This is a genomic window from Halodesulfovibrio spirochaetisodalis, assembly GCF_001672295.1.
Taxonomy (GTDB): domain Bacteria; phylum Desulfobacterota; class Desulfovibrionia; order Desulfovibrionales; family Desulfovibrionaceae; genus Halodesulfovibrio; species Halodesulfovibrio spirochaetisodalis.
In genome coordinates this window covers 1-44,208 of sequence record NZ_JXMS01000032.1, presented here as the reverse complement: position 1 = coordinate 44,208, position 44,208 = coordinate 1, and the positions used below count along the sequence as shown (strand labels likewise).

Here is a 44,208-nt window from a genome sequence, read left to right as displayed (position 1 = left end):
CAAGTGTAATTCCTATTAAGCGTAGACAGCTGAAGCTGTGTAGTGTAAAAGACCGCATCACAGCAAAAAGAACTAAAAAGTTCTTTAAAAGCACGCTTATAATCATATTATAATAAAAATAACTATTAAGAAGGGTGTAATATGACTACTCCAGATGGTGCAATTTTACAGCGCGACAAACAGACCTACGCAATCGTTCCTCGTACTCCGGCAGGTATGCTGACTCCAGATGTTCTGGAAACTATCGCATACGTCTGTCGTAAGTATGAAGTACCTATTATCAAAATTACTTCAGGTCAGCGCATGGCTCTCGTAGGCATGAAAGAAGAGCAGGTTGAACCTATTTGGGAAGAGCTTAAGTGGAAAGTCGGCCGTGCTACAGAACTTTGTGTACACTACGTTCAGGCATGCCCGGGTACCGCAGTCTGTAAGCTCGGCGTACAGGACTCTCTTGGTTTCGGTCTCGAAATCGAAGAAGCCATGTACGGCAAGCCGTTCCCTGCAAAAGTTAAGTTCGGTGTCTCCGGTTGTCCAATGTGCTGTGGCGAAAGCCGTGTGCGCGATATTGGTCTTATCGGCACCAAAAAAGGGTGGGAAGTTATTGTAGGTGGTAACTCCGGTCCTCGTCCACGTATCGGTGATACTATTGCAAAAGACCTTACTCAAGAAGAAGCAATGGCTCTTGTTGAAAAGTTCCTTGATTACTACCGCGAAAATTCAGCGAAACGTGTACGTATTTCTAAGTTTGTTGAGAAAACAGGCATCGAAGCAATTAAAGAAGCTATCTTGTAGTTTCCAGTAGCTATTTAAATTAAAAAAGCTCAAAGACATGCTGTCATGCTGTCTTTGAGCTTTTTTTATGCATAATTATGAAGGGGAAACGACCGTGACCTCTTCTTGCAGGATGAGCGCCTCTTTAGCGAATTGCTCTAATTTCGGAATAAACCTTTGAATGTTCTCTTTTGTGTCGATAATTTGTATAAGGAGGGGGAGGTCTTCGGAGATACGTAGTATACCGGCAGAGTGTATTTTTTTGTCACGCCCGTAGCTATATAATCCACGGAATACAGAGACGCCAGCCAAGTCTTCGCTTTTTGCCTGTTCCATAATAACTTCGTACAGGCTTTGCCCTTCAAACCGATCTTTTTCACTGATGTAAATACTGAGGCGTAGTACTGTGCCTTGCAAGTGATGCATAGTTTCTCCTAGAGAATTCTGCCAAGGGTAAGGCCGAGTTTGAGCAAAATAACTCCGGTGATAATCTGACCTACGACATTCATGATGAAGTACGGCCATTGTGCGGAATCAAGTAATGCTGAGGATTCAAATATGAAGGTAGAGAACGTGGTAAAAGCCCCCATAAATCCTGTCAGGATAATGGTACGGGCTTCGGCTGTAAAAAAAAGCCTGTCTTCAGCGTAGGCCCAGATTAACCCGAACAGAAAACAACCGATTATATTTACAAGATAGGTACCGATAGGAAAAGTTACGTTTATGGCACGCTGAAATATTCCAGCAAGGAGATAGCGGCTTAAACTGCCCAGTCCTCCGGCGCAAAATAGCAGAATGATTTTTGTCATACAGTTTCCTTAGGTTATGATAACAAAAAAACCGGAAGTATTACATGGCGTTCGAAATTGAACTGAAATTTATACAAGTAAATCATGCATTGCTGCGCGAGAAACTATCAGTTCTCGGTGGCGTATGTAAAGGAAGACATCTTGAACGTAATATCGTTTTTGATTCTCCTGATCGGGAAATGAAAGCAGCAGGAGAGTTACTGCGTTTGCGGACGAAACAATGGAAAGATAGAAATGAGACTGTTCTTACATTGAAACTTCCGCCAAAAGGTGACATTCCTGAGGATGTAAAAATATACGACGAACGCGAAACAAAAGTTGAGAGCTTTGAAGGAACCTGTGGTATTCTCGAAGGGCTTGGTTACGACGGTGCTTTCCGGTATGATAAGATGCGTGAAGAGTGGGTGCTTGATGGCGTAGAAATTTGCCTTGATGAACTTTCATTCGACACAGTTGTGGAGCTGGAGGGAGCGCGGGACGCTATTTTTTCGGTTGCGCAGAAGCTTGCTTTGCCTATGGAAAACTCTTCTACTGCAACCTATCACGAGTTACACAGGGCATATCGTGATCAAAACAACCTTGCCCCTCAGGATAGTTTTTATTTTACTGAAGAAGAATGTCAAAGACTGTTGAACTCACTTTAGTTTAGCAGGGGATAATGGTTTTGAACGCATATTGCCATTATTCTAAACCGGCATTAACAATACTATTACATGTAATGGATTCATTATGGCTGAACACCACAGACCTGATTTTGATTCTGATATTCTGCTTGAAGATGAGTTGAAAGAGCCTCGCAAATTTCGAGTGCTTATGCATAATGATGACTATACCACAATGGATTTTGTCATTTTGATTCTTGTTGAAGTTTTCCGGAAAACAACACAGCAGGCTACACAGATTATGCTGAGTATCCATGAAAAAGGAACCGGAGAATGCGGTGTGTATACCGCGGAAGTTGCAGAGACTAAGATTGCAGTAGTCCGGGCACGGGCCAAAGAAGCCGGATATCCTCTAAAATGTACAATGGAGGAGGTATAATATGCTGAGTATGCATTTAGAACAGGCTATTGCCAATGCGGTTCATGAAGTACAGGAGCGCAATCACGAATTTTTAACCCTTGAGCACCTTCTCTATGGAATAGCACAGGAAGATCAGGGGTACTTTATATTGGAGCAGGCCGGTGCAGATGTGCAGGCATTGCTTAACCGTGTGGAAGTGTTTTTTTCATCACACCTTGAGCCGTTGCCGGAAGATGTGCCTACGGAGATTATCCGTACCATAAGTGTGCAGCGAGTATTGCAGCGTGCTGCTATGCAGATGCAGTCTTCGGGGCGTGAGGTTGTTGAAATCGGTGATGTGCTTGCCGCAATTTTTGAAGAGGAAGATTCATACGCTCTCTACTTCCTGCGCCATATGGAAGTTACCAGACTGGATATTCTGGAAGTTGTCTCACATGAGATGGACGGAAACGAATGGGCAGCAATGGGGGATGAAAGCGCAAATGAATCCCGTACAGATTCGCTTAAAGAATTTTGTGTAAACCTCACAGAAAAGGCAAAGCAAGGTGAAATTGATCCGCTTATCGGCAGAAAGGCGGAGCTTGAACGAACTATTCAGGTGCTCGCACGCCGTCGTAAAAATAACCCGTTATTTGTGGGTGAGCCTGGTGTAGGTAAGACTGCACTGGCTGAAGGGCTTGCTGTGCGCATTGTGGACGGTAATGTTCCTGAAAGCTTCCATGACGCACATATTTATGCGCTTGATATGGGCTCTCTTCTTGCTGGCACCAAATACCGCGGTGATTTTGAATCCCGTCTTAAAGGTGTCATTCAAGATCTTAAAAAAGTTGAAGGTGGAATTCTCTTTATTGATGAAATTCACACCATCGTCGGGGCTGGAGCAACCACAGGCGGCTCTATGGATGCCTCAAATATTTTAAAACCTGTTCTTGCTAGTGGTGGAATTAAGTGTATTGGTTCCACAACGTATGAAGAGTACAAGAACCATTTTGAAAAAGACCGTGCTCTTTCACGTAGATTCCAGAAAATTGATGTGCCGGAACCTACCAATCAGGAGTGTATGGATATCCTGAAAGGGTTGAAGCCATACTATGAAGAGCACCATGGTGTACGTTATAGTCAGCCTGCAATTAAAGCAGCGGTTGAACTTTCTGCGCGCTATATTACGGAGCGTTTTCTTCCAGACAAAGCCATTGATGTGATTGATGAGGCTGGGGCTGCATATCGTCTGCATGGAACACATCGTAAGAGTAATACGATTACAGCCAACGACATCGAACGGGTTGTGGCAAAAATGGCTCGTATTCCAGAACAGCGTGTATCCACTGGTGACAAGCAAAAATTGTCCGGTCTTGTCGATGATCTGAAAGCGCAAGTGTTCGGGCAGGATAAAGCTGTTGAGATTGTCGGTAAGGCTATTCTCCGTAGCCGTGCCGGTCTTGGCAGAGATGATCGCCCAACTGGTTCTTTCCTTTTCTATGGGCCTACCGGCGTCGGCAAAACAGAACTTGCCCGTCAGCTCGCAAGCCAACTCGGTGTGCAGTTCCTTAGATACGACATGAGTGAGTATATGGAAAAGCATGCAGTTTCACGCTTGATCGGAGCGCCTCCGGGCTACGTGGGCTTTGATCAGGGTGGACAGTTGACTGATGCTGTTCGTAAACATCCGCATGCGGTTGTGCTGCTTGATGAGATTGAAAAAGCGCATCCTGATATCTTCAATATTCTTCTGCAGGTGATGGACTATGCGACGTTGACGGATAACTCCGGTCGTAAAGCAGATTTCCGGAACATTATCCTCATTATGACATCCAACGCCGGTGCTCGGGAGATGGCTGTTAAGTCAATCGGCTTTGGAACACAGGGCAAGGTTGATGTAGCACAGCGTGGTTTAAAAGCTGTAGAACGTACATTCAGCCCTGAATTCAGAAACCGTCTGGATGCTATGGTGCCGTTCCACGGACTCCCTGAGGAAATAATGGAACGCATCGTTGATAAGTTCGTGTTGGAACTTGAGGGCATGTTGAAGGCTAAACGGGTGCAGATTGAATTGACAGAAGCTGCTCGTAAGCGTCTTGCCGCTAAAGGATATGATGATGCCTTTGGTGCCCGCCCTATGCGCAGGGTTATCAGGTCAGGACTTGAAGATGCTATCGCGCATGAAGTGCTATTTGGCGAATTACAGAAGGGTGGCATTGCCACAGTTGACGTAAAAGAAGCAAAAGCACCTCAGGATGCAGATGATCTTGGTCTGGCCATGACATTCTTACCATTGAGTACAAAAAAGAAAAAATCTTAGTCGTTACGTGAGGGAGTACATTGTGTGCTCCCTCACTGACGTTTCTTTGCCAGCGAAGTATGCGTTGTAATTTTTTAGTATAGCTGTGCCGGATGACGGTATAACCTAGCTGCAATATTATAACAGATGCTGGACTGCACACTCCCTATATAAAATTATGACAGTGTATTTACTTTCCGATGATGATGTAGCCTTCCCAAACCCTGCTCTGGCAGATGCGGAAGGCCTTCTTGCTGTGGGTGGCGATTTGAGCATGGAGCGTCTTGTTAATGGATATGCCAATGGTATTTTTCCGTGGTACGATGACGATTCTCCTATTCTCTGGTGGTCACCGGATCCTCGTTTTGTTCTCTTTCCGAAAAACCTGCACATCCCACGTAGCTTGCGACGTGTGATTAACTCCCGAAAGTTCACTATTAAGATCGATACCGCTTTTGAACAGGTCATGCGTAACTGCGCCACATCGCAACGTCCCGATGAAGAGGGGACATGGATTGTGGAAGAAATGATTGAAGCCTACTGTGCATTGAATGAAGCAGGACTGGCGCATTCTATTGAAACATGGCGGGACGATGAGTTGGTCGGTGGTCTATATGGTGTTTCTTTAGGTAAGGTTTTTTATGGTGAATCTATGTTTTTCAAAGAATCAGACGCATCCAAAGTGGCTCTTGTATGGCTTGCCAGACTACTGGTTGCGGCGGGGTTTGAGATGATAGATTGCCAGCAGGTGACAGATAACCTTGAGCGTTTCGGTGCTGTTGCAATTTCCCGCGATGAATTTTTGACACGCTTGCATGGAGCATTGGACGCCCCGACTATTCAAGGGCAATGGACGTTTCCTGACGAGTTCTTTCCGCTGTAGGTTCGTCACGTTAGATCATGTTCGGTTCGTGTAGTTCGAGGTCATAGAAGCCGGAAAAATTAAAATCGAGAGGATAGTTCGGTACTGCATGGAACCTGATGAATCCAATGCTTTTACCCTCCGGTATGGATGCAAGGGGAATGGTTCCTTGTGGAACGGGGAAGGTTAGCGGCGCAGTAGAAACTGATTTTAGCCTCGTGTGGTATCGCTGCTCAAGGTAGCGGAGAATAGTGTCTCTTTCTTTTTCCGTAAAGCTCTCTAGAACCATGCGCTGTGTGTCCTCAAGAGTGCCTGTCAGATGAGGCTCAAGTGCATATTTTTCTGTGTCAGTATCAATGCGCTGGTGAAGGATTGTGCTTGGCAATTCGCTTTCAGGAACATCTGAGCGGAAAAGGTGCGCCTCAACGTTTTTGCGTCCTTTAAAGCTACGTATGATGATGGAAATTGTATGAATACGGTCGATAGGTTCGGTACCGAGAGCAGGCAGAATTTTTTTTAGCATATGGCTCCCTCCACGAAAAGTGTGTTTCTTTATGTAGTTGTATGGTATTTGATTGTTGACGGTGTCGCAACAGAGTGATTAATTTTTGCACAACTTCTTTTGTTCTTGATGGTTGGAAATTGCCGGACTGAGAAGGGTAACATTGTAACGTTGAAGTTGAAGGAAGCCTACGAGGACGTAATGCAGGATACACTGTTTAAGTTGGAGACATCGTTTACTCCACAAGGGGATCAGCCGCAGGCCATTGAAGAGCTGGTAACAAATTTGGAGCAGGGAGTGCAGGATCAGATTCTGCTGGGGGTTACAGGCTCCGGTAAAACCTTTTCTGTTGCCCATACTATTGCCCGTGCGCAGCGTCCTGCTCTTATTCTTGCGCCGAACAAGACACTTGCTGCACAGCTCTACAATGAGTTTAAAGAACTGTTTCCCCACAATGCGGTTGAATATTTTGTCAGCTACTATGACTACTATCAGCCGGAAGCCTATGTGCCTTCATCCGATACTTACATAGAAAAAGACTCATCCATTAACGATAACATTGATAAACTGCGGCACGCAGCGACACATGCGCTGCTGACACGCCGTGATGTTATCATTATTGCCTCTGTTTCCTGTATCTACGGTCTTGGTTCTCCAGAGTACTATGCAAAGCTTGTCATCCCTGTAGAGGTCGGGCAGGCATTGTCTATGGACGAGATTATTTCCAGACTCGTGGAAGTACAGTACGAACGTAACGACTACGACTTTCACCGTGGAACATTTAGAGTGCGTGGTGATGTGCTGGAAATTATTCCTGCATATCATCATGAAAAAGCGCTACGTATAGAATTTTTTGGTGACGATATTGACGCCATGCATGAGATTGACCCTATTACGGGGAATATTCTCGGAAGTGTGGGTAAAACCGTCATTTACCCTGCCAGTCACTACGTATCTGATAAAGACAACTTGAAACGTGCGGTTTCAGATATTCGAGATGAACTGCAAGTGCGCCTTGCAGAGTTTAATGCAGGTAATAAGCTGGTGGAAGCGCAGCGCCTTGAACAACGGACTATGCTTGATCTCGAAATGATAGAAGAGATGGGGTACTGTACAGGGATTGAAAACTACTCGCGCCACCTTGATTGCCGTAAAGAGGGCGACCCTCCAGCATGTTTGCTTGATTACTTTCCCGACGATTTTCTGTTGTTCATAGATGAGAGCCATATAACTGTGTCGCAGGTTGGTGCTATGTATAAGGGAGACCGTTCCCGTAAAAGCACTCTTGTTGATTTTGGTTTCCGCCTGCCTTCTGCTTTGGATAACCGCCCGCTTGAGTTTAGCGAGTTTTTGGAACGAATCGGGCAGACCGTATATGTATCTGCTACACCGGGCAAATGGGAGTTGGAACGTACTCAGGGACTTGTCGTAGAACAGATTATTCGTCCTACAGGGCTTGTTGATCCGCAATTGGAAGTCCGTCCTACAAAAGGGCAGATGGATGACCTGCTCGGAGAATGTAAGGCGCGTATAGCTAAGAATGAACGAGTGCTCGTGACGACGCTTACGAAACGTATGGCGGAAGACTTAACGGAATACTTTAAGAGTATGGGAGTTACTACCCGCTATCTGCATTCTGACATTGATGCTCTTGAACGTATGGCAATTATTCAGGCATTGCGGAAGAAAGAGTGTGATGTGTTGGTTGGAATTAACTTGCTGCGTGAAGGTCTTGATATACCGGAAGTTTCTCTGGTGGCAATTCTGGATGCAGATAAAGAGGGCTTCTTGCGTTCTGTTGGTTCATTGATTCAGACATTCGGCCGTGCAGCCCGAAATGCAGGCGGTAGGGTTATCATGTATGCTGATACAATTACCAGAAGCATGAAAGCGGCTATGGGTGAAACTGAGCGCAGACGTGAAAAGCAGATTGCCTTCAATGAAGAGCATGGCATTGTTCCTCAAACCATCATAAAGCGTATTGATACTCCATTTGATTCAATCGCTTCTGCTCCTGATGCGGAAAAAGGTAAGAAGGGTAAGAAAGGCATAGCAATTGCGCCTGAAGTTGAGCACGATCCGAAAAAGCTGGCGAAAATGATAGCAAAGCTGGAACGTGAAATGCGCGAAGCCGCTAAAGAACTGGAGTTTGAAAAAGCTGCGGAGTTGAGGGATCAGATTCACGTTCTGAGAGAACGTCTGCTCGAAACTGGTTAACACTGGGGAAATACATGAGGTTGTTTTCCAAATCTTTCATTGTCCGTCTTATACGGCTTCGAAATCAGCTGGGTGTGTTCTGGCCGCTTATTATCAGTCAGGCAACCCTTCTGGGAGTCGTAGCATTAGCTGTTTACGGCTATATGGAGCTTGAAGGATGGTCAATGTCAGATGCTCTGTATATGGTCGTTATTACGCTCTCGACCGTGGGGTTTGGTGAGGTTCAGCCATTATCTTCTGAAGGAAGAATGCTGACAACCTTTTTAATCCTTGCAGGCGTGGGTAACTTTGCGTTTATATTGGGTGCGTTTTCGCAATTGTTGGTAGAAGGTAGGTTTTTTCATTTTATCGGGAGCCGTAGAGTGCTTAAAACAATCGGCAAGCTCAAAGATCATTGTGTGGTTTGTGGCTATGGCCGCATTGGTTCCGTCGTTGTTAATGAGATAATAGCAGAAGCGCAGGATGTTGTTGTTATCGAGAATGACCCTGAAGCCGTTAAGGCCCTTCAGGAAGAAGGCATCTTGTATGTTGATGGGGATGCAACTTCAGATGAAGTTCTTGCGCAGGCCGGTGTGGCTAACGCTAAAAATTTGATTACTGCTCTCTCAGAGGATGCAGCCAATGTGTATGTTGTGCTAAGTGCCCGTGAGATGAATAAAGATATATACATTGTTTCACGTGCAAGTACACACCAGCGGGTGAGTAAAATCAAACAGGCTGGTGCAGATTCTGTTATTTTACCAAACCATATTGGTGGATTACGTTTAGCTCAGTCCGTGCTGCGTCCGACCGTGACAAGTTTTATGGAGCTTGCCTACGGAAGAAGCACAATGGACATTCAAATGGAAGAGCTGACAATAGGGCCGGATTCACAATTAGTCGGGAAAGACCTTATCGAGTCAGAGCTTCGGCCAAAATTTAATTTGATTGTTATCGCCATTAAGAAGAACGGAAAGGATATGATCTTTAACCCTGAAGGACGTACTGTTCTTGAAGCCGGCAATACGATCATTGCTGTTGGTGCAAACGAAAAACTTAAGGAATTTGCACGACTCCTATAGATTGGTGATACGGATTGCAAGCCGCTATGAACACTTGTTTATATTTATAAACAAGTGTTCATAGCGGCTTTTTTTATTGGTATCTATTGCAGTAGAGGCAGTGTGCTAACCTTTAACGATAGTCGTTTTACATAGCTTTGCGTTGATTTTGACAGTCGATTTCAATATGATCTTGTGAGAATTGAGATTACGCAGCGCTATTTATTTCATCCTTTTTTTCTAAATGCTATGTCACACAGTACGTATGGTAACGAATAAATATCTTATTGCTAGAGATAACGATGGGGAAGGTTATGACGAATCCGGCAAAGATTCTTGTTCTCGGGGTCGGGAACACACTATATACAGACGAGGGTCTGGGAGTTCGCGCAGCAGAGCACTTGTTGGCATCATATGAATTTTCAGAGAATGTGACAGTACTGGATGGTGGTACGTTGGGGCTGAAGCTCATTGACCATATTATTCAATACGACAAGCTTATTGTACTTGATGCTGTATTAGGTGATGAATCCGCAGGTTCAATCTATCGTTTAGTGGGTGAGGATTTACGTAAGAGTCTGGGCTTTAACAATTCTATGCATCAAACAGATTTAGTTGATACACTGATTTTTTGTGAATTGATCGGAACTCGTCCTGATACTGTTGTAATCGGAATGGAGCCTGAGGATTACCAAACTATGAATACTGAAATATCTTCTGTGGCTGCTGGTCGATTAGGTGACATGTGTGAAGCAGCTCTTCAGGAGATTGCTGGGTTCGGGGGAACTTTTTCAGAAAAAGTATAAGTTAGTTATTGTAGTATAAAAAAAGTCCGTGCTGGTTATAATCAGCACGGACTTTTTTATTATTATCGCATTAAGTCTACTTTGTGAGTTTTGCCATTGTCTTTGTCGATGACATGAACGCCACATGCAATGCAAGGGTCGAAGGAGTGAATCACACGTAACAGTTCAACCGGATTTTCAGGATCGGCAATCGGTACACCGACAAGGGATTTTTCCAGCGGGCCCGGAATGTTGTCAGCGCAGCGGGGGCTGAAGTTCCATGTAGAAGGTACAACCATCTGGTACCCATTGATGGTATTGTCCTGAATGGTCATCCAGTGTCCTAAGGCTCCTCGTGGAGCTTCGTTCAGCGCGAAACCGTTACCAGAGGTCATGGTGTGATTTTCGTAGATCTGGAGGTTGCCTGTAGAAAGGTTTGTTTCCAGTTCTGTTAACCAGTTCTGCATAGCGTTACTGATGATTCTGGTCTCAATGGCTCGTGCTGCAGTACGTCCAAGTGTGGAGAGCAGATCAGTTTCTTGCAGGCCAGTGTCGGTCAGGAAGCTTTGCACTGCAGAAACAAACTCAGGTTTCCCTTGTCCATAGCCCACTAGAACACGAGCAAGAGGGCCTACCTCCATTGCATCGCCGCTGTAGCGAGGAGCTTTTGACCAAGTGTATCTGTCTTCTGTGTCCAGTCCGGTAAAGTCAGGCACTGTTTCACCGGAGGCAGGATGGCGGTCTGTGCTTCCGCTGTACCATGAGCGGGCAACATGCTCAGTGATTGCTGTCTGATTTACAGGTTGAACATTAAGGAAGTCACCATTGAAAATAGCTCCGCGAGGCATCAGAAAATCTGCTGGTTCATTAGCTCCCTGAGGGAATTCCCCATACGACATAAAGTTGCTGAACCCACCTACCTTAGTCCATTCAGGATAGCGGGAAGCAACCAGCTTAAGATCAGGCAGATATACTGTTTCAACGAACTTTCGAACTTCATCCATGTAAGCGCGGAATTGCGTCAGGCGTTCTGCAGAAAGTTCACTACCGCATGTAACGCCGCCAACAACAACAGACTGTGGATGCGGGTTTTTACCCCCGAGGATTGCCATCATGCGTGCTGCAGCCAATTGCTTTTTGAGTGCTTCAAGGTAATGAGCAACGATGAGGAGGTTCTCTTCAGGACTGAGTTTGTAGTCAGTGTGTCCCCAATATGCATTCGCAAATGGTCCAAGGTTGCCTGTATCAACGAGACCCTGAAGGCGAGCTTTAACCGCTGCAAAATCAATCGGGTCAGCATTCGGAGAAGTGCTAAATGCAAGAGACTGCGTAACAGCAGGATCAGCAGACAGGGCACTGACAATGTCTGCCCAGTCCAGCCCGTTCAGGTGATAGAAGTGCACAATATGGTCATGCATAAACTGGGCACCGAGCAGAAGGTTACGGACAATACGGGCGTTGTCTGTAATGGTTACGTTGATAGTGTCCTCAATGGCACGAGTAGAGCAGAGGCCGTGGATGTATGTGCAGACCCCGCATAGGCGCTGCGTAATATGTGGTGCATCAAGAGGAGCACGTCCTTGAAGGATAGGCTCAACACCACGGAACATGGTTGCAGAAGACCATGCTTTGGTAACTTTGCCGCCAGAAGTTTCAACTTCAATTCGCAAATGTCCTTCAATACGGCTAACAGGATCAATGACAATGCGCTGTGTGGTTCCGGTGCTGCTGTCTGCTTCTGTAGCAGTAATATTTACAGAAGGTGCCCCTTCAGCAGTAATAGCAAAAATAGCTTGTCCGTTTTCAGCGTCGGAATCAGCTGCTGCCGAAAGAGTGATCGGCATATATTGATCCCAGTTAGATGAGTCAAAGTAATATGTTGATCCCCCCGTAACGCTGATATCGGCATCGCCACTGCTGTATCCTGTGGTAACGAGAGTCGTTTTCATTGGGTCTGCAGAAAGTTTTACCTGCAGTGTGGCATTACCGCCCTCTGGTACGGATACCGCGGTGGTGTCTGCTACAATACTGAACGTAGGTGAAGCAGAATCATTATCAACTTCTGTGGCGGTGACTTGTGCAGCAGTCAGTCCTGAACCGGAACAGGTGAATGTAGCGCTATTGCTTTCAGTATCAGAGTCTTCAGCTGCAGCTATAGTGACTGTGTGCCATGTATTGTAGTTGCGGCGGCTGATTGTAAAGGTTGCACCGGAAACCACTGAGAGGTCAGCGTCTCCGCTTGTTCTATTTACGCTTATTGAAACATCGCTTGCCGGTCGCTCTGCCAGTTTGACTTGAAAGCTGGCTTGTTGGCCTTCGTTAATGTCTAGATTAGAGACACTTGTGACAATAGCGATTGGAGATGAAGAGCCTTTAGGCATTGTATATCCTTAAAATATCTTTTGTTATCTATAAAATATCTAATATGTACAAATGTTATGGAAGGTCAGTGTGGCATTTTGCACACTTTTTAGTACTGTCCAGTTCAATTTTATGGATCAGGTGGATTTGCTGTTGGAATTTTCGTGGGTTTTCTACTTGAGATTCTTCTACTTCAAACATGTTGTTTGCTTTATGACAAGGCGCGCACTGGGCGGTAGTCATGTCGGCGTGCGGCTCGGCATACCGGCGGAAGGTATGGAACATGGAATCCCACATTGGGTTGTAGAATGGAGCATTGTTGTCCCAGAAGTTAGCTTCTGAACATCCGATGCACTGGTGTTCTGCCTGTACGCACCACGATTCGCCATTATACAGTTGCGTGTGGCAGTTGTTATATGTTGTCGGTCCCTTGCAGTTATAGCCTTCCAGACAGCCGTGAGGAACTGTACATGTGGAGTGAATTGTCTCTCCGTGGCAGAATGTAGGGCGTCCATCCAGACGGCGTGCAGGCATCTGGTTGTACAAAAGATAGTTAGTTATACAAGCAACAAGGTTTAGTGGACTTGGTGGGCAGCCTGTGATGTTGATGGTATCCACACCGATGGCATCTTTTACACCCTTTGCTCCAGTGGGGTTTGGTGCTGCTGCAGGGAGTCCGCCAAAGGCAGAGCAGGTGCCAAAGCAAATAGTGTGTTTTGCCTTAGGGATGACTGCCTGTGCAATCTCAAGCATGGTGCGGCCGCCTACGGTGCCGTATACACCATTATCTGCAGTAGGAATGGCACCTTCAACAATGCAGATAAATTCGCCCTCATGATTGGCGATTGTCTCGTTCAGGTTGTGTTCTGCTTTTTCTCCGCACGCAACTTGAAGGGTTTCGTGATACGTAACATTGAGAACATCAAATAATATGTCTTCAACACCCGGATTTTCAGCACGGAGGAAAGCTTCGCTGCAGCCGGTGCATTCGGCAAAATGTAACCAGACAACTGGCGGGCGGGTGTCACTGGTAAGAGCCTTGGCAATTTGTGGAACCATGCTTGCCTCAAGGCCGAGAGTAGCGGCAACAGCGCCACACATTTTTAGGAAGCCTCGTCGTGATACATTCGTCATTGTTTTACCTATTGCGTTTCAAGTCGTGTTAGTTGTTCCAATTGAATAGGGGGATGAGGGTGATCATCTGTGTCTGGTTCCGGTGCTGCCGGAATTTCCTATTTTGCCTTTGTCGTGCGAACCTTCTTATTTGCAGACATCAAGAGGTGCATGCATATAAATATCGACCGGGTGTGATAATGGTTTTCAACGTCAATGTAGCGTCACTATCGAAAAATTAATTGGAACTCAATAGGTAATTGAAAAAGTAAATGAATAATTACATTGTGAATTGGAAAAAAGATTCGTTGGCAGTGAGTTTTTAAGTAGAAAATGTTTTTGAAAAGAATATATACGTCGAAGTCTAGATAGTGTTTTTATGTAAATATACTGAAATCTTGTTTGCAAAGTCTTGTTTTTACCAGTGGAAAGCTAGTTGTTAAGGCAAAGATAGAATTGTTTTTCACAATTACTGAATTGATTTTGTGTTATTAGCCATGATTCAGCAATGTTGTTGGATCAATGTGATTGACAGAGATAGTTTTGAGGGAGAGTGATCTGAAAGTATAACGAATTATATAAAAAGTCTTTTTAGGGTTTCATGTTGTTAAGATGAAAGAAGAGGTGCTACTACAGCTTGTGATGTAAAAAAGCATTAACTTGAGTGTAGGATATGGGGATAGAGGCATTCTGCACTGGACAATAAGGGGTAAGAAACGTATCCAGCGGTTCTGAAAAAATATCAGCGTGCTGCCTTGTTTCTGAAGTGTCGGAGCAAGGATGATGGTATGCTGAGCCATTTATTTTTTGCGTTAACAAGCTGCCAGTGTTCTGAGTGAAAAGAATATGGCGCAGATAATATAAGGTGTCGCATGTCTGATTCAACATTGTCCATTTCAGAAGCCCGTGAACGGGTTGAAACACTTCGTAAAGAACTCGAACATCATAGCTACTTGTACTATGTTCAGGACACTCCTGAGATAACTGATGCCGAATATGACGAGTTGTTTTTAGAACTCAAGGGACTGGAAGAAACATACCCTGAGTTGCTCACCCCTGATTCTCCTACTATGAAGGTAGGGGGAGAGGTGCTTCCAAGCCTGCAGTCGCAAGAACATAGTCTGCGAATGTACAGTCTGGACAATGCATTCAGTGGTGAAGATTTTCTGGCTTTTGTTGAACGGATTAAACGCCAGCAATCTGATGCTGACTTGTCATTTTGGATTGATCCCAAGATGGATGGGCTGGCAATGGAGATCATTTATGAAAATGGCTCCTTTACCGCTGCTCTGACTCGTGGGGATGGTACAACAGGCGAGATTGTCACACATACTGTGCGTACAATTAAAAACGTACCGCTACGACTGCGCGGTGATGTTCTGCCAACGCGTCTTGAAGTACGTGGGGAAGTTGTTATCAGACGTGATGAGTTTGCCAAGCTGAATGAGACACAGCGTAAATACGGGAAAAAAGTTTTTGCAAATCCGCGCAACGCTGCGGCGGGCTCTGTCAGACAGCTAGACTCTTCCGTTGCTGCGGCCCGTCCTCTTATGTTCCTTGCCTATGGTATTGGTGTTGTAGAGTGGGAAGATGATGGACAGGAATGGACAACGCAGCAGGCTATCATCAATGGCCTTTCTGAACTCGGCTTTACAGTGCCTCCTGATGCTCAACTTTGCAGTGGGCCGGAAGAGGTAAATGCTCTTTTCGAAGAGTTGCAGGAAAAGCGTGACACATTACCTTTCGAAATTGATGGCATGGTTGCGAAGCTGAATGATTTGGAATTGCAGCGTGCTCTCGGTTTTACTGCCCGTTTTCCTCGTTGGGCAATAGCATTTAAATTTCCTGCACAGCAGGCCGTTACCCGATTAGAAGAAATCGCTATTCAGGTGGGACGCACAGGCGTACTGACACCAGTTGCGATTCTTGACCCCGTTGAGGTTGGCGGTGTGGTTGTTTCCCGCGCAACACTGCATAACGAAGATGAGATTCAGGCTAAGGGGCTCATGGAAGGGGATATGGTCATCGTGCAGCGTGCTGGTGATGTTATTCCTGAAGTAGTCCGTGCTTTGGTGGAAAAACGTGATGGGACAGAACGGGAATTTAACTTCCCTAAAGAATGCCCGGTTTGCCACTCAGAAGCCGTACGTGAAGAGGGCGAGGCTGCATGGCGTTGTATCAACGTAACATGTCCTGCCGTGGTTAAACGCTCTATTGTGCACTTCGTATCGAAAGCAGGTCTGGATATTCAAGGGGTTGGTAAGAGCTGGGTAGAAAAGCTTGTAGATAAAGGGATGGTGAAAGATCCTGTAGACCTTTTTGAAGTGAAGCGTCTTGACCTTATGCAGTTTGAAGGCATGGGGCCGGTGTCTGCACAAAAGTTTGTTACAGCGCTTGAGGAAGCGAAGAAAAGTGCTCCTCTTTCTCGTTTTATCTGTGCATTAGGCATTCGACACGTTGGTGAGCAGACAGGTAAGGTTCTTGCTGCTACCTATAAAGATTTGGATGCGCTTGCGCTTGCCACCGTTACTGAGCTTCAGGAGCTTCCTGACGTGGGCGCTGAGATTGCAGAGTCCATCGTCGACTTTTTTGATAATGATGCCAACAAGGCTATGCTTGAGCGTTTTAAAGCTATCGGGCTTGATCCGAAGCAGGAAAAAGCTATTGAAGTGGATAAGAATCATCCATTTGCAGGTAAGACAGTCGTTTTTACAGGTTCGCTTTCAACCAAGCGTGCTGATGCTAAGAAAATGGCTGAAAGTGTCGGTGCAAAGGTTGTGGGAAGTGTTTCGAAAAAACTTGATTATCTGGTTGCAGGAGAAAAAGCCGGAAGCAAGCTTGCAAAGGCCGAGCAACTCGGGATAACAACTTTGACGGAAGAAGAATTTCTCGCAATGTATGCAAGTGAATCTTCTGTAGATTCTGATACTGTGGCGGCAGTAGAAGAAGGTTCTTCAAGTATCAACGAAGCATCGCAGAGTACACAATCAGAAGCTGTGCGGAAGGAAGAGGATATGGAAGATGTTGCGGCGGAGTATGACGTTGTAGCTGAATCCGGTTCTGTTTCTAATTCTCCAGTTTCGTCTGAGCCTGTGGAAGAAGCTGAAGCGTCGCGTATTGACTCTTCTGATGAGCAAGTTGATACAGAGAAAAAAGAAAATGTAAAAAGAAGGACAAAGGAAGAAAATCTTTCTTTGTTGGATTTAAAGTAAAAACTCCTTTTTTCGGGGTCAGGGAGTTACGTCTTTTTGCGGAGCTGTGCAAAGAACTTTGTATAGATATCGTACCGCTTGAGACTTAAGAAAAACCGGAGGAAGAACATGAGTGTTTCTATTGTCGTAATGGGTGCTAATGGTCGTATGGGTGCAACTATTGCGCGTCTGGCGCAAGAAGGTGAAAAGTACGAGCTTGCTGCCGTTGTAGCGCGTAAGGGACACGAAGCAAGCCTGAAACAGTATGGCTGTGAAGTTGCGACAGATTTGGATTCCTTGCTTGGTAAACTAGATCAGGCTGTTATTATCGACTTTACTTCTCCGGCTGCAAGTTTGGAACATGCAAAGGTTGCAGCAAAACATAAGACTCCGATTGTGATGGGGACTACTGGTTTAACAAATGAAGAGCGGGCTGAACTTGAAGGGCTGGCTAAAACATCTCCTATGTTTTGGGCACCTAACACAAGTGTAGGCGTGCATGCTCTTACTTGTATCCTGCCTGAATTAGTCAAGATTCTTGGTGAAGAGTACGATCTTGAAATGGTTGAATTGCACCATAATAAGAAAAAAGACTCACCGAGCGGCACGGCAATGCGCCTTGCTGAATGCCTTGCAAAAGCAAAGAACTGGGATCTTGATACGGTAGCCAACTACCACCGTGAAGGAATGATCGGCGAACGTCCTAAAGAAGAAATTGGAATTCAGACTATCCGTGGCGGTGATGTTGTGGGTGTGCATACTGTATATGCAATGGGGCCGGGAGAACGTATCGAAATCACACATCACGCTCACTCCCGTGAAACCTTTGCAGCAGGTGCTCTACGAGCAGCATACTGGCTTGCCGGACGTGAGGCAGGAAAACTTTATTCTATGTCGGATATGATCTAATGAAAGTAGCGCTTCTTCAGCTTAACCCTGTTGTGGGTGATGTTTCTGGCAATATTACTAAAATTGCTGAAGCAGTAAAACAAGCTGCCAAAGATGGAGCACAGCTTTGTGTGACTCCAGAACTCTCTGTGTGCGGGTATCCTCCACGCGATTTATTATTGCGTGAGGATTTTATTAACGGTTGTCAGAATTCTCTGAAAGCACTGGCTGTTGAGTTAAAAGATATGCCACCGACACTGGTCGGTGTACCTATCCACAACCCTGACAGCATTGGTAAGCCGGTTTTTAATGCCGCTGCGTTAATCGAGAATGGAAATTACTCGATCGTTGCACATAAAACGTTGCTTCCGACATATGATGTCTTTGATGAGAACAGATATTTTGAACAGGGAAAAATGCTTGGTCTTGTGACCATCAACGGACGCAAGATCGGCGTAACTATCTGTGAAGATATCTGGAATGACAAGTCGTACTGGAAAGAACACAGAAGGTATACGCAAGACCCCCTCGGGGCGTTGGTTGAAGAGGATGCAGAACTTATCATAAATCTTTCTGCTTCGCCGTTTACTTTGGGTAAGCAGTTTGTTCGTGAAGAAATGCTTTCCTCTATGGCGCGCCATTACGACTTGCCGTTTCTGTATGTAAACCAGATCGGCGGGAATGATGACCTGATTTTCGGCGGGAAAAGTCTTGCCTATGCTGCAGACGGGACTCTTATCGGCAAAGCAAAGGCCTTTGATGAAGATGTCCTGATTGTAGATGTTGCTGGCAACTCTGGCCGGATAGAGCAGGAAAATCTCTGTGATGAAGCACAGACATGGAATGCTTTAGTTCTTGGTACTCGTGATTACGTCCGCAAATGTGGCTTTTCCAAGGTCGTACTTGGCCTGTCAGGTGGCGTAGATTCAGCCCTTACAGCAGCAGTTGCGGCGGAAGCTCTCGGTGCAGACAATGTGATCGGGGTGCTCATGCCTTCACCATATTCCAGTCAGGGCAGCATTGATGATTCACTTGACCTTGCTAAACGCCTTGGCATTTGTACTGAGACGATTGAAATTGAGCCAATGCTTTCTGCATTTCTTGGTTCTCTTGAGCCTGTGTTTGAAGGTGCCAATACAGATGTGACTGAGGAAAATCTTCAGGCACGTATTCGAGGCAATCTGCTTATGGCAATATCCAATAAGTTTGGTGCACTATTGTTGACTACAGGCAACAAGTCCGAGCTGGCTGTTGGCTACTGCACCATTTATGGTGACATGGCAGGTGGTCTGGCTGTTATTGCAGATGTACCGAAAACGCTGGTCTGGAATGTTTGCCGATGGGTAAATACAAACTGCGGTGAAAAGATTCCGGTAGAGATTATTGAGAAAGCTCCATCTGCAGAGCTACGTCCTGACCAGAAGGATTCTGACTCCCTGCCGGAGTATGAAGAGCTGGATGCAATTCTTCATAAATATATTGATGAACGTTTGAGTAAAGAAGCTATCATCTCTCAGGGACATGCCCGTGAAGACGTAGAACGTGTTTTGTGGCTTGTAAAGATTTCTGAGTTCAAACGCAGACAGGCAGCTCCCGGGTTGCGGATTACAGACCGTGCTTTTGGTACCGGTTGGCGAATGCCTGTTGCAAGCCGTGTCAGCTATGTATAGTGCTGACAGGTGATCTTGAGCATAAAAAAACGTGAGTCAGTTTGACTCACGTTTTTTTATTACATTGGTTCCAGTCGAACTTTTTGGCTATAGAAGGCTGCGTTTTCTCCAAGATCAGTAATATGGGCTTCAATAATGGCGTTGGCACAGCGGTTAAACATCATCCAACCTCCTCGGCGGACAACAACAGACTCAGGGTGTACTGATGAATCATGTACTGTCTTAACAGGCAATTTCCCGACAGGAGAGACTATGTATGCCTGTCTTTCTCCAGCAATGTTAAACCGTGCTAATGTCTCAGGGTGTACATAGGCTGACAATACTTCCTGCTGCGCCTCTTCAGGTATTTGTGAATGCTCATACTCTTTGTTGATTAGAGATTGAAGGGACAGAGGATAGTTGGGATTCGTCTCCGGCTCGTCATGCAGTGCTTCGGGACAGCAGTACTTGCCATCGAAGTGTCCAAATTTCATATTCTCAAATGCGATATCTTTGCGGTCTGTAGAAAGGTAGCCTTGTGAGCGGATTGCTTGTAATGGATTCGGCGTCAGGTTGGTAATAACCTTTGTAGAAAGCGCTTGTGTAAGAATATCTTCTTTGTCAGGGAGTGTTATACCCAGTCGTTGAGCAAGGTCGTTTGCAATATCGTAGGTAGACCGTGCTTCTCCTGCGGGATCGAACACTTTTGCACTGTATTGGACATAGGAGTGATAGTATGACGCCAGAACCTCTTCGCGTTCATGCATCAGTGCGCAGGGTAGGATAATATCCGCACGCTTTGCAGTATCGGTCATAAATGCGTCAACAACGACAACCATGCCAACAGTGCGGAATGCTTTTGCGATGTTTGCGGCATCAGGAGCTTGGTTGACTATGTTGGTTCCCTCACACCAAAGAAAATCTATGTCGCCTGCTTCAAAAATTTCGTCTGCCAGCCGTGGGAGTAACAACTTTCTCGCATTACGTCCTCCGGAACGCCATGCAGTGTTGAAGTTTCTGTTGGAACAGAATCCGCAGTAGCTGCCAGCTCCTTTTTTCCCCACGTTTCCGGAAAGCATGCACAGTGCGTTAATATACCTGACATTCTCTCCGCCATAGGTATAGCGTTGCAGTCCCCAGCCAACAATGCTGGAAACCGCCATGTTTTCATTTTCAAAAATTTCCGTTGCCAGATCAAGCTGTTGCTTGCTTGCACCACATGCTTGCAGCAGGTGGGTTTCATTCAACGTGTTGATGTAATCTATAAATTCAGACCCGTTTGATATCCGGTCAATAATGGAATCTGAAATTCCGCCTTCAACGAGGCGCTTTATGATTGCTGCTGCAAAAAAGCGATCTGTGCCCGGACGAATCTGGATATGTGTATCGCTTACATGAATGCGCATTCCTTCTTCCGAAGAGACAGGAGAAATGCTGAGCATTTTACATCCGTTTGCACGGGCTTCTTTGAGCAGTGCAGCTGTGTGAATAGAAGAGCGCAGAACATCACGTCCCCAGTTTACAATACAGTCTGCATTCAGGAGTTCAGTGTAATTGTTCTGGTCAATAGTACCGAAGTCCTGTTCAGCTGCTTCCATAATTGCATTATCACATAGCGCACCGCGAGTTGCGGAAGCACCAAGCTGCCTGAAAAGGTAGCGGCTCGTGTCGGCAAGTACTCCACGGAACCCGTAGCCGCGAATATGCAGCATACGCTCAGGAGATTCTTGAAGAGAAGCAATTTTGCGGGCGATTGTAGTAAGCGCTGTTTCCCATGATACTTCGATAAAGGATGATCCTTCACGCAGCAACGGTGTAGTAATGCGGTCGGGTGCAGCTATACGCGAAAGCGCATGCTTCGCTTTCTGGCAAGTGAAGCCTTTGGTAACAGGGTGCGCAGGGTTGCCTTTAATGGTAGGGGGGCTCGTTTCATCAGTTGTGATGATTACTGAACAGCAATCTGGGCAGTCCAATGTGCATGCGGATATATATTCCATAACTATCTGTCCTTGGTTAGTTTTCAATACATAGCATATGGAGGGGCATAGCGGCTAGAGGAAGGGGGCATGCTACAGGCGTTGTGTTACGTCAGTATTGATTTGGAATGCCATTTTTTCTTAGGTTCCAACGTATCATCGCAGAGAGCAGATACGAAAAAAGCCGGATTACTCCGGCTTTTTTTCATGCTTAATAACAGTAGGCTATTGAGCGTGTAGTCTGGTGCCTGGAATAATAGGAATATTATTGATCGTTAAAATTTCAACAGCCTGATCAGTTTTATCGAAACGGAAAATCAGGGTTGCATTTGTACTGCCCGGCATAACAAAGGCGTACATGTATTCAACGTTAATTCCGTTGTTTCCAAGGGTGTCGAGAATGTGGTTCAAGCCGCCCGGCTTATCTTCCACTTCAACAGCAACAACATTGGTTTTGCCAACAGTAAAACCTTTATCTTTGAGCACAGATTTAGCTTTTTCACTGTTATCCACAATAAGGCGCAAAATTCCAAAGTCCGTTGTGTCAGCGAGAGAAAGCGCACGGATGTTGATATCATTCGTTGCCAGAGTGTTAGTTACTTCTGCAAGACGACCAGCCTTGTTTTCCAGAAAAACGGATATTTGTTCTACTTTCATGAGGATTGCCCCTTAGTGTATTCAGATACATAGAAATATGCCTTATTTCTAGCATCTGAAGCACTGGTGGGCAATATTTAATACAACTTTGTAAAAAATTCGCATATGCAAAAATAACAGTAGATATGCGCATGGCTGGAATCTACGGGTTGTGCCGTTTTTCACACAGTTTCTTGCTTGCTTCCACACAATTGTGATGTATATTACAGAATTCATAAGGCGGATTGAGTATTCAATGAGTTCTTATGGCAGTTACTCATTTAACTAATTATGAATAGGGGTGTGTTAGTGTCTTTATCATCACACACTGGTGTAATGAACTTTGGTTTCCTGCAAACCAAGAATGCACCTGCAATTAATCGAAGCGTCGGTATTATCGGCGCAGGACCATCCGGACTTGCCGCAGCAGGCTTGCTGGCCAGTCAGGGATATGAGGTCCATGTGTATGACAAGCTTCCTAAGCCTGGCGGGTTGATGGTTTTTGGTATTCCAAGCCATAGAATTCCTGCTGATCGCATCAGTCGAGGGGTACGCGATCTCGAGCGCAGGCTTGGCGTCACTTTTAGAACCAATACAAAAATATGCTGCAGTGCGCCTATGCACGAAGAAGAGGGCGATCATTTTGCGGCTGATATTTTAGGTCTTTCAGACCTGACAGATAACCATGATGCAGTGGTAATATGCTCCGGTTCATGGAAGTCTCGCAAGCTGACCATTGAAGGCAGCGATCTTGCGGGTGTTTACTCCAGTCTGCAATTTCTTTTTCCGATTCGCGCAATTAAGTATGCTCACAGCAATGTGTCTATGCCGGACGTAAAGGGGAAAAAAGTCATTGTTATCGGTGCAGGACACTCTGCTGTTGATGTGGTCGATTCTGCAAGAACGTTAGGTGCAGAAGATATTTCGCTTGTATATCGACGTACGGTCGCGGAAGCTCCGTGTGGCAAATTTGAAATTGACCGTATTCAAGAGATGGGTGTTTCCTGGCTTGAAAAGCGAACACCGGAGGCAATTCTCGGGTCTGATCATGCTGAAAAACTGGTTGTTCATAACGGAGTGACCGGTGAGCGTGAAGAATTGGATGCGGACATAATCGTTAGTGCAATCGGTGAAATTCCGACTCCGCCGTTCCAGAAAGAACTTGGTCTCGAAAACGTGCGCAAGGGCGATGTCCGTTGGCTGAATATGACAGCTATGGATAACGTATTTGTAGCGGGGGATGTACTTTCCGGCCCAAGTAAAATTGGCAAGGCTGTATACAGCGGCTTGCGTGCTGCCCGTTCACTTGCAAACTGGCTTGATCTTAAAGCGCAGTCTCGAGAAGCGGAATACAACTTTGATGCGGACAAGATTTCGCGGTAAGCGGCAGAAGTAAAGGTGACAAGCATGGAAGAACAAAAAACATTATTTATCGATTACTCCAAGTGCATCGGCTGCGAAACGTGTGAGGCTGTGTGCAGGTTCCTTTATGATACCCCACGTATTGCCATGTCGCGCACCATTGATGGAGAAATAGTACCATTATACTGTCAGCACTGTGAGAAAGCCGCTTGCCAGCGTGTCTGTAAGCGGGGGGCAATCCATCGTGATGCGCAGGGAGCAGTCCTGCATGATCCTATGAAATGCCGTGGGTGCGAGACAAAGGATTGTTTGATTGCCTGTCCATACGCAGCGTTTTTTGCAACCTGTAAAGGTGTTGCCGTTGCAAAATGTGATTTGTGTAAAAAGCGCAGGGCAGAGGGGTTGCATCCGGCTTGCGTGGAAATGTGTCCATGTGATGCGATTAAGTTTATTGATCGCACTGCGATTGCTTCTTTGAAAACTGAGGCATCAGAAGAGGCATTTAAACGCGTGATGGCACATATCCGCCCTAAAAAGTTTGTTGATTAACGTCAGTTTTCTCTGTTGCATCTGAGGGGATGGTGCATCAAATTTACATTTCACTAAGCCATATTTGGTCGGGAGTACGAAGGTTATGCAACACCCGTAAGGGGAAAGCCTTCTGCCGTTCTACTAGGCGGTGTTGAAGCTCCCGACCTTTTTTGCCTACCGCCTGAATCATGTCTTGAAACAAGCTGAACCTTGACACTAATACCTGAAAAAGACTAATTTTCCCATAGGTGTTCTCAGCGCCTTTAGTCCATAGCGGTTATTCCGCTCCCGTAAGAAGTGGTTTTTTTGCGTCTAATGACCAAAATGCACAGTCCCTAGGATAAGTGCATCTAGTGATTGGAAGCATCATTACTTATCTACGCCAAATATTTTGGTCGGGAGTACGAAGGTCATACAATACCCTAACGGGAAAAGCCTTCTACCGACTATGGACGGTTGAGAGCTCCCGACCTTCTTTCTTGTGAAGAGGGCAACTTCTCAAAATCTCAATAACCATAGGAGGTGCCATATGGCACAATCAATTACCATTCCCCATTCTTTCGATCCCATTACTCAATTGTACGATGTAGCAAGCACCTTGCGAATGCTGCACGAAAAGCTCGGAGACGAGTACCCAGAACTGAAGCACACATGGAGCTGCTTGGAGCGTTCCCTTAACGACTGCCTAGAAGTTCTGGATGCAGACGCCGTAGATGAAGCGTTGAAGAAAAGTGAATAGGAAGATATTGAAGAGAAAGAAAAAACCCCGCTTATGCAGCGGGGCTTTTTCTTATAGAGGGGATGGCGTGTCTTGAATGTGTTTTAATTTTGTAATTTCGCGAGCTTGTGGTGAGTCAATTGTTGAGACAGCAGCGTAAAAAGAGTTAATGCTCTTTTCGGTGAGTTTATAAAATGTTACCCAATTTGAGAAAGTAAATTCATGGAAAGTAAAGTTTTTTACCGTGTTTTCAATGTGTTGAACTAGTTCTCCTCTGAGCTCGTCCTCTTTGAGAAAAACTTTAATACGTTCGACATCTTTTATGAGTATTTTTCTATTTCCTTCAAACCAATTTTCTTTGCTGATAGTTCTCTTTTTACCATCAGGTTCAACGACTGTTATGAGGTCTGTTGGGTATGCTTTTAAAAGAGTTTCTGTATAGTTAGTGAGATCTGCAGCTTTCCTGCTTAAAACAGAGATGCGGTATGTAGCATTTGTTGCATAAGATTTCGTTCGATCTGTGTTGGGAAAATAGATGTTCATCATATAGAAAAAAAATGATGCGATGTAGCCATAGGCAACATTATTCCACATGTTGAAGAGTAAATCTGCATCTGGGAATTCAGGAGGTTCGTTTCGTGTAAGCCAATATAATATCGGGAAAAATAAGAAGAATATGAAGCCTATTGTGGCTCCTTTAAACGTATTGTCGTGCTTGAAATCGAATATGAGATTGTTAAACATAAGTTGACTCTGTTAGAATAAAATAAAGTGAATGGGGACTTCAGACGTTATTTAGGGTGCTAAATGCTATTTTAAAAAAAGAGGGGTTTCGTGAGAAAATAGTTCGATGATAGCTACAAGTCCAAGGAGCAAGGGGAGAGCTAGGTCAAAAAGTAGGCGTAACTTTGAAACCGCGATAGTATCTTTAGCCTCCAAAATTAATTTTGTAAAAACCGTCTCTAGCGTTAATGTTTCACTAATAGATTTTGCGAAATTTTTTCCGAATTGTTTGGATAATAGAAAGTAAAGTGGCTTGGCGTACGTTTTTGCACGCTCTGCGGCTTTTTCTTTTGTTGGAGTGCTAATTGGGTCTTTTATTAGTTCGCACCAGTAGTGTGTAAGTTCTGAAAGCGAGCTTGTTAAAAACATTAATTCAAAATAAATTAACAGCGCCAAGATACCGTGTTTTAGAGCCTCTGGGTTGTTCTTAAGAACAAAATATGGAACATCTTTAAGTTGTACGTTATAAGACAACATGAAAAGGATTGCTGAAGATAGGCAAATAAGATTTCTCCGATGCCGATAAACTTGGTCAGAGAAAGAATGGAATGGGATTGATGGTGTTTTTTTAGTCATTCACAGATTATCCTATTGAGATACAAAGAGATTCTGTTGCTGCGCTGGCGGCACAGTTTTCACTTTCTCCCGTAATTCTTCCGGCAGTTTTAATGCTGACGGACTCAAAGTGTGGGAGAATTCCAAGTTCGTAACCCATGTGTGACCGCAGGTTGGGTCTTTGCAGCCGCAGTAGAGCAGTTTGAGCTTGTCGGAAATAATTTTGCTGGATTCTATGCGCGATTCATGCCCGCATACGCAGCAGCGCTGAACAACAGATCTACTCATAATGTGTTTTCCTTATTGAATTATCATTATTATAAAATCGAATATCTCCGTATGTCAAAATAAGTATCGAGAATCTTTTATTATGAGACATTTTTGTAGGCAACATCAGGCAAGGATTTCATTTGAAAGCAGAAATGTTGTCATCATTGTTCCTCAAAACAAAAGGGTTCCCAAAGAGTTGGTACTCTTCAGAAACCCTTGTAGTGATCTGGCGGAGAGAGGGATTCACCCCCTCGTTATGTTATGACATCTAAGCACTGTTTCAAGTAGTGTGCTTTACGGTGTTCTACTGCTCAGGATGTGCTTTCAAATATTCCAGCACAGTATGAGCATGATCGGTTGTTTTAAATTTATTGAACACCTCTTCTATCTTTCCATCTTTGCCTACCAAAAAACTTATGCGGTGAATGCCGTCATAAATTTTTCCCATAAATTTCTTTTCTCCCCATACTCCGAAACCTTCTGCAATTTCATGATTTTCATCTGAAAGTAGTGAAAAGGCGAGCAGCTGTTTTTGAGAGAATTTTTCCAGACGTTTCACTGGGTCAGGGCTGATTCCGAGAATAGCTATCCCCATAGAGTCAAAGGCATCCAGGTTGTCACGCAACCCCTGTGCTTGTTTGATTCACCCCGGAGTAGATGCTTTGGGGTAAAAATACACCAGCACCCGCTCTTTTCCTATGAAGTCAGAAAGGCAAATTTCTTCTCCGGATTGGTTTGTCAGACAAAAGTCTGGCGCTTGATCGCCCGGTTTTAGTGTTTTCATATTCACTCCTTACTATCTCAAAAGTGGTACTTTGCTGTGGTAGTTAATTCTGGCTAGCTTAAAAAAACGTACCTCACCTCTATTTCTATAGCTCTAGAACGCTTCAGGCTATGGTATCATGAATCCGCGAGTAAATCTGTAACGGCTCTGTGGCGCTTATTTGAAAAAGCCTACTGTCTCTATGGTACCAATAACAAAATAGATGGTGCAATCTATGAGTGAACAAAAAGTAAAAAAAATAGTCGTGTTGATGCGTCATGGTATCCGTGCCCCTAACCAGTCTATGGAAAAATTAGCGGAATGGTCACATAAAGAGTGGCCTGTCTGGCCTGTGGCTCCTGGCTTTTTGACTGGAAGAGGGCGAGAGCTCATGACTGTGTTCTGGCGTCAGTACAGGCTGCAGGAGCCATATAAGTCTCTTTTGTATGCAGGCGGACACTGCATCACTCCTGAGGATGTTTTTATCCATGCGGATATTGATGAGCGTACCCAGACAAGTGCGGCTGCGTTTGCCTTGGCGTTAGCTCCGGAAGGAACACTGCCATATTATATTACAACAGATGTCAAAATTGACCCTGTTTTCCATCCGGTTCGGGGAACTGTCTGTCAGTCTACTGAGGGAGAAGTAGAAGGGGATATTCACGAGATTGTCGAACATTCATTTTCTCAGCTGGCAGAAAAGTACGCAGAGCAACTTGAGTTTGTGAATAATTTGCTTGGCGAAATGCCGGATGAAACATGCAAAGAATATGGTGTAGAACAGGCCTGCGAACTGAAAGATCTCCCCCCGCGTGTTAATTTTTCCAACAGTGGACGGACAGTTAATCTGCGGGGTGCATTGGGTATAAAAGCAACCCTGATTCAAAACTGGCTGATGGAAAGTGCACAATGGCCGGAGAGGAATCCAGGGTGGGGCGAAATTACACCGGAGATATTTTCAAAGCTTCTTGTTGCCCGTGCAGCTATTTTTAATAGTTTTAACAGGGCGGACGGATATGCTCGAGACCGCGGCAGTGCCATTCTTAATTCAATGACTGATTCACTTGTTGGCAGGCATGCAGACAGCCGAGTCAATGATGCACGGTTAATTGTCTATATGGGGCATGATACTAACATTGCACATATAAGTGACTTGTTAGGACTGGAGTGGGATTTGGACGGGTTTGCCGTTAATGATATTCCGCCCGCAAGTTTCCTGCAATTTATTTTGTGGGAGAAAGATACTGGTGAAGAAGTTGTAACTGCAGAGTTTGTAGCCCAACCACTGGATGTGATGAGAAGCTCCTGTCCTGAGAATGTTCTTCCGGCTGTGCTGATTAACAACCTGAGATTTAATCCCGTAAAGCATAGTCCTCACGATGTACCTGCCTCTTTTTACCCTAAAGAAAAATTTTGCTCAGTAGTCTCAAATGTAATTAATTTGGACTGCCTCCCTCCTCGATTAGGATTGAAGCAGGGGCTTATGAGATGATTTTACAAGTTAACATAATCCTAAAGGGCGAGTGAGCACCTGTGATGAAAGATAGTTAATAAATTGGCACTCCGTTATTTCCACAATGAGAGGTCAGAACAAAAAAAGCCCGCATCATAATAAGATGCGGGCTTTTTTTATGAGATGGATTACTTAAAGTTTAGTTTGTCTGTAACGTTATATTGAATCCAGCGATGATCGAACCATTCAATCGGTGTTACAGGAATGCCTGAAATGATAACGCCGAAATGGAGGTGGTCGCCACCCGACATGCCGGTTGAACCGGAGATGCCGATGATGTCACCTGTGTTAATAACGGAACCGACAGTTGTCTTGATTTCTGTCATATGTGCGTAGAGTGTTTGCAGTCCAAGGCCATGATCGATGATGACAACATTACCATAAATTCCAAGGTTCCCTGCGTACACAACAGTTCCTTTGTTTGCCGCAGGAATAGGGGATTGTTTGCGTGAAGCAAGGTCAAGACCGAGATGAGTCTGCTGGTCAATGACTTTGCCATCATACATGTAACTTCTGCGGTCACCAAAGCCAGCTCTAGTTGCGGAATTAGGGAAGCGGATAAATTTGTCCTGCCATAAAATAGAAGAAGAGGTTTGGCGTCCGATGTTGACGAGCGCATCGCGGTTTTCTTTTCTAATTTTACGGTTCACTATGAGGAAACGTTCCAGATTGCTGGTTGCTTCAGGGGTGTCCTTGGAGAATGCCGGCATCTGACTGTTCAGGAATCTGTCACTCAACCGGATTTTGTCGTTACGGAATTTACGCGGGAGCGGGTTGATGGAAAAAGGCTGGTCATACACGTTTCCAGCTACGTCTTCAGCGAATGCTCTAGGTGTGTAGTCCTTTCTGTCGATATAGTGCGGGAATGCAAAAAAACAGAAATATGTTCCGTCGGACTGCTTGTAGCCCGGGAAAAAGACATCATCTACCATTACACCGGAAGCTTCTACAGGTTCTGATATTGTGTACGCAATTACGCCTGCACCACCTTGCCAGATGTTTGGCGGAAGAGATTTTACAGTAATGCTTGGCGGCGTATTATCCATTCGCATGGTAATAACTTTGCGGGTGGTGTTTCCTTTGCCAAATGCTGCTAACGAGGTGTCTGTTGCAGTAATAAGCATTTCAAAAGCACCATCAGAAACGTCGGCATTGGCAAGTGGGACTTCGAGAGTTACGGACTGGGTGCCCGGCTCAAATGTTGTAGAATAAAGCGGGATGGTTTTAGAATTTTTGCGAACCGCGATGGAGAGGTTTTTCAGTTCAGAGGTGACGTCATGCAGCGACAGTGTAACTGTGCTTTTTTTGTTGACTCGAGCATCCTCTTTGTCAACTGCAACTATCGGCCCTTGCTGATCTTTAAATAAAAGCCAGCCGGCAATAGCACCACCGCAGATGAGTGAAAGGAATATAATGAAGAAGAAGGTTTTTTTAAGGCTCGCCATGAACAGTCCCTTGTACAACGTTAATTTAGTGGAATAGAGTAATAGTAATATTACCTGAGACAAGTGGTTATAAATGGTGTCTGCGCGACAATAATGGAATGAAATCATGCACCGACTATATAGTTATAGGTAACTATAACTCAAAAAATCGATTATTTCATGATATTTGTGAGCAATTCGGTGTTTGATGAATAGAAAATATTAGTAGGTTACATCATTCCAGAAGCGCAGCAACCGACGAGACATTACCCAGTTACAGTAAATCTAACAAGGCAAACAGGCACTTTCTCCCCAGATTTTGTCTAGCAACGCTAGGTGTCCAGCGCGTCCATCAGATCGATAGTGAGCCGTAAAAAATCTGCTTCTGTAATTATTCCAACCAGTCTGTCTTTTTCGACTACAGGAAGGCAGCCATATTTATGGTTCAGGAGCAGCTCTGCAGCATCCCGTAAACTAGCGTGGGGAGCTACTGTATAGATATCACTTCGCATAATTTCTGAAACAGGGATTCCTGCTTCTATTTCATCCTGCACGTCTTCATCTATGTCAGCAAGTTTTGAAAGTGTGGAGGAAAGGATGTCTCTGTGTGTTATAAGTCCTACAAAAATATTACCATTTTCTACAACTGGAATATGACGAATGCGAGCCAGTTCCATCAGTGATTTGGCAGCCATTAATGAATCAGATTTCTTAAGAGTAAAGAGATTGGTGGCCATCAGGTCTTGTACATGCAGCATGTTTTCTCTCCATTGTTTTGATAAAATTGACAATGTTCATATTAGGTTGCAAGGTGTCAGACTGCGTAAGCAGTTGACTTGTACGAAAAAATCTGCTTCTCAAGCCGGACAGATTTGGTATCTTGTTTACAAGTGTAACGCTTGGTTGTTTTTCTGACTATACTATTTCACGTTAAAGGAATCTTATTTTGCCGCACGATTTGAAGCGTAACAGAGAGAGAATGGTTCGCGAACAGTTAGAGTCACGAAATATCTCTGATCCGAATGTGCTACAGGCAATGCGGACTGTGCCGCGTCATAAGTTTGTACAGGATGCCATGAGGTTGAATGCCTATGATGATAATGCGCTGCCGATTGGATACGGCCAGACAATTTCTCAACCTTATATTGTAGGGCTCATGTCACAAGCGCTTGAAGCAACGCAGGGAATGAGTGTGCTTGAAATTGGTACGGGTTCCGGCTATCAAGCGGCTGTGCTCCATGCAATGGGGCTTCAGGTGTATTCCGTGGAGCGCATTGAAGAGCTGCACGCTGCAGCAAGGAAACTTTTTGCAGAGCTCGGATACACTTCTGCACAATTTAAATTAGATGACGGTACGCTCGGGTGGCCTGAAAAAGCTCCATTTGATCGTATAGTCGTTACGGCAGGCGGGCCGGAGATTCCTAAACCTCTTGTTGACCAGTTAGCTGACCCCGGAATTCTTGTGCTGCCAGTTGGTCGTGCTAAAAGAACACAGCAGCTAGTTCGAATACGAAAAAATAACGGTGACATCACATTGGAGAAACTGGGCAGTGTTGCCTTTGTTGACCTTGTTGGTGAACACGGATGGTAACTAATGAAATTGATGTCTACGCTGATGGACTGGGTGTCTAAAACAGCTGTCTCTCCTAAAGCAAAGTGGGTTCTGGCGTTCGTTGCTTTCACAGAATCCATAATCGTTCCTCTTCCACCGGATCTTCTTTTGATTCCAATGGCGCTGACTCAGCGCAAAAAGGCATTTTACTTCGCAACAATCTGCACGGTTTTTTCTGTGTTGGGTGGTGCGGTTGGTTATTATCTCGGCTACCACTTTATGGACTTTATCGGAATGCCGATTGTCCGGTTTTACAACCTTTCGGCTGAATATCTTCGGATCAAAGAGTGGTACGATGCGTATAACGCATGGGCAGTCGCAGCTGCCGGGTTAACACCGATTCCGTATAAGCTGTGCACGTTGTCGGCAGGAGCCTTCAAAGTAAATTTTGGCATTTTTATTATCGCTTCCATTGCAAGCCGGAGTTTGCGATTCTTTGCTATTGCCGCTCTTATCTATGTGTTTGGTGAGCGGGCACGCTACTTTTTGGAAAAGCGATTTGATCTGGTACTAGTCGTAACGCTCATTCTGGCGATTGCCGGATTTATAGTATTAAAATTTCTCTAATGGCTGTTTTTCTGCCCGATCACTTGACTGATCGGGCAGACTGCTTATCTAGCCATTAAATATAAGGAGTTGCAAACATGTCTTCTTGCAGCGGGTGCTCCTCTTCCAAGGAATTTACTCCGGGGAAAGAGATTAAAGCGAGCCCAAAAAAGAATATTCAGGACGAGATGATTAACTGTACGCTGGATAAAATCCGCCACAAGTTATTCATCATGAGCGGTAAAGGCGGAGTAGGTAAAAGCTCTGTCACCGTTAACACTGCTGCAGCGCTTGCTGCCAAGGGTTACAAGGTCGGGATTCTGGATGTGGATATACATGGTCCGAGTATCCCGGGACTTCTTGGCGTGAAAGATTCCGGTCTGGAATCTGATCGCGGTGGTTTGTTGAATCCTGCTAAAGTGAACGACAACCTGTACGTTGTTTCTATGGATTCCTTACTTAAAGATAAGGATACAGCAGTGCTTTGGCGTGGTCCTAAAAAGACTGCGGCAATCCGCCAGTTTGTTTCAGATGTTAACTGGGGCGAATTAGACTTTTTACTTATTGATTCCCCTCCGGGTACTGGTGATGAACACATGACTGTTCTCAAAACCATTCCGGATGCAACATCTGTCGTGATTACAACTCCGCAGGAAGTATCTCTTGCAGACGTACGTAAGGCCGTTAACTTCTTGCAGTATGCAAAAGCTAACGTGCTTGGTGTTGTGGAAAATATGAGTGGTCTGGCCTGTCCGCACTGTGGTGAGGAGATCGAGCTGTTCAAAAAAGGCGGCGGTAAAGAGCTTGCTGAAAAATACGGCCTTGAGTTTTTAGGCGGCATTCCGCTCGATCCTGCAACCGTAGTGGCTGCTGACAGGGGGGTTCCAGTTGTGATGCTTGAAGAAGATACTGCAGCAAAACGAGGATTTTTGAATCTTGCTGATAATATCGTGAAAGCACTTAACTGTAGCCTTGAATCTGTGTCATCGACTCATTCCTAACGCTGCGACAGGTGTTATAAAAAGTATCAGGCGACATCCTGAATTGCATACCAATACAAAAAACCATGACGGGTTCGTCATGGTTTTTTTGTGAAAAAAGTAAAAAATACTTTAAATAACTCTGTATACTATCAATATATTATAATTTGGTGTTCCCGCAGCCTTTGCACCTTGTATGAACTGTGATACACAGCGTTATCTTGAATAAACCAGCTAGGGGTAGAGCACACATGTTTAATTTGGCAAACAAGATTACCATGTTTCGGGTTTTGTTAGTTCCTTTTGTCGTAGTACTTTTGTACTTTCCAAGCAAAGCCACTTGTTTAATTGCGTTTTTCCTTTTTTCACTTGCATCTTTTTCTGATCTTGTGGACGGATTCATTGCACGTCGTGAAGGCATGGTGACAAGTTTTGGCAAATTTTTAGATCCGCTTGCGGACAAACTGCTGATCTCATCAGTGCTGATCATGCTTGTAGAGCTTGGTTGGGCGCCTGCATGGGTTGTTATCACCATTATCTGCCGCGAGCTTATTGTAACTGGGTTACGAGCAATGGCTTCTGACGAAGGTATTGTTATCGCAGCTGATAAATACGGAAAAATGAAAACAGTCATGCAAATGCTCGCGCTTTCGCCTATGATTATCCACTACCCGTTGTTCGGCTATGATGTGGCAGTTATTGGCGAAATACTTCTTTACATTGCATTGATCCTGACTGTATTTTCGGGCGGAAATTATCTTTTCGGGTTTTACAAAAACTGGTTGCAGCAGGACGGATAGAGCGTTTCTGCTGAGAGACAATGGCAAAAGGCACCACCTCTTTTGTCTAACTCGCAAGGAAGATACATGAAAGAACTTGAAGAATTGAAAAGCAGGTTGCGCAACTGCCTGCATACAATTCTTGAGCTGGAACCTGATCTTGATGACATTGAGCTAAGCCACGATCTGCGTGATGAGTTTGGTATGCTTAAGATGCTCATCGAACGAATTAACGAGATGGAACTGGTTGAAGATGATGTTGCTCGGATTGAATCAGCAACAGTGAGCTTTCTGGAAGAATTGCAGCTTCCGATGTCACATGTAAAAGTTGCTGCTGAAAGACGGCGTTTTTTACAGTAACTATGGTAACAAAGCGAATTTTGTTGGCGTTGTCAGTGCTGCTGAACGTTTCGCTCATAGTGTATTTACTGGTGAGCGATAACGGGGTGGGGAACTACAGGGCACTGAAAGCAGATACGTATGCTTTCACTCAAGAACAAAACAGACTTGACGAAAAGGCGTATTTACTTAGTCACGAAATACGGCTGTTGCAAAGTGATTCTGATTATGTAGAGAAGATAATCAGAGCACGTCTCGGGTTTGTTAAACATAACGAGATCTTGTATATTTTTTCCGATGGTAAAAAAAAGATTCCAGTTGGAGTGCGTGAATGATTCAGGCAAAGATCAAGTGGTATAAGGAAGTTCTGGAACTCGATCCTGGTTCTAAGGTGTTCTTTCCGCTTGCGCGACTCCTTGTTAAAGAAAAAGATATTATTGAAGCTGTTTCTGTTCTCAAAGCAGGGCTGGAGCGTCATCCTGAGCATTTTGAAGCTCGGCTGCTGTTGCTGAATTGCCTTGAACGTATTGAGGACTTTGATCAGATTGACTCAGAACTGGGGGCACTTGGGGAGATACTTAAGCGTTACCCGAAATTCTGGAAAATATGGGCAGGATTACTTGCTGCTGAGCCGGGATCACAAGATGCTGCTCTGGCAATGACGTTTCTTGCCGCAACGTTTGAAGAAACTCCAATTACCTGGCGAGAGGTGATTGACCGTGGTCTTCAGACATGTCTTGAAGAAAATGCTGAACAATTTCTTATAGCGCGTCCCGTTTCTGACCAACAACCGACACCAGTTGCAGAGCCTTCAGTTGTTGAAGAATCTTCTTTGACTGACGATGCTGAGGAAAATGTTGTGCCGGTCACTTCGCTCCAAGATATTTCCCAGTTAAAAAGTTTAGCAGAACTTGAAGGTGAAATTCCGTTAATACGTAAACAGGATCCTGTTTATAGCGGCACCGTGGAAGGGGGGGAGACCATTTCAGAACGCACCTTATCTATGGCACGCATTCTCGCGGACCAAGGTGATCTGAAAGGCGCTCTTGAAATCTGTGATGAACTCACAGAGCACGTAACAAGCAGGGAAGAACTTGAGACCATAACTGAGCTTCGTTCAGACCTTCTGGCAGAAAAAAATAATTCTATGCCGGAACGTACAGGAACTGTTACAAGCAAGGACAGAATTGTTCAAACGCTTGAAGCGCTTGCTGTACGTCTGGAAGCTCGTGCTTCTTAGTTTTTCTTTTATATAGTTTCGGGAGATTGCATTGCACTATTCATTGAGATGTAGTGTCGCGCTGTGTGTACTGCTGACGTTGGTTGTCGGCTGCAAACAAAGTGTAAAAAACACTTGGCGCGAAACTAAAGGCTATTACCATACCTACGTAAACACCCCTGCTGAACTTGCCTTTGATGACGTTGATTTGATGACAGTAGAAGAGAAGCTTGCTGTCATGTACACCCCTATCGGTGAGGAACTGGAACAATTTGCACGCACAATGGATGCCAAAGATGTTTTTCCTGATCTTGCGTGGATTGAGGCAACAAGAAAACGTTTTCCATGGCTTTCCGGCATAGCGGTTGTAAACATTGAAGGTAAAGTTTTAATGCAGCGTCCAGAGGTAAGTATGAAGCCTTTGAATGTTGCTCCGCTTCTTAAAGAAGATGCCAAGTTCGGGTTCCGTAAATTGCGTGGCTATGTGGATGAGACTCCACTTGGTAATGAGGCATACGTTGCAATGCCGTTTTTTGTTGATAATGAAATGCGTGGACTTGTTGTTGCGCACTTTGATGCCCGAAACCTTGTGGAACTTTCTCCTGCTCCAGATGATCTTGTTGTTATTGCAGACACTAAAGTTCTTTGGAGTGGCAAATACCAGTTTGAAAGTACACCATTTGCTGAAATTAACTGGCAGGAAATGCTTGGTGATGAAAGTTATGGTGTTTTTGAAGAAAGCGGTACTTCCTATACATGGCTTGTTCAGTACATCGGCAATATACCACTTGTCTTCGGTACAGCTTCAACTCAGGCATCTGCCGGATAGACTGTCTGTGCATTGTTGTATTGCATATAATAAACTGTTTGACTCTATGAGGTATTGTGCATAGAGCAGACATTCATTCCTGAATGATATTATGAAAGGGTACCTGCATTGTTCCTTCAATGCAGGTACCCGTTTTATGTCAGGAGCATAATTGTCTTAATGCCCGACACTGTACAGGGTCGGGCTGTATTATATTTTTCGGGTAATTGACAAAACCCGGTTCCATTGTAGTATGGATAAATTGATTTTATTCATAGATAGTTAGGAGTAATCCATGCGCCAAGTAACCGTTACTGAGCACCTTTTATTGCATCAAACAAAGACTCCTGATGCATCCGGTAAATTTACAGCATTATTTTATGATCTCATTTTGGCTGCAAAAACCATCTCGAAAACAATGAACAAAGCAGGCTTGCTCGATATCTTGGGAGCAACCGGTGAAATTAATGTTCAGGGCGAGCAGGTACAAAAACTGGATGCCTATGCTAACCGTGTACTGATTCACCGTATGGAACGTACAGGTGTACTCTGTGCTATTGCATCTGAAGAAAATGCGGATTTTATCCGTATTCCAGAACAATACAATCATGGTGAATATATTTTAATTTTTGACCCTCTTGATGGTTCATCCAATGTGGATGTGAATGTCAACGTGGGTACTATCTTCTCAATTCTTCGTCGCAAGTCACCAAAAAGCAATGATGTGACCCTGCAGGATATTTTGCAGAGTGGAGTTGAACAGGTTGCAGCAGGCTATTTCCTTTATGGCCCGTCAACTATGCTTGTGTATTCTACCGGTGATGGTGTGCACGGCTTTACTCTTGACCCTAGCGTTGGAGAATTTTTGTTGTCACATCCGGATCTTCGTATTCCTGAGCAGGGCAAAGTGTACTCTGTAAATGAAGGGTACTATTCTTACTGGGATGCTGCGACCCGTGAAGCAATAGAGTACTTCAAAGGCGAACAAAATCCATTGGGTAAACCGTATTCAGCACGGTACATTGGCTCACTTGTGGCAGACTTCCACAGAGGGCTTTTGAATGGTGGAATCTACATGTATCCGGCGGACTGCCGCAATCCTGGAAAGCCTAAGGGTAAACTTCGTTACCTGTGTGAGGCCTCTCCGCTTGCATATCTTGCAGAGCAGGCTGGCGGTGCGGCTACTGATGGTATGACACGTATCCTTGAATTGCAGCCTGAAGAACTGCATGAGCGTGTTCCGCTCTTCATTGGTTCCAAAAACGATGTCGAAGCGGTAACTGAAATTTACAAAAAGAATCATAACGCAGCGCAATAGCTGCAGTTGAAATTGAGACTGCGGAATACAGGTATGCTCACTTTAGGTATTGAATCCTCGTGTGACGAAACAGCGCTAGCACTTGTTGAGGATGGAAAGCTGTTACATAGTGTTATTTCAACACAGATTGATATCCACGCACTGTTCGGTGGCGTTGTGCCTGAGATTGCCTCGCGCGAGCATTACCGATTGATAGGGCATTTATACGATTCTTTACTTGCCAAAGCAGGCATTGATGCAGAACAAATAGATAACGTAGCGGTATCTAGGGGCCCTGGCTTGTTGGGTAGTCTGCTGGTGGGCGTGGGGTTCGCGAAAGGCCTTGTCGCTGGCACTCGTAAAAAATTGATAGGTGTCAACCACCTGCATGCTCATTTGATGGCTGCGGGGCTTGAGCAGGATATTGAACTTCCAGCTCTAGGGTTGCTTGTCTCGGGTGGGCATACACAGATTTTTCTTGTTCGTGGGGCAGATGACTTCACAGAGCTTGGAAAAACTCTGGATGATGCTGCCGGTGAAGCGTTTGATAAGGTCGCTAAAATGTTAAATATGCCGTATCCTGGTGGTAAGTATATTGACCAGTTAGGCAGGCTTGCGACTCCGGATAAGAAACGATTTACACGCCCGTACCTTGACAATACGAATCTGAACTTTAGTTTCAGTGGGTTAAAGACGGCATTGAGTTTATATATTGATGCCCATGCACACTTAAAGCTTCCGAGCCTCAACGATGTTGACGAGCTTTTTAATGGCTCTAGAGATGTGACTGAGCTTGCAGAGCTGTGTGCGTCTTTTAACTTTACTGTTGCAGATACCTTGCGGGTAAAAATGCAGCGTGCAGTTGACCAACGCAAAGAAGAGGGCGAGTTTGTAAAAAGTATTATTGTCGCCGGCGGTGTTGCTGCAAACAGCGTAATTCGCGAGACAATGACTGAGCTTGCATCAAAGAATAAGCTCTCGCTTGTATTGCCGTCGTTCAGCTTATGTACTGATAATGCGTCGATGGTCGCGTACATGGGTGAACAGCTTATTCTCAAAGGCTATTCACATGGATTGGACTTGGATGCCATTCCGCGTGGTAGAAAGATTCCGCAGGACTATCTGAATAGTTTGTGTTAGAAATTGAGTGTGAGGGAGAAACCCTGCCTCACGCTTGACACTGTCTTATAGGCTTACTATTTGTAGTTTTCAGTAAATATAACCTCCTACAGATATTTGCTGAGTTCTGAACGTAATGGCCGGAAGGCCAAGTTTTTAATGTTTAGTAAAAAAGGAGCGAACAATGGCTGCTCAAGTAACAGATAGCAATTTTGAAGCTGAAATTATCGAATCCAAGATTCCTGCACTGGTTGATTTTTGGGCTCCATGGTGTGGCCCTTGCCGTGCTATGGGACCAGTAATCGACGAGCTTGCTGCTGAGTATGATGGCCAGGTTCGTATCGTAAAAATGAATGTTGATGAAAACCCGGGTACACCTAGCAAGTACGGAATCCGTGCTATTCCTACCATTATCCTCTTTAAGGATGGCGAAGTAGTCGAGCAGGTTACCGGTGCAGTTTCTAAGAGCAGCATTCAGGATATGATTACCAAGAAGGCTCTTGGCTAATGAAAAAGTACGATTGCTTTGTAATCGGGGGCGGTCCGGCTGGAATGACGGCCGCCCTTTATCTTCTTAGGTCGGGGGTGACAGTGGCGATGGCTGAAAAGCTGACGCCGGGCGGACAAGTTCTGCAGACCGAGGAAGTTGAGAACTATCCGGGTTTTCCAAAAGGCATCAAAGGATACGAACTTGCAGATGTATTTGCAGAACATCTTGAGGGATACGAGCTTGATCGCTACTCAGAACCGGTAACTTCTCTTCAACATGTGCATGGTGCTAATAAGCTGAAAGTGGGCGATCAGGAGATTATTGCTCGTTCCATAATCATTTGTACCGGCGCCCGTTACAAAAAACTTGGTCTACCTAACGAAGAATTTTTGACAGGCAAAGGCGTATCTTATTGCGCTTTGTGTGACGGTAACTTTTTTAGAGACCAGACTGTCGCTGTTGTCGGTGGGGGGAACTCTGCTTTGGAAGAGTCCCTGTACTTGGCAAAACTGGTTAAAAAACTGTATCTCATTCACAGAAGAGAAGGCTTTCGCGCTGCTAAACACTATCAGGATAAAATTCTCGCCTCTCCTGTTATCGAAGTTGTTAAGAATACCATTGTTAAAGAGCTGCATGGTGAAAACGGCTTGACCGGGGTACTTGTTAAAAACTTGAAAACAGAAAAAAAGGAAGTGCTGCCTGTAACTGGTTTGTTTGTTTTTGTTGGCTATGAGCCTAACAAAGAATTGCTGCCTGAAGGTTTGCAGACAGACGAGACTGGTTTTATTCTGACAGATATTGAGATGCGTACAAACTTACCGGGTATTTTCGCTGCTGGTGATTGTAGAGCAAAGCAATGCCGTCAGGTGACAACTGCAGTTGGCGACGGTGCTACTGCGGCGAACTCTGCTTTCCTTTATTTGGAACAACTCAATGCGTAGAACGCTCCTTCGTTTTTTAGCTATTCTTCCACTGTTAAGTGTGCTGTCTGGTTGCGGAATTATTGATTACTTTTACCTTCCTCCGCCTGAGGATACTGCTCAGGAAATTTTTGAGGCTGGTAATGACGCCATGCGTGAGAAAAACTTCGCACAGGCGAAAGAGTATTTTACCACTCTTAAAGATAAATATCCGTTCAGTCCTTACGCTGTGGAGTCCGAACTTTCTTTGGCAGACGCGTATTTTCTTGATGGTGACTATCTGTTAGCAGTTGATGCATATAAGGAATTTGAATCCTTGCATCCTCGGCATAAAGCAATTCCATATGTGCTGTTCCAGATTGGTAACGCAAATATGAAGAGCTTTGTTTCTATCGATCGCCCTCAGGATAATATTGTAGAAGCATATGAGTTTCTGACACGACTGAAAGAGTCATACCCAGGGACAGAGTATGCGGAGAAAGCTACCGCGTTAATGCAACGTGCTCGTAAGCTGATGGCTGCACACGAAGTTTACGTTGCAGATTTTTACTGGAGACGTGAACATTATGGTTCTGCGTACGAGCGGTATAAGTTTGTGATGGAGAACTTTAAAGATGTTCCTGATTATCAGGAATATGTGAAAGAGCGAGCTCGACTTTCCTATTTGAAAAAAGCGGAACAGGAAGCGGAAAAGCTTCGTATAGACCGCGAAGGTTCTTGGAGAGATTACTTTGACTGGCTCTAGCCTCGCTTCGAAAGAAAATAAAAAACTCCCGCATAGATTGCTATGCGGGAGTTTTTTGTTTCCTGTTTAAAGACCGGTTTCAGCGCACTGCTCAAGCAATTCTCTATTAACGATGTGAACGCTACGCCCCTCAATGGAAATCATTCCTTTTTCACTCATCTTTTTTAATGTTCTTGAGAGAGCTTCAGGGGTTGATCCGATAACTTTTGCCAATTCTTTATGAGACATTGGTAAGTATACTTTTTGGTGTTTTTTGCCTTCGGTAGGCTCCAGCTTGGCAATAAATGTAGCGATGCGCTGCGGTACTTCCTGTAGTGAGAGAGTTCCGGCAAGTTCCATTGCGTCACGCAGCCGTTCAGATACTTTTTGAAGCATGGAAAAAAGAAAAGCAGTATCTTTTTCTGCAGCAGCAAAAAAGTTTTGCTTTGAAATAGAAATAACTCTGCACGGAGTTAGTGCTGCAGCTGTGACAGGAAATGGCTTTTTCCTGAACGTCGAACAGAGGCAAAAAGGCTCCCCATCCCCCAGAACAAAGAGAGTCTGCTCCTTCCCTTCGGGTGAACTTTTATACAGCTTGGCTGTTCCGCTGAGCAAAATATATAATCCGGAGGGATATTCTCCTTCTCCTATGATGATGTCTTTTGCTTTGAATGTCATTTCAACAGCATCACTCAGTAACACTGGAAAAATTTCTTCCGGAATCCCTTCAAAAAGTGGCAGTTTTTGAAATGCCTTTTCTAACGTGTTCATTTCTTTTGACCTGTTGATGTATGTCAATGCGCAATAAGCGCAATGTATTCATATATTAGTTTGGAGTTCAAAAGTTTTTATGTGGGTATGTCTTGTTTTAGGGAACAAACCCTCATGATTCAAGGAAGATTACAGGAAGCTGAACCTGATTGCCGTGTAAGCGCTGTACAGACACGGCAGTAACGTTAATGGAGGTCGGTGTATGCTTGCTACGTGTGCCTTGGTGTTGTCACGCTTTTTTGTGGTGCTGACAACTGCGCTTGGTGTCTGTCTAATTTTTTACGATGTCTCAACTGCCAACCAACTGACAAAGCAACCGGAAAAAACATATGGAGCAGAGCAGGCACGCAAAGTGTCAGCTCCTGCTAAGCGCTGGGTGACTGCTGATCACAGCCGGCATGAGGTTTTGCAACAGGAGTTTGCTACTCCTGAAGATGTAACCAAGGCATGCTTGTCCTGTCACAACGAAGCGTCTCGTCAAATCCATAAAACAATTCACTGGAGTTGGATAGACCCTGCGGACAGTGAAAAACAAATGGGTAAAAATGGCCTTACTCTCAATAACTTTTGTATTTCAATTCATTCAAATGAGCCTCGATGTACGTCATGTCATGCCGGATATGGTTGGAAGAACAAAAACTTTGATTTGAGTAAAGAAGAGTCCGTTGACTGTCTTGTCTGTCATGATACTACCGGAACATATAAAAAGTTCCCGACAAAAGCAGGATATCCGGCAAGTGAGCCGACAAAGTTCGGCAAGAAAACATTTCAGCCGCCTGACTATAATGTCATTGCTACATCAGTGGGGCGACCTACGCGTGCAAACTGTGGTGTGTGCCATTTCTTTGGTGGTGGAGGCGATGGTGTTAAGCATGGTGACTTGGACTCCTCACTGTTTACCCCAAGCCGTGAACTTGATGTTCATATGAATGCAGAAGGGGCGAATTTTACATGCCAGCGCTGTCATTCAACGGATGCACATTTTATAGCAGGGCGTACGTATAAGCAGCCTGCTTTTACGGATCGCAGAAGCCTCATTGAAGATGATCTTGTAAAGCGTATCTCATGTGAGTCGTGTCATACTGCAACACCGCATGCACAGGGGCATAAAGCAAATGATCATACGGACAAGGTTGCTTGTCAGACATGTCACATACCTGCGTACGCTCGCGTTAAGCCGACCAAGATGTATTGGGACTGGTCAACGGCTGGTAAAAAGAAAAATGGAAAGCCGTATAAAATTCCAGGTGCGCATGGAAAAGCATCGTACATGACAAAGAAAGGCAACTTTATCTGGGAGAAAAATGTTGAACCTGAATACTTCTGGTACAATGGCAAAATGGATTATTTGCTTGTCACAGATACAATTGACCCGAATCAGATTGTGAAATTGAATTCTGTGCAAGGGGATATGAATGATTCTGATTCACGCATTACTCCTTTTAAAGTTCATCGAGGCAAGCAGCCATACGATGCCGGTAACATGACAATGGCAATTCCACACCTGTTCGGTAAGGACAAAGCAGCATACTGGAAGAGCTATGACTGGAATACGGCTATTCAAGCCGGTATGGCAGCCGCAGGCGTACCATATAGTGGTACCTATGACTTTGTAGAAACTGAGTATCACTATCCGATTACACATATGGTAGCTCCGAAGGAGAAAACACTTGCATGTGATTCATGCCATGCAAGAAACGGAAGATTGGCGAAGCTGTCTGGATTCTACATGCCAGGGCGCGATCATAACAATACGGTGGATATGATCGGATGGTTTGCAGTGCTGGCGGCAATTATTGGCGTGTTTATACATGGTGTTATGCGAATACTCAGTAAGCGGAAAGAGCAATAGGGGTACTGTATGTCATCAACAAAGTTATATTTATATACTCGGTTTGAGCGTTTTTGGCACTGGGCGCAGGCTGCTTTAATTATCGCACTGCTTGTGACCGGCTTTGAAATACACGGCAGTTTTGTGTTGCTTGGATTTGGTTCAGCAGTCACGGTACACAATTTTTGCGCGTGGACATGGCTTGTTCTCTATGCATTTATTGTGTTTTGGATACTCACAACGGGTGAATGGCGACACTATGTGCCGACTTTTGTGAAAATGTTCGAAGTGATGCAGTACTATGCGTCAGGCATCTTTAAGGGTGAACCACATCCGGTGCCAAAGTCAGAGCGAATTAAGCATAACCCTCTTCAGCGCATTACTTATCTGGGGATTGTATCGGTGCTGGTTCCGTTTCAGATTGTGACAGGTTTTATGTACTACCTGTATAATGATTGGGCGGCGTTTGGCTGGGCATTTACCCTGTCAACAATTGCCATCCTTCATACTATTGGAGCGTTTGCCATGCTGGTGTTTTCTATTGTGCATATTTATATGACAACAACAGGGCACCATCCTTTTTCTCATATCAAGGCAATGTTTACTGGGTATGAAGAATTGGAACCAGAAAAGTAAGGACTTTTTTGAATGGCTTGCATAGGGCGGGAACACACTTTAGCTAGAGCTAGCCGTTTGATGCAAATTAGGCAAAAGGTATAAAAAAAGCCGCCGGAATTTCCGGCGGCTTTTTTT

General features: G+C 44.8%; 43 protein-coding genes and 1 pseudogene. 30 read left to right on the top strand and 14 right to left on the bottom strand.

Annotation, left to right across the window (positions count from 1 at the left end):
• Positions 1–141 precede the first annotated feature (141 nt).
• Positions 142–792, top strand: a complete 651-nt coding sequence (locus SP90_RS14810) for a nitrite/sulfite reductase domain-containing protein (protein ID WP_066858047.1) — start codon at positions 142–144, stop codon at positions 790–792.
• A 75-nt stretch (positions 793–867) separates the two neighbouring features.
• Here the strand turns inward: SP90_RS14810 and SP90_RS14805 are convergent, their stop codons facing one another.
• Together SP90_RS14805 and SP90_RS14800 are read right to left on the bottom strand one after the other, a co-directional pair.
• Positions 868–1,197, bottom strand: coding sequence for a DUF190 domain-containing protein (locus SP90_RS14805; RefSeq protein ID WP_066858044.1), 330 nt, complete (start codon positions 1,195–1,197; stop codon positions 868–870).
• Positions 1,198–1,205: 8 nt separating this feature from the next.
• Positions 1,206–1,580 (bottom strand): fluoride efflux transporter FluC, encoded by a 375-nt coding sequence (locus tag SP90_RS14800; protein WP_066858041.1) that lies wholly within the window; start codon positions 1,578–1,580, stop codon positions 1,206–1,208.
• A 44-nt stretch (positions 1,581–1,624) separates the two neighbouring features.
• Between SP90_RS14800 and SP90_RS14795 the strand changes: the two genes are divergently transcribed.
• The 4 genes from SP90_RS14795 to aat all read left to right on the top strand — a co-directional run bounded on the left by SP90_RS14795 (position 1,625) and on the right by aat (position 5,764).
• Positions 1,625–2,224, top strand: a complete 600-nt coding sequence (locus SP90_RS14795) for a class IV adenylate cyclase (protein WP_066858037.1) — start codon at positions 1,625–1,627, stop codon at positions 2,222–2,224.
• A gap of 85 nt (positions 2,225–2,309) precedes the next feature.
• On the top strand, positions 2,310–2,621 hold the full coding sequence (locus tag SP90_RS14790; protein ID WP_066858032.1) for an ATP-dependent Clp protease adaptor ClpS: 312 nt from the start codon (positions 2,310–2,312) through the stop codon (positions 2,619–2,621).
• Between the two features lies 1 nt (position 2,622).
• Positions 2,623–4,902 carry an ATP-dependent Clp protease ATP-binding subunit ClpA gene (gene clpA, locus SP90_RS14785; RefSeq protein ID WP_066858029.1) on the top strand — a complete coding sequence of 760 codons (2,280 nt, stop codon included), beginning with the start codon at positions 2,623–2,625 and terminating at the stop codon, positions 4,900–4,902.
• 157 nt (positions 4,903–5,059) lie between these two features.
• On the top strand, positions 5,060–5,764 hold the full coding sequence (gene aat, locus SP90_RS14780) for a leucyl/phenylalanyl-tRNA--protein transferase (protein WP_066858026.1): 705 nt from the start codon (positions 5,060–5,062) through the stop codon (positions 5,762–5,764).
• A gap of 10 nt (positions 5,765–5,774) precedes the next feature.
• Here aat and SP90_RS14775 read toward each other — a convergent pair whose 3' ends face one another.
• Positions 5,775–6,266 carry a hypothetical protein gene (locus SP90_RS14775; protein ID WP_066858023.1) on the bottom strand — a complete coding sequence of 164 codons (492 nt, stop codon included), beginning with the start codon at positions 6,264–6,266 and terminating at the stop codon, positions 5,775–5,777.
• Between the two features lie 180 nt (positions 6,267–6,446).
• Between SP90_RS14775 and uvrB the strand changes: the two genes are divergently transcribed.
• The 3 genes from uvrB to SP90_RS14760 all read left to right on the top strand — a co-directional run bounded on the left by uvrB (position 6,447) and on the right by SP90_RS14760 (position 10,308).
• Positions 6,447–8,462 carry an excinuclease ABC subunit UvrB gene (gene uvrB / locus SP90_RS14770; RefSeq protein WP_066858019.1) on the top strand — a complete coding sequence of 672 codons (2,016 nt, stop codon included), beginning with the start codon at positions 6,447–6,449 and terminating at the stop codon, positions 8,460–8,462.
• A gap of 14 nt (positions 8,463–8,476) precedes the next feature.
• Positions 8,477–9,523, top strand: coding sequence for a potassium channel family protein (locus SP90_RS14765; RefSeq protein ID WP_066858016.1), 1,047 nt, complete (start codon positions 8,477–8,479; stop codon positions 9,521–9,523).
• 293 nt (positions 9,524–9,816) lie between these two features.
• Positions 9,817–10,308 carry a HyaD/HybD family hydrogenase maturation endopeptidase gene (locus SP90_RS14760; RefSeq protein ID WP_066858053.1) on the top strand — a complete coding sequence of 164 codons (492 nt, stop codon included), beginning with the start codon at positions 9,817–9,819 and terminating at the stop codon, positions 10,306–10,308.
• A gap of 62 nt (positions 10,309–10,370) precedes the next feature.
• On the opposite strand, the gene SP90_RS14755 is transcribed toward SP90_RS14760, so the two are convergent.
• Both SP90_RS14755 and SP90_RS14750 read right to left on the bottom strand, forming a co-directional pair.
• Positions 10,371–12,038 (bottom strand): nickel-dependent hydrogenase large subunit, encoded by a 1,668-nt coding sequence (locus SP90_RS14755; protein ID WP_456236150.1) that lies wholly within the window; start codon positions 12,036–12,038, stop codon positions 10,371–10,373.
• Positions 12,039–12,951: 913 nt separating this feature from the next.
• A pseudogene (locus SP90_RS14750) lies at positions 12,952–13,782 on the bottom strand (hydrogenase small subunit); the annotation flags it as partial.
• Between the two features lie 851 nt (positions 13,783–14,633).
• On the opposite strand from SP90_RS14750, the gene ligA reads away from it, so the two are divergent.
• The 3 genes from ligA (at position 14,634) to SP90_RS14735 (ending at position 19,510) form a co-directional block, all read left to right on the top strand.
• Positions 14,634–16,973 (top strand): NAD-dependent DNA ligase LigA, encoded by a 2,340-nt coding sequence (ligA, locus tag SP90_RS14745; protein ID WP_066858010.1) that lies wholly within the window; start codon positions 14,634–14,636, stop codon positions 16,971–16,973.
• Positions 16,974–17,081: 108 nt separating this feature from the next.
• Positions 17,082–17,861, top strand: a complete 780-nt coding sequence (gene dapB / locus SP90_RS14740; protein ID WP_066858006.1) for a 4-hydroxy-tetrahydrodipicolinate reductase — start codon at positions 17,082–17,084, stop codon at positions 17,859–17,861.
• On the top strand, positions 17,861–19,510 hold the full coding sequence (locus SP90_RS14735) for an NAD+ synthase (protein WP_066858002.1): 1,650 nt from the start codon (positions 17,861–17,863) through the stop codon (positions 19,508–19,510). The genes dapB and SP90_RS14735 overlap by 1 nt, the downstream gene beginning before the upstream one ends.
• Before the next feature lie 59 nt (positions 19,511–19,569).
• Here the strand turns inward: SP90_RS14735 and SP90_RS14730 are convergent, their stop codons facing one another.
• Together SP90_RS14730 and SP90_RS14725 are read right to left on the bottom strand one after the other, a co-directional pair.
• Complete coding sequence (locus tag SP90_RS14730; protein ID WP_066857999.1) at positions 19,570–21,486, bottom strand: molybdopterin-dependent oxidoreductase; 1,917 nt, start codon at positions 21,484–21,486, stop codon at positions 19,570–19,572.
• Between the two features lie 204 nt (positions 21,487–21,690).
• Complete coding sequence (locus SP90_RS14725; RefSeq protein ID WP_066857996.1) at positions 21,691–22,122, bottom strand: ACT domain-containing protein; 432 nt, start codon at positions 22,120–22,122, stop codon at positions 21,691–21,693.
• Positions 22,123–22,437: 315 nt separating this feature from the next.
• On the opposite strand from SP90_RS14725, the gene SP90_RS14720 reads away from it, so the two are divergent.
• From SP90_RS14720 to SP90_RS14710, 3 genes are all read left to right on the top strand, one after another.
• On the top strand, positions 22,438–23,484 hold the full coding sequence (locus SP90_RS14720; protein ID WP_066857992.1) for an FAD-dependent oxidoreductase: 1,047 nt from the start codon (positions 22,438–22,440) through the stop codon (positions 23,482–23,484).
• A gap of 24 nt (positions 23,485–23,508) precedes the next feature.
• A complete protein-coding gene (locus tag SP90_RS14715; RefSeq protein ID WP_066857989.1) occupies positions 23,509–24,012 on the top strand; it encodes a 4Fe-4S dicluster domain-containing protein in 504 nt (167 codons plus the stop codon).
• 511 nt (positions 24,013–24,523) lie between these two features.
• Positions 24,524–24,733, top strand: coding sequence for a hypothetical protein (locus SP90_RS14710; protein ID WP_066857986.1), 210 nt, complete (start codon positions 24,524–24,526; stop codon positions 24,731–24,733).
• A 51-nt stretch (positions 24,734–24,784) separates the two neighbouring features.
• Here SP90_RS14710 and SP90_RS14705 read toward each other — a convergent pair whose 3' ends face one another.
• The 4 genes from SP90_RS14705 to bcp form a co-directional block, all read right to left on the bottom strand.
• Positions 24,785–25,456: a hypothetical protein gene (locus tag SP90_RS14705; RefSeq protein ID WP_066857983.1), complete on the bottom strand. Its 672-nt coding sequence runs from the start codon at positions 25,454–25,456 to the stop codon at positions 24,785–24,787.
• 66 nt (positions 25,457–25,522) lie between these two features.
• The gene (locus SP90_RS14700; protein WP_157471335.1) at positions 25,523–26,071 is read right to left on the bottom strand and encodes a hypothetical protein; all 549 of its coding nucleotides are present in this window, start codon (positions 26,069–26,071) and stop codon (positions 25,523–25,525) included.
• Between the two features lie 12 nt (positions 26,072–26,083).
• Positions 26,084–26,338, bottom strand: coding sequence for an ogr/Delta-like zinc finger family protein (locus SP90_RS14695; RefSeq protein ID WP_066857976.1), 255 nt, complete (start codon positions 26,336–26,338; stop codon positions 26,084–26,086).
• 286 nt (positions 26,339–26,624) lie between these two features.
• Positions 26,625–27,104: a thioredoxin-dependent thiol peroxidase gene (gene bcp, locus SP90_RS14690; RefSeq protein ID WP_082936474.1), complete on the bottom strand. Its 480-nt coding sequence runs from the start codon at positions 27,102–27,104 to the stop codon at positions 26,625–26,627.
• 214 nt (positions 27,105–27,318) lie between these two features.
• Here bcp and SP90_RS14685 point away from each other — a divergent pair, with 214 nt between their 5' ends.
• Complete coding sequence (locus SP90_RS14685) at positions 27,319–28,575, top strand: histidine-type phosphatase (RefSeq protein WP_066857973.1); 1,257 nt, start codon at positions 27,319–27,321, stop codon at positions 28,573–28,575.
• A 149-nt stretch (positions 28,576–28,724) separates the two neighbouring features.
• On the opposite strand, the gene SP90_RS14680 is transcribed toward SP90_RS14685, so the two are convergent.
• Both SP90_RS14680 and SP90_RS14675 read right to left on the bottom strand, forming a co-directional pair.
• Positions 28,725–30,041, bottom strand: coding sequence for a peptidoglycan DD-metalloendopeptidase family protein (locus SP90_RS14680; protein ID WP_066857970.1), 1,317 nt, complete (start codon positions 30,039–30,041; stop codon positions 28,725–28,727).
• A gap of 311 nt (positions 30,042–30,352) precedes the next feature.
• Positions 30,353–30,778, bottom strand: a complete 426-nt coding sequence (locus tag SP90_RS14675) for a CBS domain-containing protein (RefSeq protein WP_066857967.1) — start codon at positions 30,776–30,778, stop codon at positions 30,353–30,355.
• A gap of 188 nt (positions 30,779–30,966) precedes the next feature.
• On the opposite strand from SP90_RS14675, the gene SP90_RS14670 reads away from it, so the two are divergent.
• From SP90_RS14670 to SP90_RS14610, 13 genes are all read left to right on the top strand, one after another.
• Positions 30,967–31,611 (top strand): protein-L-isoaspartate(D-aspartate) O-methyltransferase, encoded by a 645-nt coding sequence (locus SP90_RS14670; protein ID WP_082936472.1) that lies wholly within the window; start codon positions 30,967–30,969, stop codon positions 31,609–31,611.
• Between the two features lie 3 nt (positions 31,612–31,614).
• Positions 31,615–32,199 (top strand): YqaA family protein, encoded by a 585-nt coding sequence (locus tag SP90_RS14665; RefSeq protein WP_066857960.1) that lies wholly within the window; start codon positions 31,615–31,617, stop codon positions 32,197–32,199.
• A gap of 77 nt (positions 32,200–32,276) precedes the next feature.
• The gene (locus tag SP90_RS14660) at positions 32,277–33,179 is read left to right on the top strand and encodes an Mrp/NBP35 family ATP-binding protein (protein ID WP_066857957.1); all 903 of its coding nucleotides are present in this window, start codon (positions 32,277–32,279) and stop codon (positions 33,177–33,179) included.
• A gap of 230 nt (positions 33,180–33,409) precedes the next feature.
• On the top strand, positions 33,410–33,958 hold the full coding sequence (gene pgsA, locus SP90_RS14655; protein WP_066857954.1) for a CDP-diacylglycerol--glycerol-3-phosphate 3-phosphatidyltransferase: 549 nt from the start codon (positions 33,410–33,412) through the stop codon (positions 33,956–33,958).
• 66 nt (positions 33,959–34,024) lie between these two features.
• Positions 34,025–34,297, top strand: coding sequence for a hypothetical protein (locus SP90_RS14650; protein WP_066857951.1), 273 nt, complete (start codon positions 34,025–34,027; stop codon positions 34,295–34,297).
• A gap of 2 nt (positions 34,298–34,299) precedes the next feature.
• Positions 34,300–34,611 (top strand): FtsB family cell division protein, encoded by a 312-nt coding sequence (locus tag SP90_RS14645; RefSeq protein ID WP_066857948.1) that lies wholly within the window; start codon positions 34,300–34,302, stop codon positions 34,609–34,611.
• Positions 34,608–35,516 (top strand): tetratricopeptide repeat protein, encoded by a 909-nt coding sequence (locus SP90_RS14640; protein ID WP_066857945.1) that lies wholly within the window; start codon positions 34,608–34,610, stop codon positions 35,514–35,516. The genes SP90_RS14645 and SP90_RS14640 overlap by 4 nt, the downstream gene beginning before the upstream one ends.
• Before the next feature lie 31 nt (positions 35,517–35,547).
• On the top strand, positions 35,548–36,324 hold the full coding sequence (locus tag SP90_RS14635; protein ID WP_066857942.1) for a hypothetical protein: 777 nt from the start codon (positions 35,548–35,550) through the stop codon (positions 36,322–36,324).
• Between the two features lie 274 nt (positions 36,325–36,598).
• Positions 36,599–37,621 (top strand): class 1 fructose-bisphosphatase, encoded by a 1,023-nt coding sequence (gene fbp / locus SP90_RS14630; RefSeq protein ID WP_066857939.1) that lies wholly within the window; start codon positions 36,599–36,601, stop codon positions 37,619–37,621.
• A gap of 33 nt (positions 37,622–37,654) precedes the next feature.
• Positions 37,655–38,740, top strand: a complete 1,086-nt coding sequence (gene tsaD, locus SP90_RS14625) for a tRNA (adenosine(37)-N6)-threonylcarbamoyltransferase complex transferase subunit TsaD (RefSeq protein WP_066857936.1) — start codon at positions 37,655–37,657, stop codon at positions 38,738–38,740.
• A 163-nt stretch (positions 38,741–38,903) separates the two neighbouring features.
• Entirely contained in the window at positions 38,904–39,227 is a 324-nt protein-coding gene (gene trxA, locus SP90_RS14620; protein WP_066857933.1) for a thioredoxin, read from the top strand.
• Complete coding sequence (trxB, locus tag SP90_RS14615; RefSeq protein ID WP_066857930.1) at positions 39,227–40,150, top strand: thioredoxin-disulfide reductase; 924 nt, start codon at positions 39,227–39,229, stop codon at positions 40,148–40,150. Before trxA ends, trxB begins: the two co-directional genes overlap by 1 nt.
• Positions 40,143–40,874, top strand: coding sequence for an outer membrane protein assembly factor BamD (locus tag SP90_RS14610; RefSeq protein ID WP_066857927.1), 732 nt, complete (start codon positions 40,143–40,145; stop codon positions 40,872–40,874). The genes trxB and SP90_RS14610 overlap by 8 nt, the downstream gene beginning before the upstream one ends.
• A gap of 66 nt (positions 40,875–40,940) precedes the next feature.
• Here SP90_RS14610 and SP90_RS14605 read toward each other — a convergent pair whose 3' ends face one another.
• Positions 40,941–41,624: a Crp/Fnr family transcriptional regulator gene (locus tag SP90_RS14605; RefSeq protein ID WP_066857924.1), complete on the bottom strand. Its 684-nt coding sequence runs from the start codon at positions 41,622–41,624 to the stop codon at positions 40,941–40,943.
• Positions 41,625–41,826: 202 nt separating this feature from the next.
• Between SP90_RS14605 and SP90_RS14600 the strand changes: the two genes are divergently transcribed.
• Both SP90_RS14600 and SP90_RS14595 read left to right on the top strand, forming a co-directional pair.
• Positions 41,827–43,476, top strand: a complete 1,650-nt coding sequence (locus SP90_RS14600; protein ID WP_066857921.1) for a tetrathionate reductase family octaheme c-type cytochrome — start codon at positions 41,827–41,829, stop codon at positions 43,474–43,476.
• 9 nt (positions 43,477–43,485) lie between these two features.
• Positions 43,486–44,091 (top strand): cytochrome b/b6 domain-containing protein, encoded by a 606-nt coding sequence (locus SP90_RS14595; protein WP_066857918.1) that lies wholly within the window; start codon positions 43,486–43,488, stop codon positions 44,089–44,091.
• The last annotated feature ends 117 nt before the right edge of the window (positions 44,092–44,208 follow it).

Coding starts and splice junctions, on each gene's coding strand:
- SP90_RS14810 (WP_066858047.1), top strand. CDS start 142: ATGACTACTCCAGATGGTGCAATTTTACAGCGCGACAAACAGACCTAC.
- SP90_RS14805 (WP_066858044.1), bottom strand. CDS start 1,197: ATGCATCACTTGCAAGGCACAGTACTACGCCTCAGTATTTACATCAGT.
- SP90_RS14800 (WP_066858041.1), bottom strand. CDS start 1,580: ATGACAAAAATCATTCTGCTATTTTGCGCCGGAGGACTGGGCAGTTTA.
- SP90_RS14795 (WP_066858037.1), top strand. CDS start 1,625: ATGGCGTTCGAAATTGAACTGAAATTTATACAAGTAAATCATGCATTG.
- SP90_RS14790 (WP_066858032.1), top strand. CDS start 2,310: ATGGCTGAACACCACAGACCTGATTTTGATTCTGATATTCTGCTTGAA.
- clpA (WP_066858029.1), top strand. CDS start 2,623: ATGCTGAGTATGCATTTAGAACAGGCTATTGCCAATGCGGTTCATGAA.
- aat (WP_066858026.1), top strand. CDS start 5,060: ATGACAGTGTATTTACTTTCCGATGATGATGTAGCCTTCCCAAACCCT.
- SP90_RS14775 (WP_066858023.1), bottom strand. CDS start 6,266: ATGCTAAAAAAAATTCTGCCTGCTCTCGGTACCGAACCTATCGACCGT.
- uvrB (WP_066858019.1), top strand. CDS start 6,447: ATGCAGGATACACTGTTTAAGTTGGAGACATCGTTTACTCCACAAGGG.
- SP90_RS14765 (WP_066858016.1), top strand. CDS start 8,477: ATGAGGTTGTTTTCCAAATCTTTCATTGTCCGTCTTATACGGCTTCGA.
- SP90_RS14760 (WP_066858053.1), top strand. CDS start 9,817: ATGACGAATCCGGCAAAGATTCTTGTTCTCGGGGTCGGGAACACACTA.
- ligA (WP_066858010.1), top strand. CDS start 14,634: ATGTCTGATTCAACATTGTCCATTTCAGAAGCCCGTGAACGGGTTGAA.
- dapB (WP_066858006.1), top strand. CDS start 17,082: ATGAGTGTTTCTATTGTCGTAATGGGTGCTAATGGTCGTATGGGTGCA.
- SP90_RS14735 (WP_066858002.1), top strand. CDS start 17,861: ATGAAAGTAGCGCTTCTTCAGCTTAACCCTGTTGTGGGTGATGTTTCT.
- SP90_RS14730 (WP_066857999.1), bottom strand. CDS start 21,486: ATGGAATATATATCCGCATGCACATTGGACTGCCCAGATTGCTGTTCA.
- SP90_RS14725 (WP_066857996.1), bottom strand. CDS start 22,122: ATGAAAGTAGAACAAATATCCGTTTTTCTGGAAAACAAGGCTGGTCGT.
- SP90_RS14720 (WP_066857992.1), top strand. CDS start 22,438: ATGAACTTTGGTTTCCTGCAAACCAAGAATGCACCTGCAATTAATCGA.
- SP90_RS14715 (WP_066857989.1), top strand. CDS start 23,509: ATGGAAGAACAAAAAACATTATTTATCGATTACTCCAAGTGCATCGGC.
- SP90_RS14710 (WP_066857986.1), top strand. CDS start 24,524: ATGGCACAATCAATTACCATTCCCCATTCTTTCGATCCCATTACTCAA.
- SP90_RS14705 (WP_066857983.1), bottom strand. CDS start 25,456: ATGTTTAACAATCTCATATTCGATTTCAAGCACGACAATACGTTTAAA.
- SP90_RS14700 (WP_157471335.1), bottom strand. CDS start 26,071: ATGACTAAAAAAACACCATCAATCCCATTCCATTCTTTCTCTGACCAA.
- SP90_RS14695 (WP_066857976.1), bottom strand. CDS start 26,338: ATGAGTAGATCTGTTGTTCAGCGCTGCTGCGTATGCGGGCATGAATCG.
- SP90_RS14685 (WP_066857973.1), top strand. CDS start 27,319: ATGAGTGAACAAAAAGTAAAAAAAATAGTCGTGTTGATGCGTCATGGT.
- SP90_RS14680 (WP_066857970.1), bottom strand. CDS start 30,041: ATGGCGAGCCTTAAAAAAACCTTCTTCTTCATTATATTCCTTTCACTC.
- SP90_RS14675 (WP_066857967.1), bottom strand. CDS start 30,778: ATGCTGCATGTACAAGACCTGATGGCCACCAATCTCTTTACTCTTAAG.
- SP90_RS14665 (WP_066857960.1), top strand. CDS start 31,615: ATGAAATTGATGTCTACGCTGATGGACTGGGTGTCTAAAACAGCTGTC.
- SP90_RS14660 (WP_066857957.1), top strand. CDS start 32,277: ATGTCTTCTTGCAGCGGGTGCTCCTCTTCCAAGGAATTTACTCCGGGG.
- pgsA (WP_066857954.1), top strand. CDS start 33,410: ATGTTTAATTTGGCAAACAAGATTACCATGTTTCGGGTTTTGTTAGTT.
- SP90_RS14650 (WP_066857951.1), top strand. CDS start 34,025: ATGAAAGAACTTGAAGAATTGAAAAGCAGGTTGCGCAACTGCCTGCAT.
- SP90_RS14645 (WP_066857948.1), top strand. CDS start 34,300: ATGGTAACAAAGCGAATTTTGTTGGCGTTGTCAGTGCTGCTGAACGTT.
- SP90_RS14640 (WP_066857945.1), top strand. CDS start 34,608: ATGATTCAGGCAAAGATCAAGTGGTATAAGGAAGTTCTGGAACTCGAT.
- fbp (WP_066857939.1), top strand. CDS start 36,599: ATGCGCCAAGTAACCGTTACTGAGCACCTTTTATTGCATCAAACAAAG.
- tsaD (WP_066857936.1), top strand. CDS start 37,655: ATGCTCACTTTAGGTATTGAATCCTCGTGTGACGAAACAGCGCTAGCA.
- trxA (WP_066857933.1), top strand. CDS start 38,904: ATGGCTGCTCAAGTAACAGATAGCAATTTTGAAGCTGAAATTATCGAA.
- trxB (WP_066857930.1), top strand. CDS start 39,227: ATGAAAAAGTACGATTGCTTTGTAATCGGGGGCGGTCCGGCTGGAATG.
- SP90_RS14610 (WP_066857927.1), top strand. CDS start 40,143: ATGCGTAGAACGCTCCTTCGTTTTTTAGCTATTCTTCCACTGTTAAGT.
- SP90_RS14605 (WP_066857924.1), bottom strand. CDS start 41,624: ATGAACACGTTAGAAAAGGCATTTCAAAAACTGCCACTTTTTGAAGGG.
- SP90_RS14600 (WP_066857921.1), top strand. CDS start 41,827: ATGCTTGCTACGTGTGCCTTGGTGTTGTCACGCTTTTTTGTGGTGCTG.
- SP90_RS14595 (WP_066857918.1), top strand. CDS start 43,486: ATGTCATCAACAAAGTTATATTTATATACTCGGTTTGAGCGTTTTTGG.